Source organism: Thermoanaerobaculum aquaticum (assembly GCF_000687145.1).
GTDB classification, from domain to species: Bacteria; Acidobacteriota; Thermoanaerobaculia; order Thermoanaerobaculales; family Thermoanaerobaculaceae; genus Thermoanaerobaculum; species Thermoanaerobaculum aquaticum.
On record NZ_JMFG01000020.1, the window covers coordinates 146749 to 203303 of the forward strand.

General features: G+C 63.0%; 55 protein-coding genes, 1 tRNA gene and 2 pseudogenes (1 of these 58 running past the window's edge). 14 read left to right on the top strand and 44 right to left on the bottom strand.

Annotated elements, in window-relative coordinates; genetic code table 11:
- The 3 genes from amrB to EG19_RS07975 all read right to left on the bottom strand — a co-directional run.
- Window positions 1–911, bottom strand: a 911-nt coding sequence (amrB, locus tag EG19_RS07965) for an AmmeMemoRadiSam system protein B (protein WP_081800042.1), incomplete at its 3' end; no start/stop codon positions are given.
- A gap of 8 nt (window positions 912–919) precedes the next feature.
- On the bottom strand, window positions 920–2872 hold the full coding sequence (locus EG19_RS13145; RefSeq protein ID WP_081800043.1) for a SagB/ThcOx family dehydrogenase: 1953 nt from the start codon (window positions 2870–2872) through the stop codon (window positions 920–922).
- Window positions 2873–2911: 39 nt separating this feature from the next.
- Window positions 2912–2999, bottom strand: a tRNA-Ser gene (locus EG19_RS07975).
- 153 nt (window positions 3000–3152) lie between these two features.
- Between EG19_RS07975 and EG19_RS07980 the strand changes: the two genes are divergently transcribed.
- A complete protein-coding gene (locus EG19_RS07980) occupies window positions 3153–3626 on the top strand; it encodes a hypothetical protein (protein WP_038049401.1) in 474 nt (157 codons plus the stop codon).
- Here the strand turns inward: EG19_RS07980 and EG19_RS07985 are convergent.
- From EG19_RS07985 to EG19_RS07995, 3 genes are all read right to left on the bottom strand, one after another.
- The gene (locus EG19_RS07985; protein ID WP_038049403.1) at window positions 3623–3862 is read right to left on the bottom strand and encodes a hypothetical protein; all 240 of its coding nucleotides are present in this window, start codon (window positions 3860–3862) and stop codon (window positions 3623–3625) included. The genes EG19_RS07980 and EG19_RS07985 overlap by 4 nt on opposite strands.
- 96 nt (window positions 3863–3958) lie before the next feature.
- Window positions 3959–4987 (bottom strand): GGDEF domain-containing protein, encoded by a 1029-nt coding sequence (locus EG19_RS12710; RefSeq protein ID WP_053335092.1) that lies wholly within the window; start codon window positions 4985–4987, stop codon window positions 3959–3961.
- 165 nt (window positions 4988–5152) lie between these two features.
- Complete coding sequence (locus EG19_RS07995) at window positions 5153–5986, bottom strand: inositol monophosphatase family protein (protein WP_053335093.1); 834 nt, start codon at window positions 5984–5986, stop codon at window positions 5153–5155.
- Between the two features lie 57 nt (window positions 5987–6043).
- Between EG19_RS07995 and EG19_RS08000 the strand changes: the two genes are divergently transcribed.
- Window positions 6044–6313 (top strand): hypothetical protein, encoded by a 270-nt coding sequence (locus tag EG19_RS08000; RefSeq protein ID WP_152543987.1) that lies wholly within the window; start codon window positions 6044–6046, stop codon window positions 6311–6313.
- A gap of 19 nt (window positions 6314–6332) precedes the next feature.
- Here the strand turns inward: EG19_RS08000 and EG19_RS08005 are convergent, their stop codons facing one another.
- The 14 genes from EG19_RS08005 to gmk are packed head-to-tail and all read right to left on the bottom strand — an operon-like array spanning window position 6333 to window position 18013.
- Entirely contained in the window at window positions 6333–6770 is a 438-nt protein-coding gene (locus EG19_RS08005; protein WP_038049405.1) for a DUF3426 domain-containing protein, read from the bottom strand.
- Window positions 6767–7480 (bottom strand): hypothetical protein, encoded by a 714-nt coding sequence (locus EG19_RS08010; protein ID WP_038049408.1) that lies wholly within the window; start codon window positions 7478–7480, stop codon window positions 6767–6769. Before EG19_RS08010 ends, EG19_RS08005 begins: the two co-directional genes overlap by 4 nt.
- A gap of 20 nt (window positions 7481–7500) precedes the next feature.
- The gene (hemW, locus tag EG19_RS08015) at window positions 7501–8622 is read right to left on the bottom strand and encodes a radical SAM family heme chaperone HemW (protein ID WP_038049409.1); all 1122 of its coding nucleotides are present in this window, start codon (window positions 8620–8622) and stop codon (window positions 7501–7503) included.
- Between the two features lie 2 nt (window positions 8623–8624).
- Window positions 8625–9599, bottom strand: coding sequence for a hypothetical protein (locus EG19_RS08020; RefSeq protein ID WP_038049411.1), 975 nt, complete (start codon window positions 9597–9599; stop codon window positions 8625–8627).
- A gap of 21 nt (window positions 9600–9620) precedes the next feature.
- Window positions 9621–10214, bottom strand: coding sequence for a riboflavin synthase (locus tag EG19_RS08025; protein ID WP_038049412.1), 594 nt, complete (start codon window positions 10212–10214; stop codon window positions 9621–9623).
- Window positions 10207–11292, bottom strand: a complete 1086-nt coding sequence (gene ribD / locus EG19_RS08030; RefSeq protein WP_200867132.1) for a bifunctional diaminohydroxyphosphoribosylaminopyrimidine deaminase/5-amino-6-(5-phosphoribosylamino)uracil reductase RibD — start codon at window positions 11290–11292, stop codon at window positions 10207–10209. Before ribD ends, EG19_RS08025 begins: the two co-directional genes overlap by 8 nt.
- A gap of 13 nt (window positions 11293–11305) precedes the next feature.
- A complete protein-coding gene (gene ftsY, locus EG19_RS08035; RefSeq protein WP_038049414.1) occupies window positions 11306–12187 on the bottom strand; it encodes a signal recognition particle-docking protein FtsY in 882 nt (293 codons plus the stop codon).
- A gap of 21 nt (window positions 12188–12208) precedes the next feature.
- Entirely contained in the window at window positions 12209–12571 is a 363-nt protein-coding gene (locus tag EG19_RS08040; protein WP_038049416.1) for a roadblock/LC7 domain-containing protein, read from the bottom strand.
- Window positions 12571–13347, bottom strand: a complete 777-nt coding sequence (locus EG19_RS12715) for a tetratricopeptide repeat protein (RefSeq protein WP_053335096.1) — start codon at window positions 13345–13347, stop codon at window positions 12571–12573. Before EG19_RS12715 ends, EG19_RS08040 begins: the two co-directional genes overlap by 1 nt.
- On the bottom strand, window positions 13344–15050 hold the full coding sequence (locus EG19_RS14290) for an HD-GYP domain-containing protein (protein ID WP_053335097.1): 1707 nt from the start codon (window positions 15048–15050) through the stop codon (window positions 13344–13346). Before EG19_RS14290 ends, EG19_RS12715 begins: the two co-directional genes overlap by 4 nt.
- A gap of 13 nt (window positions 15051–15063) precedes the next feature.
- Window positions 15064–15768 (bottom strand): uracil-DNA glycosylase, encoded by a 705-nt coding sequence (locus EG19_RS08055; protein WP_081800045.1) that lies wholly within the window; start codon window positions 15766–15768, stop codon window positions 15064–15066.
- Entirely contained in the window at window positions 15765–16961 is a 1197-nt protein-coding gene (gene coaBC / locus EG19_RS08060; protein WP_053335098.1) for a bifunctional phosphopantothenoylcysteine decarboxylase/phosphopantothenate--cysteine ligase CoaBC, read from the bottom strand. The genes EG19_RS08055 and coaBC overlap by 4 nt, the downstream gene beginning before the upstream one ends.
- Window positions 16962–17372 (bottom strand): DNA-directed RNA polymerase subunit omega, encoded by a 411-nt coding sequence (rpoZ, locus tag EG19_RS13905; protein ID WP_053335099.1) that lies wholly within the window; start codon window positions 17370–17372, stop codon window positions 16962–16964.
- Complete coding sequence (gmk, locus tag EG19_RS08070) at window positions 17369–18013, bottom strand: guanylate kinase (protein WP_038049418.1); 645 nt, start codon at window positions 18011–18013, stop codon at window positions 17369–17371. Before gmk ends, rpoZ begins: the two co-directional genes overlap by 4 nt.
- A gap of 59 nt (window positions 18014–18072) precedes the next feature.
- On the opposite strand from gmk, the gene EG19_RS08075 reads away from it, so the two are divergent.
- The 3 genes from EG19_RS08075 to EG19_RS08085 are packed head-to-tail and all read left to right on the top strand — an operon-like array spanning window position 18073 to window position 20954.
- Window positions 18073–18993, top strand: coding sequence for a lysophospholipid acyltransferase family protein (locus EG19_RS08075; protein ID WP_053335100.1), 921 nt, complete (start codon window positions 18073–18075; stop codon window positions 18991–18993).
- Between the two features lie 21 nt (window positions 18994–19014).
- Complete coding sequence (locus tag EG19_RS08080) at window positions 19015–19605, top strand: LemA family protein (RefSeq protein ID WP_053335101.1); 591 nt, start codon at window positions 19015–19017, stop codon at window positions 19603–19605.
- Window positions 19605–20954: an amidohydrolase family protein gene (locus EG19_RS08085; protein WP_038049419.1), complete on the top strand. Its 1350-nt coding sequence runs from the start codon at window positions 19605–19607 to the stop codon at window positions 20952–20954. The genes EG19_RS08080 and EG19_RS08085 overlap by 1 nt, the downstream gene beginning before the upstream one ends.
- Here EG19_RS08085 and EG19_RS08090 read toward each other — a convergent pair.
- Window positions 20951–21418 carry a PilZ domain-containing protein gene (locus EG19_RS08090; protein WP_038049420.1) on the bottom strand — a complete coding sequence of 156 codons (468 nt, stop codon included), beginning with the start codon at window positions 21416–21418 and terminating at the stop codon, window positions 20951–20953. The two genes, EG19_RS08085 and EG19_RS08090, sit on opposite strands and share 4 nt — an antisense overlap.
- Before the next feature lie 156 nt (window positions 21419–21574).
- Between EG19_RS08090 and EG19_RS08095 the strand changes: the two genes are divergently transcribed.
- The gene (locus EG19_RS08095; protein ID WP_038049421.1) at window positions 21575–22189 is read left to right on the top strand and encodes a superoxide dismutase; all 615 of its coding nucleotides are present in this window, start codon (window positions 21575–21577) and stop codon (window positions 22187–22189) included.
- A gap of 127 nt (window positions 22190–22316) precedes the next feature.
- On the opposite strand, the gene EG19_RS08100 is transcribed toward EG19_RS08095, so the two are convergent.
- A complete protein-coding gene (locus EG19_RS08100; RefSeq protein ID WP_038049423.1) occupies window positions 22317–23111 on the bottom strand; it encodes an energy transducer TonB in 795 nt (264 codons plus the stop codon).
- Between the two features lie 157 nt (window positions 23112–23268).
- Between EG19_RS08100 and EG19_RS08105 the strand changes: the two genes are divergently transcribed.
- Together EG19_RS08105 and EG19_RS08110 are read left to right on the top strand one after the other, a co-directional pair.
- Complete coding sequence (locus tag EG19_RS08105) at window positions 23269–24657, top strand: MBL fold metallo-hydrolase RNA specificity domain-containing protein (RefSeq protein WP_038049425.1); 1389 nt, start codon at window positions 23269–23271, stop codon at window positions 24655–24657.
- Window positions 24612–25448, top strand: coding sequence for a YihY/virulence factor BrkB family protein (locus EG19_RS08110; protein ID WP_081800054.1), 837 nt, complete (start codon window positions 24612–24614; stop codon window positions 25446–25448). The genes EG19_RS08105 and EG19_RS08110 overlap by 46 nt, the downstream gene beginning before the upstream one ends.
- A 12-nt stretch (window positions 25449–25460) precedes the next feature.
- On the opposite strand, the gene EG19_RS08115 is transcribed toward EG19_RS08110, so the two are convergent.
- The 9 genes and pseudogenes from EG19_RS08115 to EG19_RS08150 all read right to left on the bottom strand — a co-directional run bounded on the left by EG19_RS08115 (window position 25461) and on the right by EG19_RS08150 (window position 34645).
- A complete protein-coding gene (locus EG19_RS08115; protein ID WP_038049429.1) occupies window positions 25461–26210 on the bottom strand; it encodes a class I SAM-dependent methyltransferase in 750 nt (249 codons plus the stop codon).
- Between the two features lie 95 nt (window positions 26211–26305).
- Window positions 26306–26848: a hydrogenase maturation protease gene (locus EG19_RS08120; protein ID WP_053335102.1), complete on the bottom strand. Its 543-nt coding sequence runs from the start codon at window positions 26846–26848 to the stop codon at window positions 26306–26308.
- Window positions 26841–28307: a Ni/Fe hydrogenase subunit alpha gene (locus tag EG19_RS08125; RefSeq protein ID WP_038049430.1), complete on the bottom strand. Its 1467-nt coding sequence runs from the start codon at window positions 28305–28307 to the stop codon at window positions 26841–26843. Before EG19_RS08125 ends, EG19_RS08120 begins: the two co-directional genes overlap by 8 nt.
- On the bottom strand, window positions 28285–29274 hold the full coding sequence (locus EG19_RS08130) for an NADH-quinone oxidoreductase subunit B family protein (protein ID WP_038049431.1): 990 nt from the start codon (window positions 29272–29274) through the stop codon (window positions 28285–28287). Before EG19_RS08130 ends, EG19_RS08125 begins: the two co-directional genes overlap by 23 nt.
- Entirely contained in the window at window positions 29271–29723 is a 453-nt protein-coding gene (locus tag EG19_RS08135; protein WP_038049435.1) for a hydrogenase iron-sulfur subunit, read from the bottom strand. The genes EG19_RS08130 and EG19_RS08135 overlap by 4 nt, the downstream gene beginning before the upstream one ends.
- Complete coding sequence (locus EG19_RS08140; protein WP_053335103.1) at window positions 29716–33081, bottom strand: FAD-dependent oxidoreductase; 3366 nt, start codon at window positions 33079–33081, stop codon at window positions 29716–29718. The genes EG19_RS08135 and EG19_RS08140 overlap by 8 nt, the downstream gene beginning before the upstream one ends.
- Entirely contained in the window at window positions 33074–33745 is a 672-nt protein-coding gene (locus EG19_RS08145) for a CoB--CoM heterodisulfide reductase iron-sulfur subunit B family protein (protein ID WP_053335104.1), read from the bottom strand. Before EG19_RS08145 ends, EG19_RS08140 begins: the two co-directional genes overlap by 8 nt.
- 82 nt (window positions 33746–33827) lie before the next feature.
- Window positions 33828–33974, bottom strand: a pseudogene (locus EG19_RS14455) (heterodisulfide reductase-related iron-sulfur binding cluster); the annotation flags it as partial.
- Window positions 33971–34645 carry a 4Fe-4S dicluster domain-containing protein gene (locus EG19_RS08150; protein WP_053335105.1) on the bottom strand — a complete coding sequence of 225 codons (675 nt, stop codon included), beginning with the start codon at window positions 34643–34645 and terminating at the stop codon, window positions 33971–33973. The pseudogene EG19_RS14455 and the gene EG19_RS08150, both read right to left, overlap by 4 nt.
- A 118-nt stretch (window positions 34646–34763) precedes the next feature.
- Here EG19_RS08150 and gmd point away from each other — a divergent pair, with 118 nt between their 5' ends.
- From gmd to ftcD, 5 genes are all read left to right on the top strand, one after another.
- Window positions 34764–35810 carry a GDP-mannose 4,6-dehydratase gene (gmd, locus tag EG19_RS08155; protein WP_038049438.1) on the top strand — a complete coding sequence of 349 codons (1047 nt, stop codon included), beginning with the start codon at window positions 34764–34766 and terminating at the stop codon, window positions 35808–35810.
- Between the two features lie 60 nt (window positions 35811–35870).
- On the top strand, window positions 35871–37157 hold the full coding sequence (locus EG19_RS08160) for a flippase (RefSeq protein ID WP_161685512.1): 1287 nt from the start codon (window positions 35871–35873) through the stop codon (window positions 37155–37157).
- 146 nt (window positions 37158–37303) lie between these two features.
- Complete coding sequence (locus EG19_RS08165; RefSeq protein WP_038049442.1) at window positions 37304–38278, top strand: FkbM family methyltransferase; 975 nt, start codon at window positions 37304–37306, stop codon at window positions 38276–38278.
- A gap of 101 nt (window positions 38279–38379) precedes the next feature.
- Entirely contained in the window at window positions 38380–39585 is a 1206-nt protein-coding gene (locus tag EG19_RS13155) for a glycosyltransferase family 4 protein (protein ID WP_161685515.1), read from the top strand.
- Window positions 39586–39614: 29 nt separating this feature from the next.
- Complete coding sequence (ftcD, locus tag EG19_RS08175; RefSeq protein WP_038049446.1) at window positions 39615–41309, top strand: glutamate formimidoyltransferase; 1695 nt, start codon at window positions 39615–39617, stop codon at window positions 41307–41309.
- 132 nt (window positions 41310–41441) lie between these two features.
- Here the strand turns inward: ftcD and EG19_RS08180 are convergent, their stop codons facing one another.
- From EG19_RS08180 to EG19_RS13700, 5 genes are read right to left on the bottom strand one after another with little or no spacing between them, the layout of a single operon-like run.
- Window positions 41442–41672 carry a hypothetical protein gene (locus tag EG19_RS08180; RefSeq protein ID WP_038049447.1) on the bottom strand — a complete coding sequence of 77 codons (231 nt, stop codon included), beginning with the start codon at window positions 41670–41672 and terminating at the stop codon, window positions 41442–41444.
- Window positions 41673–41714: 42 nt separating this feature from the next.
- Window positions 41715–42632 carry a diacylglycerol/lipid kinase family protein gene (locus tag EG19_RS08185; protein WP_053335107.1) on the bottom strand — a complete coding sequence of 306 codons (918 nt, stop codon included), beginning with the start codon at window positions 42630–42632 and terminating at the stop codon, window positions 41715–41717.
- Window positions 42629–44248: a glycerol-3-phosphate dehydrogenase/oxidase gene (locus tag EG19_RS08190; protein ID WP_053335108.1), complete on the bottom strand. Its 1620-nt coding sequence runs from the start codon at window positions 44246–44248 to the stop codon at window positions 42629–42631. Before EG19_RS08190 ends, EG19_RS08185 begins: the two co-directional genes overlap by 4 nt.
- Entirely contained in the window at window positions 44245–45843 is a 1599-nt protein-coding gene (locus EG19_RS08195; protein ID WP_038049448.1) for an FAD-binding oxidoreductase, read from the bottom strand. Before EG19_RS08195 ends, EG19_RS08190 begins: the two co-directional genes overlap by 4 nt.
- Window positions 45840–46223: an RNA-binding S4 domain-containing protein gene (locus EG19_RS13700; protein WP_038049450.1), complete on the bottom strand. Its 384-nt coding sequence runs from the start codon at window positions 46221–46223 to the stop codon at window positions 45840–45842. Before EG19_RS13700 ends, EG19_RS08195 begins: the two co-directional genes overlap by 4 nt.
- Before the next feature lie 48 nt (window positions 46224–46271).
- On the opposite strand from EG19_RS13700, the gene EG19_RS08205 reads away from it, so the two are divergent.
- Window positions 46272–47009, top strand: a complete 738-nt coding sequence (locus tag EG19_RS08205) for a ZIP family metal transporter (RefSeq protein ID WP_038049452.1) — start codon at window positions 46272–46274, stop codon at window positions 47007–47009.
- 57 nt (window positions 47010–47066) lie between these two features.
- Here EG19_RS08205 and EG19_RS08210 read toward each other — a convergent pair whose 3' ends face one another.
- The 8 genes and pseudogenes from EG19_RS08210 to EG19_RS08240 all read right to left on the bottom strand — a co-directional run.
- Complete coding sequence (locus EG19_RS08210) at window positions 47067–47837, bottom strand: hypothetical protein (protein WP_038049454.1); 771 nt, start codon at window positions 47835–47837, stop codon at window positions 47067–47069.
- Window positions 47838–47974: 137 nt separating this feature from the next.
- Window positions 47975–49897 carry a hypothetical protein gene (locus EG19_RS13855; protein WP_038049456.1) on the bottom strand — a complete coding sequence of 641 codons (1923 nt, stop codon included), beginning with the start codon at window positions 49895–49897 and terminating at the stop codon, window positions 47975–47977.
- Window positions 49898–49906: 9 nt separating this feature from the next.
- On the bottom strand, window positions 49907–50752 hold the full coding sequence (locus EG19_RS08220) for a DmsE family decaheme c-type cytochrome (protein ID WP_053335109.1): 846 nt from the start codon (window positions 50750–50752) through the stop codon (window positions 49907–49909).
- Window positions 50753–50818: 66 nt separating this feature from the next.
- The coding region (locus tag EG19_RS08225; protein ID WP_235208722.1) for an OmcA/MtrC family decaheme c-type cytochrome at window positions 50819–52189 on the bottom strand (1371 nt) is incomplete at its 5' end.
- Window positions 52190–52191: 2 nt separating this feature from the next.
- Window positions 52192–52999, bottom strand: a pseudogene (locus tag EG19_RS14460) (hypothetical protein); the annotation flags it as partial.
- Between the two features lie 112 nt (window positions 53000–53111).
- Complete coding sequence (locus tag EG19_RS08230) at window positions 53112–53741, bottom strand: hypothetical protein (protein WP_152543990.1); 630 nt, start codon at window positions 53739–53741, stop codon at window positions 53112–53114.
- Window positions 53734–54276, bottom strand: a complete 543-nt coding sequence (gene xrtH, locus EG19_RS08235; protein ID WP_038049462.1) for an exosortase H — start codon at window positions 54274–54276, stop codon at window positions 53734–53736. Before xrtH ends, EG19_RS08230 begins: the two co-directional genes overlap by 8 nt.
- A gap of 381 nt (window positions 54277–54657) precedes the next feature.
- Window positions 54658–56555: the 3' portion of a S41 family peptidase gene (locus tag EG19_RS08240; RefSeq protein ID WP_038049463.1), read on the bottom strand. The gene runs 1402 nt beyond the window's last position; the window shows 1898 of its 3300 coding nt (coding positions 1403–3300); its start codon lies beyond the right edge, outside the window; it ends in the stop codon at window positions 54658–54660.

Genomic DNA, 56555 nt, shown 5'->3' on the forward strand with positions numbered 1-56555 from the left:
TCCTGGGCCATGAGGTAGCCAAAGGGGATGGAAAAGCGCCCGCACCAGGGGAGCCGGTAGGTGCCCACATCCTGGGGATCCACCCAGGTGGTGAAGGCTTGCAGCAGCTTTTCTTCACTCACCGGCCCGGCCAGCGGGCCTAAAAGCAGCTCCTTATCCCGGGCACAGGCCTTGACGTAAGCTTCCACACCTCCCTCCCCAAAGGGGATGTGGTGGAAGTCCGGGCCGTAGTGCACCGCATCGGCGGAAATTACCACCGCCACATCCCGTCCCGGTTGCCATCCGCGTTCGGCCATAACCTCCCGCAGCGCCCGCCCGGTCTTTCTTGCCAGCTCGGCAAGCCGCGGGAAGCCCATCCCCGGCACAAAAATGGGGACGATCTCAAGGTTGGGGTTTTGGTGTCGCAGCCAGTAAGCGATGGCTTCCACCGAGTGCTCCGCTTCCGAGGCTTCCCGAGAGACGAGCACCTCCTCCGCCGGTAGCTTGGCCAGAAGCGCCTCCCGCCATGAGGAAACCGGCACCGGTCCATCGGGGGTTCGCCAAGCCTTAAAGGGGTCGAAAACCACCCGCTCCCCCACCCCCAGCCGCTTCCATGGGTGCAACACCCCCACAACCACCACCCGGGGAGCGGTGACCAAGGGCACGAGCAGGCGGTACATGCGGCCGGCGTAAACGTAGTCATCGTGGGGACAAACCACCCCTACGATCCCCGACGAGGGGATTTCCCCAAGCTTTTCTGGAGGTGGTGGCGCTTCCGATAGCTTCCAGGCTAGGGCCATGGCTTCCGCGGTGGTGGCAAAACCCACCGCGTCCTTTTGCCCGCGGATTTCCCCTGTGGAAGGGATCCCCATGCTTTCCTGCGCCCCGAGAGTCACCGCCCAAAAGGTTAAAAGCCAAACGAGCGCCTTCACAGGACCTCCTATTCCTTGCCCAAGGCTACCAGGTAAACCGGGCTCGTGCCTTCCGGAAGCTCGAGCAAAGCGGAAAGCTCATTATCGGCAAAGGCCCCCACGCCGCACGCTCGCAGCCCCACCTCCCCCGCCGCCAGGTACACCACCTCCCCCAGCATCCCGGTAGCCAAAAGCCCCACGCGAAAACCCCGTCGCCCAAAGGTGGAAGCAAGGGTTTGTTCGTCCAGAGAAAAGACCACCGCCGCTGCGGCGCGCTCCAAAAGCTCCTGGGAAAATCCGGCGCGGTACAGCGCCCGACCAAAGCTTCCCGATTTTACCAACTGCAGGCCTCCTTCTCCGGGCCACCAGCGGTAAACCCCCGGGGACAAAGCCTCGTCCCGCACCACCACCGCCCGCACCTCCACCCCTGTACCGCCGGGAACCAAAGCCGCCATGGGTTCCAGCCGGGACAAAAGCGTGGCCAGCTGCCCGGAGGACAGCGGCTGCGGGGAAAAGCGCCGGTAAGAACGGCGGTTCTTGATGAGCTGCAAAAGGTCGGGGCCGTGCCCGCTTGCAGCGGTTGCCACCCACCGCGGCTGCCAAACCCAGGGCTCACCTTCCGTCCACTGCCAGCGGGTCAGCCTGTGGCTCAAGCGCGTGAGCTCCTCCCGCTCCCAATCCCCCGTGACCCTCACTTCGGAAAAAGCCGGCAGCAGCCGGGGCTCCCCGGGCAGCCGACCGAAAACACCTACCGCCACAACCCCTTCTTCATCGGGGGAAAGCCCCACAAGGGCCTCCACCTCCGGGTCGGCAAAAAACGGGGTGACCTCCACCGGCCAGGAAAGCGCCGAAGCTACCAGCCAAAAGTTGGCCACCGCGTGCCCGGCGTCGAGAACCACGTAGCGGTAGGAGCGGGAACCGTACTTCCAGACCGTCCGCTGGAAAACCGTGGTGAAGACCACCACGGGGCCGGAAACCACAGCCCCTTCAGAAAAGCCCAAAGCCCGCGCCCAAGCCCTGGCATCGTAAGCCCCCGCCACCGGCAAAAGCCCGTGTTCCTGGGGCACGTACACGTACACGCCAGGGGCCAGCTCCCCCGCGCCCACGTTCACCAGGTACACCTCCACCGGGTACAGAGCCCCTGCCGAAGGGGCCGCCCGCAGGTAAACGGTTTCCCCGCCGAGACGGCGCACTTCAGTGACACCGTTGGCCGCAAAGAGCAGGGTGGCAAGCTCGGCCAGGGGGCAAGCCCCGCAGCGGGGCGCGGAAGGCCTTGAAAGCCACCCAAGAGCGCCCGGGAGGCCCGTTCCGACCTGCACCAGCGGTGGGGGCAGTGGGATGAGGGTTTTTCCTCCCACGTTTCGCAAGCTTGCCACCTTAGGCCCGAAAAACAACCCCCGCCGCACCAGGCCCCCCAGGGAAGCTGAGGATTCCCTCGCCATGTAGGCCACGGCTTGCCTTGCTTCGCTCTTGGCGAAGCCTGAGGGACCCGGGGAAACCCCGGCGGGGCCAACAACGTGAGGAACGGCGGTAGGAAAAACGGGAGGCACGGGAGTTGGCGCCGCAGAACCCGCCTGCAGCGACGCAGGTTCTTCGCGTCGGAGCTGAAAAAGCTCCAGGCCGCCAAAAACCGCGCTCAACGCCACCGCCCCGGACCCTCCCGCCGCCAAAAGGAACCATTTGAGATGGCGTTCCTCCCGCAAGCGCGAGAAAAACCGCAAAAGCTGCGGCCATTCCAGCCACAAATGCCAAAGGGCCACCAACAGCAGGCCGTACCCCATGAGGTAGTGCCAGTCGAATACCGGCAGCTCCATGCGGCTCATCCAAAAAAGCCCCAAAAAAGCTGTGGCCGCCAGGTAAAAAGCCAACAGCAAAGCGACCAGCGCGCGGATCTGCGAAGGGCTAACGGGCCTTCCCCACAGCTTGGCCGCTACCGTCCACAGGAAAACCACAACCAGCGGCAGCAAAACCAAAGCTTTCACAACGCCAATGTGCGGGTTCTGGGCCAACTTGGCAAGAGCTGGCGGAGGGGAAGGGATTCGAACCCTTGATCCCTTGCGGGATGGCGGTTTTCAAGACCGCTGCCTTAAACCACTCGGCCACCCCTCCGGACGGGGCATTATCCCTTGGCGGCAGCGTTCCGCTCAAGGCCCCGACGCCACGAATTGCCGTGAAAATCGAAAAAGCCAAGCCCAAACGCTTCCGATCTTGACCTCGGTCATGACTATTCGGTACGCTTGGCTCAGGGAACGGAGGATGACCATGGACCAACTGGTAACCGCCCATACCCGCACGCTCCACGTGCTGTGCGGAGCTTTTCTCGTGAGCACCATCGTTTACGGGCTTTTGGTGCTGTTGGTGCCGCCCCCGGAAGCACCGGTGGTCATGCAGACGCACCCGCTACTTTGGGTATTCACCGGTCTCACCGTTCTTAACATCCTTACGCTTATGCCGGGTTACCGCGCCATGCTTGCCAAAGCCCGGCAGGTGTATGCGGTCAGCCATGATCCGCTCCCGCTTTTGAACGCCCACCGCACGGCCCACATTGTGACCTTCGCCCGCCTAGAGGCGGTGGCAATTTTTGGTCTTCTGTTGTTCTTCATCACCGGCCGTGGGGATTGGTTTTGGTACTTCAACGGCGTAAGCCTGGTGGGCATGCTGGTGTTGTGGCCGTTGAAGGAAAAGGTTGAGGCACTTTTGCAAACCCCGCAAAGCGGGCAGGAGCAGCTGGCCTAAGGGCAGGGGGGTTGGCTGCGGTCCAAGCGACGCCGCAGCTTGGCAAGGGGTTTCTTAAGGCGAGGGAAGCGGGTTTCAATCCAGCAAAAAAAACGCCGGAAAAGCGGAACCTCCGGGGCCAAAAGCAAAGCCCCTGCTGCAAAGAACAACCACCCCTGGAGGATCGGCAAGAGCGAGCCGATGACCCCCAGCACCATGAAGCTCCAGCCCAGGGCGTGGCGCGCCAAAACCCGCATGAGCGGCTATTGTGCACACCTCAGGTGGGAATGCAACCAAAGCCTTTTTAACTAGCTCCGTGCTGGTTCTACTTACCGGCTGTTTTTCTTTCCGACTTAACCCGCCACCGCTACGCCCCCGCCTTGCCTTTTGGCGCGGTACAGGGCTTCATCGGCGGCCCGCAGCAGCTCCCGCTTGCTGCCACCACCGGGACCCAAGCACGCCACCCCCACCGAAACCGTAATCTCGCCGGTGAAAAGCTGGCAAAGGTCCGTGGCCACCTGGCGGGCTAGCTCCCCCGGGGTAGCCGGGAGCACCACCACGAACTCGTCCCCGCCGTAGCGCGCCACCACGTTGTCCTCCCGCACCGCCCCGGCTAAAGAAAGGGCCACCTCCCGGAGCATGGCATCGCCCTTCTCGTGCCCACGGGTGTCGTTGTACTGCTTGAAGCCATCCAAATCCACCATGAGCACCGAAAGGGGCTGTTTGGCTCGCTTGGCGCGGGCCACCATCATGGTGAGGTACTCATCCAAAAACCGCCGGTTAAAAACCCCGGTAAGGGCGTCCAAACGGGAGGACTTCCGCTCCATTTCCGCCAGCTTGGCAGCGTAGGTGACGGCAACCCCACAAAAGCTCAAAAGCCCCAAGCGCAGCACCTGCACGTCCCAGCGAAAGCTCCCGTAGAGGGCATCGGCGGGCTGGCGGGCCAGGTCCCAGCCATGGGTTGCCAAGGCCAGAACCCCTCCGTAGCCCACGAAGGCCACTACCGCCACCCGCCGGGCCAGCACCGGATCGCCCCGCAAACCCACCAGCACCAAGCCCAAGAGGTAGCCCAGGAAAACCACCTGCGAGTTGGTGGCCCACAGGGGCCTGCCGCTGGCCACGAAGTTCAAGAGCACCGCGGTGACCACGACGACGTCCAAGAGGGCCAGGAAGCGGGAGTAGCGCTGGTCCCAGGGCAGGTATGCCAGAAACATTTGAAGAAAAACCAAACCGATGAAAAGCCCTAAGAGCGTGCCGGTACCGCTGAGCTCCGGCAGCGGCCGCCCCCCCAGAAGCTGCTGTACAGTGGTCACTATCGCGATGCAGGCTACCACCGCCAAGCGCACCAGGTTGATGAGCCGCTCCAGATCAAGCCCGCGCACTGGGAGCCTGTCCTCCACCGGCAGGAGGCGGGGGCTCGATTTCGACGAGGCTCGTGACGCGCTAACCATGTGCAAATTAATAATACTTTCGCACGACTCACATGACAACTGCTTTGGAGATTAGCGAACCTCACGGCGTTTGTTTGAGTCCGCAGTCAACTTTGCCTACCCGGCGGCTCCCGTTCTCCCAGACTCCGCCACTCGCAAAACGCTAAGAGTTTCCTCGTTGGCGTGCTTTTGCAGCAAGTGCAACAGCTCCGCCTGGACCCGCGGGGAGCCGGCCACCACGTTGCCGTTGGTCCAAACGTCGGGTTTTCCATCGAGGTTGGTGACTCTGCCGCCCGCCTCCTGCACGAGCAAGACCCCAGCGGCCAGGTCCCAGGGTGAAAGGAAAAACTCAAAAAACGCATCAAAAATGCCGCAGGCGGTGTGGGCCAAGTCGAGGCTGGCCGCGCCCGGGCGACGGATGGCCGCAGCCCGGGGGAAAACCTCGGCAAACACCGCAAGGTAGGTGGCAAGGGCAGCACCCATGCGGAAAGGAAAACCGGTGGTCAAAAACGAGCCTTCCAGCGAAGCGCGACCGCTCACCGCAATTTTCTTTCCGTTGCAAAAAGCCCCAGCACCCCGGCAGGCGGTGAAGAGATCGTCGCGCATGGGGTCGTAAATGGCCCCCACCAGAACCTCGCTGCCCTCCATAAGCGCCACCGAAACCGCAAAATGGGGAAAACCGCGCACAAAGTTGGTGGTGCCGTCCAGCGGGTCCACCACCCAGGCACGCGCTTGCGAGCCCGCACGCCCGCTTTCCTCACCCAGAAACGCGCACTCCGGCGTGGCCTTCGCTAGGTACCTGCGGATCGCTTCCTCGCTTTCGCGATCGGCGGTGGAAACGAAGTCGTTGCGGGACTTCTCATCCACCCTCAGGGCACCCCGGAAGTGCCGACGGAGCACCTCCCCGCCAATTTGCGCCGCCGTGGCAGCCACCGCCAGGTAAGAATCCACTGCATCCCTCCCGGCGCTAGAATAACCTGGGAATGAGTTTCGGCTAGGGCGGGGTTTTTGAAGAGGATGGGGCAGGAAGACGAAATCCGCGAAGAAAACCGCAGGATCCGTCACATGCGGATCCTGGTGGACCTCACGGCGCAAATTTTGGCCGAAGATCCCGGCTTGAAGCTGTGCGAAGCGCTGCGCCTGGTGGAAGCGGCGCGCTCAGCGGTGGTCCGCATGTTTCCGGGAAAAGAAGAAACTTTCGATCTCATCATCCGCCCGCGGCTGGAGCGGATCATTATGGACCGCTTTCAGCTTTCCTCCATTGAGCCGGTGAACTGAAAAGCGCCGGCCGCCACCCTTACAGCACGTCCCGGTACTCGGGATAGCGAGCGCGGTCCTTCACCGGAACCTCCGCCTCCACCTCCACCCGCACCTGCTCTCCCTGGGACAGGGTTTCGCCGCGGATAAAGCCGGTGACCTGCCCCGCCACCCCGGGCAGCAAATCGGCGGTGCTTAAGCTCACCAGGTGCGTGGCCCGATCTTTCCCCTTGCTGTCCACCAAAACCACCTTCACGGTCAAAGTAGGAAGCTTTTCCCGGGCGGTGTTGACCACCGTGAAGTCAATGAGCAGCTCCGGTCCCTCGGGCGTGGTCCTCACCTGTACCGCGGTGGGTTGCACCTGATGGGCTAGGCGCAATCGGGTGACCTTTTGCTCCGGCGTTTCTTTGCTGCCACAAGCCACCAGGGCCAAAGCCGCAAGCGCCACGCTAAGACCAAGCGCTGGGTTACCTTTCATAAGCCCACCCCCAGAGCCACAAAGTACGAGGTAAACGCCCCTCGCCGGGCCTCTGCCACCACCCGCAGAAGCGGCAGCGGGTGAATGACCACACCGGCAAGCACCACCGTGCGGTCCCCCTGGGCCCGGTGCCAGCGGGGAGCGGGGTCGCCAAAAAAGGCCTCAATTTTCTGGTGCCTCACCCCCACCCCGGCGTAGGGAGCCAAAAGCACGAAGCCTTTGGACGCCACCAGCTTCAGCTCGCCCACCCGGAAATCCACCTGGGGATGGGAAAGCCAGGTCCAGCTCCCGGAGAGCCCCAGCGCCGGCAGGATCACCCCGCCCTCGAAGAGCGACCAGCGGAGCTCCCCGCCCCAAAAGGGCTCCCCGGCAAACTGGCCGTACTGCGCCCCCACATCCAGGTTCCAGGGCAAGCCCTTGCGCGCCACCACCCGGTAAGCCGGCAGCAACCCCAGCGTGGTTTTTTCATCCACCGCGTAGCGGTACCACCGCTCCCGGGAGCTCACCGAAAGCCCACCGGCCACCCCCATGACCTCAAACCCCGCCACCCCCGAAGGGGCCGCGGTGGTGAGGTTGGGAAAGGCCAAAAGCTCGGCCATGGCTTCCCCCAGGTCGCTAAGCTGTTGTGGGGTAAACTGCGGGTCAAAGGAAAAGCCTCCCGCAAGAACCCGGCTTGCAAACAGAAAAAGCAGCGCCAGTAGCCTTTTCATCCGTTGCCTCCGCCGCAAGTTTACACGAGCGTGGCAAAGAGCTCGTTGGACACCAGCCACCCCCGGGGGGTCAAGCGCACCCGCTCACCCCGCCGGCGGGCCAGACCCGCCGCCAGGAAATCCCCGAGAAGCTGCCAAAACCGGGGCCGGTTTTCCGCAAGCGCCTCTGCTTCCTGCCAGCGCACCCCGCGGGAAAGCCGCAAGCGAAGCATGACCTTTTCCGCCTGCACCGCTTCCGGTGTGAGGTAAGACCGAAAGGTTCGGGGAAAACGCGAAGACTCCAGCGAAGCCATGTACTCCCCCAGGTTGGGGGTGTTGGCCCAGCGGCTGCGGCGTCCCTGGCCGTAGGCCCCCACCCCGCAGGCCAGTACCACCCCTCCCTGCCAGTACCGCAGGTTGTGTCTGGCTTCAAAGCCCGGGCGGGCCCAGTTGGAAACCTCGTAGTGCCGATACCCCGCCCGCCGCAAAAAACGGGCGGTGGTGAGGTACTGCCACGCTGCTTCCTCCTCGGAGGGGAAAAGCCCGGCGTGCCGCTGGGCTAAAAGCGCCAGGCGGTGGGGCTTGTCCATTTCCAAAAGGTAAACGGACACGTGGTGGGGGGAAAGCTGCACCAGAGCTTCCAGCGTCTGCTCCAGCCTTCGCCGGTTCAAGCCGGGAAGACCCAGCATGAGGTCCGCCGAAACCACAAACCCCGCAGCCAAAAGGCTCTGCAAAGCAACCCTCGCCTGCTGTGCTGAGTGCCTGCGGGAAAGCAAAGCCAAAACGCCATCGTCAAAGGACTGCACCCCCACCGACACCCGGTTGACCCCCAGGCTCTTCCAAAACGTGAGGCGTTCTTCGGTGACGTCGTCAGGGTTAGCTTCCAGCGTCACCTCAGCGCTGGGAAGGCGGGGAAAGGAGCCGTTGAGAACCGAGAAAAGCTCCGAAAGCTCGTCAGCCGGCAGCAACGACGGTGTGCCGCCCCCCAAGTACAAGGTGCGTAAGGGCCTTTTGGCCAAGCGGGCCAAAAGCGTAACCTCCCGGCGTAAGGCCGCCATGTAGCGGGGCAAAAGCTCCCGTTCGGTGGAGGTGACGAAGGTGCAGTAGGCACACCGGGAAGCGCAAAAGGGGAGGTGCAGGTAGAGGCTTGCGGGGCGCGCCACAGCTAGCGGGCCGTCTCCAGCCAGCGCAGCCAGAGGCTGGCAAAGGGCTCCCCTTCCCGGGACCACAGGCTCCGGGCAAACGCCTCCACCCAGCCATCAAAACCCGGGACCAGGCGCAGGTTGTCCTCCTCCATGAGCTCGAAGGGGTCCCGGCCGGAAACCAAAAGTGCCTGGGCCGCCCGCCGCAAGCGCCAGCCCTGGGAGGCCACCCCGTCCAAAAGGTCCAAACGGCGAGCCCACAGCAAAAGCGAGCAGGCAGCGGCAAAGCAGCTGGCCTTGCACAGCGCGGTACTGGGCCCCGGCAACCCCTCCCGCAAGCCCAGCTCGTACGCCATGCTGCTTCCGTGCACCTCCAGGGTTTTGGCCACGTCCACCGGATCGCTGTGGAACAGCAGGTCCTCGAAAACGTCGTTGCCGTCTTCCCCAAAGGCCGCTTCGTAGGCCAGGTGCTTGTCCTCACCGGTGAGGGAAAGGGGTGCCAGCACCACAAACTGGGCCCCGCTTTCCCGGGCGGCCAGCAAAGCCGCGTTCATGCTCTCCTGCACCGGCAGTTGCGGGGTGAGGGCGATCAGGGTGCCGGTGGCAAAGCCCTCTTCCCGGAAGGATGATAACGGAACCGTGGGCATGTTCCCCCAAAACGGCGAAAGCCACAGGTTGATCAGCGTCACCTGCTCGGGAGCCAGCAGCGAGGGAAGATCGCCGGGTTCTAAGGGTTCATCCGCCACCACCAGCAGCCCGCAACCTACAGCCAAAAGCTTTTCCACCGCCCGCCGGCGGTTCTTGAGCACGCTGGCGTACACCAGGAGCCGCAAAGGGCGACGGGGCACGTGGGCATCCCCCACCGGAGGGGAGGTGGCTTCCCGCAGCAGCCGCATTCCCACCAAATCCAAAGCCAACCCCCCAGGCCCCACCGGTACGTGGCCCAACTGGTGGGTGAAGGGCAAAAGGTCTGGGTACGTTGGCTCAATCCGCCGCACTGCCCACCCTCCCGAAAGGCGCTACCCTCGTTCCGCCAGAACCCGGCGCACGTACTTCGCCAGCAGGTCGGTTTCCAGGTTCACCAAAGCCCCCGGCCGCAGCTGCCCAAGGGTCGTTTGCTGCAGGGTGAAGGGTACCAGGCTTACCTCAAACCACGAGCCCCCCAGACGGGAAACGGTGAGGGAAACGCCGTCCACCGCCACCGAACCCTTTTCGGCAATTTCCGGGGAGAGCTTCTTGGGGATCTCGCAGCGTACCACCACCCCTTCCCCTTCCCGCCGCACCGCCAAGACCCGCGCTTTGGCGTCCACGTGCCCGCTCACCCAGTGACCTCCCAAAAGATCCCCCACCCGCAGGGCCCGCTCCACGTTTACCTTGCTGCCCACCGGGAGCAAGCCCAGGGTGGTGCGCTCCAGGGTTTCCCGGGAGCAAAAGAAACGCAGGCTTTCCCCTTCCACCGTTTCCACCGTGAGGCAAGCCCCGTTGATGGCCACGCTTTCCCCAAGGGCCAGGGGCCCGCCGGGCACCTGCGCCTGTACGGTGAGCCTCTGCCCCAACCCCACGCTTTCTCGCTGGACCAGGGTCCCCACCGTTTGAACAATGCCGCTAAACACCCACCACCTCGGCCACCAGCGAAAGGTCGCCGGAAAGCTCCGAAACCCGCAAGAAGCGAAGCTTGACCCCTTCCTGAGGTGCGGAAAACCCGCTGCCCCCCACCGCCGGCACCGCCTCCCGACCGCCCAGCACCAGGGGCGCCAGGAAGGCGTACAACCGCCGTGCCAGACCCTCCTGGAAGAACGACCAGTGCACCTCCCCGCCCCCTTCCACCAGCACCGAGCTCACGCCCCGGGTGGCCAGCTCCCGCAGCACCGCGTGGAGGTTCACCCGACCACGGCCGTCATCCCCCACCTCCACCACCCTGGCCCCTTTTGCCTCCAGCTCCCGCCGGCGGTCCAGGGGGGCGTCCTGCAGGCAAAACACCACCACGCTCTCCGGATCGTGGGACAAAAGCGTGGCGGCGGGCGGCGTCCGCAAATGGGAATCCAGCACCACCCGCCAAAGCCTGGGGTTGGGGTTGAGACCCAGGTGCCGCACCAGCCTTGGGTCATCGGCCAGCACCGTGCCCACCCCCACCAGCACCGCGTCCATCTCTTCCCGCAGCGCGTAGCCGGCCCGCCGGGAGGCCTCGGAGGTGATCCACCGGGACTTCCCACCCCGGGCCGCGATCTTGCCGTCCAGGGTCAGCGCCATCTTCAAGGAAACGTAGGGCAAGCCCTGGCTCATGAAGTAAAGGAAACGGTGGTTGAGCTCCCGGCAGGCTTCCTCCTCCACCCCCAGGATGACCTCAACGCCTGCTTCCCTGAGGGTGGCGATGCCTTTGCCGTTCACCTGCGGGTTGGGGTCGGTGGTGCCTACGACCACGCGGCTCACGCCGGCGGCGAGGATGGCGTCCACGCAGGGAGGGGTATGGCCAAAGTGCACGCAGGGCTCCAGGTTCACCACCAGCGTCCCCCCCCGCGCTTTCGCACCCGCTGCCGCCAACGCCACCGTTTCGGCGTGGGGGCCCCCGTACCGCAGATGAGCGCCTTCTCCCACCACCCGGCCCTGGGCATCCAAAACCACAGCGCCCACCATGGGGTTTGGGGAAACACCGTAGCGGCCGGCTTCCGCCAGCTCCAAAGTCCGCCGCATCCAAACCGCCCAATCAGCCACGCTGAGGTTCTCCCAAAAGGGCATCCACAAAACCTTCAGGGTCAAAGAGCAAGAGGTCTTCCACCTGCTCCCCCACCCCAACCCAGAGCACCGGAAGCTTGAGCTCCCGGGCAATGGCCAAAACCACACCCCCCTTGGCGGTCCCATCCAGCTTGGTCAGCACCAAGCCGGTGACCCCGGCGTGCTCGCGAAACTCCCGGGCTTGCACCAGGCCGTTGAGGCCGGTGGTGGCGTCCACCACCAAAAGCACCTGGTGGGGGGCTTCGGGAACGGCCCTCGCCGCCACCTTGTGCAGCTTCGCCAGCTCCCGCATGAGGTTGTCCTTGGTGTGCAGGCGTCCGGCGGTGTCGGCGATGAGGTGGGTGGCGTTGCGGGCCTGCGCCGCCGCCAACGCGTCGTAAAGCACGGCCCCGGGATCGGCCCCCGCCCTTTGCGCCACCACCTCCACCCCCAAACGCTGGGCCCAGAGCTGCAGCTGCTCAGTGGCCGCCGCCCGGAAGGTGTCGCAGGCGGCCAAAAGCGGCTTTCCCCCCGAAGCTGCAACTTTAGCCGCCAGCTTGGCGGCGGTGGTGGTTTTGCCTGAGCCGTTGACGCCCACCACCAAAATCACCTCCGGCCGATGGGCAGGCGCCGGGGCCGGCTTGGGAAAGAACGCCAAGAGCTTTTCCCGGAGGAACGCCCGCTCCTGCCCCGGGGAAAGCAAGCCCTTAGCCAAAGCCCGACGGAGATCCGAGGCCAGCTCAGAGGCCAGGTCCGGGCCCGCATCGGCCAAAATCAGAGCTTCTTCCAGCGTTTCTGGGTTTAAGCTGCCCACCTCCGGAAGGGTGGCGCCTTTCGACGTCAAAAGCCCACGCAGCCGCTCGAAAAACTGCAAGGTTCCTCCTCTCGCAAGCCGTCAGGGGATTTCCTGGTTGAGCGCCCACGCGGTCCGCTCCACCGCCCTCCGCGCCAGACCCAACGGCGCCATGGGCTCCATGACCAACACCAGGTAGTACCCGCCTTTGAGACGGCGGGAAATCACCTTCAGGGCGCTGCCCGCCACCGCCACCTCCACCACCTCACCCCCTTTGGCGCCCCGCAGCAGCCGGCCGGCGGTGCGCAACAAGAGCCCGTGGTAGGCCCCTTCCACCTTGAGCTCATAGGGGGTGGAGCGCCGGGTGACGTACTCCACGAACTCCCCTTCGGGGTCCAGGAAGATGGCCCCGTGGGCCCCGGGGACGTCCACCATGAGGTTGGTGAGCAGGTACTGAAACGGCATTACCGGCCCAAAAGTGCCCGTGCTTGAGCGGCCTCCTTGGAATCGGGGGCCAGCTCCACCACCTTTTGCAGGACCTCCCGCGCTTCCGCGGTGCGGCCCCGGTTCAAAAGCAATGTGCCCAGCCGCAGGGGCAGATCCGCCCGCTCAGGGGCCCTCTGCATCCCCTTGCGGTAGGTTTCCTCCGCCGAGTTGAGCTTCCCCAAGCGCTCCTGCACTTCACCCAGAAGCAGGTACGCCTCAGGGGGCCCGGTGGGACCGGCAGCACGCCGCAGGTTTTCCTCGGCAGCTTCCAGCCTGCCCTGGGCCAAATACAAAGCCCCCAGGTTGAAATAAACCCCTGCCCGGTTGGCGTAGGTCAAATCCTGCAGCGCTGCCAAAAACTCTGACTCCGCCAGCGCCTGCTGCCCCAAGGCGCGGTAGGCAATGCCACGGTTGTTGCGGGCGTCGGTGTAGGTGGGGGCCAGGGTCAACGCCCGGGTAAAGGCCTCCACCGCCGAAGCCGGCTCGCCTTTGGCCAGATACGCCAGCCCGATGAAGTTGTGCACCACCGGGTTGGCGGGCTGTAGCGATTCTGCCGAGCGGAAACGGGCCAACGCCTGGTCCGTACGCCCGTCCCGCAGCATGCTTTCCCCTTCCCGCAACAGCATGGTGGCCGCCAAAGGGTCCTTGGGATCAATGCCCGGCGGAAGCTCTGCGGTTTTGCTCCCCGAAGAAGCGCAACCCCACGCCAAGAGCACCGCAGCCAGGCAGAAAAAAACGACCTTGTGTGAGCTCATGCCACCTCCACCTCACCCAAAGGTACCAAGTCCCCGGCCCGGAGGGCGGAAAAGAACGCCTCCACCACCCGAGGATCCAGCTTGGTGCCGGCCAAATCACGCATGCGGTTTAACACAAAATCCAAAGAAAGCGCCTTTTGGTACGGTCGCGTGGTGGTCATGGCATCGAACACATCGGCGGCGGCAATGATCCTTGCCACCAAGGGGATCGCCTCCCCCACCAGGCCATCGGGGTAGCCGCCCCCTGCCCAGTTTTCGTGGTGCGAGCGGATCCCAGGGATAACATCCCGCAGCAGCTTGATGGAAGACACGATGGCCGCCCCTTTGATGGTGTGGGCGCGCATCTTGGCAAACTCTGCATCGGTGAGCTGCTCGGGCTTGGTGAGAATCGCGTCCTCAATGCCGATCTTGCCCACGTCGTGGAGGAGAGCGGCAATTTCCACCTTGCGGATCTCCTCGCCGTTAAGCCCTAGATGGCGGGCAATGGCCACCGAGTACCGCGCCACCCGCTCGGAGTGACCGCGGGTGTACGGGTTTTTGGCATCAATGGAAGCGGTGAGGGCACGGATGGCGTCCACCAACAGCTCGCGGTTTTGCGCCAGCGCCTCCCGTAAGGAAGCCACGGTACGGCCGATCTCCTCGGCCATGGTGTTGAAGTTCTCCGCCAGCTGGCCCAGCTCGTTGGCAGAAGTGACCGGGACCCGCTTGGTGAAGTCCCCGGAGGCCATGGCCGTGGAAAGCGCCGCCAGCTGCCGCAGAGGGTTGGTAATGCGGCGGGCCAGCACGATGCCCGCCACCGTCGCCAGGATGCCAGCACCCAGCGCCAGCAACGCGGTTCGCTTGGCCATGGCGTTCAGGTTGGCAAATGCCACATCCACCTGACGGGCGGTCACCACCGCCCACGGGGGGTCCCCCACCGGGCAAAGGGAGCCCAACACCTCGGCGTGGTTGCCAAAGGGATCGGCGTAGGTTTTGGTGAGCCGCACACCGGGGGCGCGCAGGAACTGGGCTACCAGCGGGTGCTGGGAGGCGTCCCGCCCCAGCCGGTCCCCTTCAGAGGAAAACAGGATGCGCCCCCTGCGGTCCACCACATCCACCACCACCCCCCGGGCCGCCTCCTCCCCCAACCGTTCGCTCATGCCGGCCAACGACACCACCCCTTGCAGCACCCCGAGGACCTCACCCCGGTGTCCCAGAACCGGGAAAGAAACCACCACCACCGGTGGCTCCCCGGGAAGGCTCACCAGGTCCTCCCGCACCGGCCGGCTGGCCAGGCCCTCCTGGAAAGCCCGGGCCAAAAGCGGATTTAACAGCTCTTCAGCCCCCGCAGGGAAGGGCCGCCCCTGCACGAACTGCCCGTTGCCTTGCCGGTCCAACAGCCGCAGCATCAGCACGTTGCGGTTGGCCTTCACCACTTCCGCCAGGATGGCGGGAACCCGGTCCATGGGCAAGGAGTCGGTGGCGGAAGCGGCCAAGGCCTGGCTTAAGCCCTCCAGCCGCCCCACGGTATCCACGAAGAAAAGCTCCAGCTCACGGGCAAAGCCCACCGCCTGCCGGGTCAGGTACTGCTTTTCCAGGGTGGCAATTTGCTCGCGGTTAGACGAAAAAAAGCCGAAACCCACCAGGGCCACCGGCACCACCGCCAGCGCCACCAAAAGCGCGGTGAGTGGGTACAAAAGCGAACGGAAAAAAGGCCAACGCATACGGAGCATTTCACTATAGCACGGGAGGTGCCTCTCCCTCGGCGGTTCCCGCCTTCTTTTGGGCAGCCGCCGAAAGCCTTGCCATGAGCTTCTTGAGGTCCTCCCAGGCTTCCCGTTTGGCCTGGGGGTTGCGCAGCAGGTAGGCCGGGTGGAAGGTGGGAAGAACCTCCACGCCCTCCCAGTGCCGCCAGCTGCCGCGGTAAGAGCTGATGGGCGCCGTGATACCCAACAGGTGCCGGGCGGCAACCCGGCCCAAAAGCACAATGATTTCCGGCTTGATAAGCGCCAGTTGCCGCCTGAGAAAAGGCAAGCAGGCAGCGGCTTCATCGTCCTGGGGATCGCGGTTGCCGGGAGGCCGGCACTTCACGATGTTGGCAATGTAAACCTCGGAGCGGGACAGGCCGCACGCCCTGAGCATGGAGTTGAGGAGCTGGCCGGCCCGGCCCACAAACGGCTCCCCCTGGCGGTCCTCTTCCGCCCCCGGAGCTTCCCCCACAAACACCACCCGCGCCTCGGGGTTCCCCACCCCAAACACCACTTGGGTACGTCCCTTGGCCAACCGACAGCGCTGGCATGTGGCCACCGCCTTGGCCATGGAAGCCAGGTCCTGAAAGGCCAGGGGATCCTGCTCCTCGCGGGAGGGTTGGCTTCCCTCCGGGAGCATCACCTCCTGGATACCAAAGTCCAAAAGGTAGCGGGCCAAATCCCGGGCGCTCATGGAAACGCCAGCATTTCCCCCGCCAGAGCCAACAGCAGCTCCCGTGCCAGTTGTTCCTTGCCCATGGGCGGAAAGCTCAGGTGGTGGCCCTTCTTAGTCCAAACCTCGGCGCGGTTTTTGGCCACCTCCATGCCCAACCCTTCCTCGTCAATGGGGTTGGCCACCACGGCATCGGCGCCCTTGGCCGAAAGCTTGGCCTGGGCACGGGATGCGAGGTTTTTGCTTTCCTCGGCGGCAAAAATCACCAGGAAAGGCCTGGGGGACGCAGCGGCAATCTCCAGAGTGAGGTCCGGCACCGGTTCGAGCTGCAACGTCATAGGCCCCTGGCGGCGATCCAGCTTGCCGGCGGCCCGTTGCGCCGGACGAAAATCGGCCACCGCCGCCGCATGGAACACCACCCTGGCCCACGCTGCGTGTTCCCTCAACAGCGCCGCCAAATCCTCGGCGCTTTCAAAGCGGGCCACCCAAAGCCCGGCCGGCACCGCCACTCCCGGGCCGGCCAAAAGCCGCACCTCGGCGCCCAGGCTCTGGGCTTGCGCTGCTAAAGCCACCCCCATCCGCCCGGAGGAGCGGTTGGTGAGCACGCGGACGGTGTCCAGGGCTTCGCGGGTAGGTCCGGCGGTCACCAGCACCCGCAGGCCCGAAAGCGGCCCGGTTTTGGGAAGCTGCGCGAGGCACGCGGCCAGTATTTCCTCCACCGGCGCGAGCTTGCCCACACCCACCTCGCCGTCGGCCAGCAACCCAAAAACCGGCGGCACAATCACCGCCCCCCGCGCCCGCAACAGCTCCAGAGCCTTTTGAGTGGCTTCCTTTTCCCACATCACGGTGTTCATGGAGGGGGCAAGGACCACCGCCCGGCGGTGGGCTAAGGCGTAGGTGGTGAGGGCATCATCGGCCACCCCGTAGGCCAGCTTGGCCATGAGGTTGGCAGTGGCGGGGCAAATGACCAAAAGATCCGCCATGCGGGAAAGCTCGGTGTGGTCAATGCCCGGGCTTTCCCGATCCCGCCACAGGGAAACCTGCGCTCGCTGCCCGGTGAGGACCGCAAAGGTCCGCGGTGTGACTAACTGGGATGCGGCCCAGGTGAGGATGGGGTGCACCTGGCAGCCGGCGTGAACGAGCCCTCGGGCGAGCTCCACGGCGCGGAAGGCAGCAATGCCGCCCCCCACACCCAGAACCACCCGACCCCGCACTTACCCCTCCTCGTCCAGGAGTTCCTTTTCCGAAAGCTGCTCTAACTCCGCCAGGTCTTCGTCGGCGGGAAGGGTTTCGGGCTCCTCCAGCTCCTCTTCCTCCTCTTCCTCTTCTTCCACGTCCACGAAAGGCTCAATCACCGGTGGCGGCGGCGGAGCAAGGGTGAGCTCGCGCTCCTTTTCCTGCTCCCGCTGGGCCAGCTCCTGCTCCCGCAACCGCTCGTACTCCTCGGCCGTGAGGATCCGCCAGGGCACAAGACCTGCCTCCACCTCCTTGAGCGCCAGGGTGGTGGGCTTAAAGCAGTTGTGGTCGGTCAAGCGAGGCTTGGCCCCCTCAATGAGCTGCTCGGCTCGCTTGGCGGCCAAAAGCACCAAACGAAAGGTGCTGTCGGGTTTGGGCACGTCGTTCATAGGTCCTCCCTCAGGTGACGAGCGAAGTCGTCCAAGATGGTTTCCACGCACCCGCGCATGCGCTGGCTGCGGAGGCGGGAAGCGGTGACGATCGCAAAAAGCTCGGCGGTCGCCACCTCCAACTCGTCGTTGATGATAACATAATCAAACTCGCCGTATTCGCGCATCTCGTTGAGAGCATTACGCATACGCAAGCGAATGGCGTCCTCTCGATCCTGCCGGCGAAAAAGAAGCCGCCTTTTGAGCTCAGCAAAGGACGGCGGGAAGATAAAGACCTTCACGGCATCGGGAACTCTGCCGCGGACCTGCCTCGCCCCCTGCACGTCAATGTCCAGGAAAACGTGGTAGCCGCTTTCCCTTTTGCCGCGAATTTCCTGCCAGGAGGTGCCGTAGAGGTTGCCGTGAACCTCGGCGTACTCCAAAAACTCACCGCGGTCCACCATGGAGAGAAACTCCTCGCGGCTGACAAAGTAGTAATCCACGCCGTGCTTTTCCCCGGGGCGCGGAGGCCGGGTGGTGTGGGAAACGGAAAAGTAAGCCTTCCGGCCTTCCTGCCCCAGCCTTTCGATGACCCGGCGAATCAACGTGGTTTTACCGCCGCCGGAGGGCGACGAAACGATAAAGAGCTCACCTTGCTGCACCGTCCCTCCCGCCGCGCATGATACAGGGAAAAGCCACAACCGGTTGCTAAACTTGCCCCGTGCGTTGGGGCAAGGAGCTTCGCTATGCCGCTGGCTACGGGCTCTTTCGCGTGTGGCTTTTGGCCGCCCGCGCCCTGCCGCTTTCGCTCTTGCGCCTGCTTTTCTCGCGCCTCGGGTTGCTGGCCGCTCGCCTGGCCAAACGGGACTGTCAAAGAGCCCGGGAGCACCTGCAAAAAGCCTTTGGCCCCAACTTCGACTGTGAGACCATCCTGCGGGCCCATGCCCAGCACCTGGGGTGCCTGCTGGGCGAGGCGTTGTGGCTGGCCCACGCTTCCGCTGCGAAGATCTTGGCCCGCACCCGCTTTGAAGGCCTGGAACACCTCCAGGAGGCCATCGCCCACGGTAAAGGTGTGGTTCTGGTGACCGGCCACTGCGGCAACTGGGAGTGGATGAACCTGGCGTTGCAGGCCGCTGGCATCCCCATGACCGCCGCCGGCCGGCGCTTGCGTGATCCCCGCTTTGACCGCTTTATCACCCGTCTTCGCACCCGCTTTGGCGGAGAAGCGGTAGCCCGCGGTGAAGGAGCAGGCCAGGCGTTGCTGCGGGCCCTGCACCGGGGCCGAGTGGTGGGGCTTTTGATTGACCAAGACGTGGCGGTACCCGGGGTTTTCGTGCCGTTTTTTGGCGAGCCGGCCTGGACCCCCACGGGCGCGGCGTTCCTGGCGCTGCGGCGGGGCTGCCCCATCGTTTTGGGCTTTGCCCGCAGGGACCAGGACGGCACCATGGTCATCAAAGTGCAGCCGGCCATTTGGCCGACAGGCAGTCACACCAGAGAAGAAGACGTAGGCCAGCTCACCGCTCTGCTTACCGCGCGCATTGAGGAGCACATCCGCTCCTGCCCCGAGCAGTGGGTGTGGTTCCATCAGCGCTGGCGGCGCAAGCCTCAAGGTGAGGACAAGGTTTGGTGCTGTCCAGGGTAGAATCCTCACAAGGGAGGTCTTATGAAGCGCGGGCTTTTGGGTTGTCTTGTTTTGCTGGTGGTTGCGGTCCTGTTAGCGGGCCTCACGCTTTGGCAGTCCTACAACCGTTTGGTCAAGCTTGACGAGGCGGTGAAGAGCGCTTGGGCGCAGGTGGAAAACGTGTACCAGAGGCGGGCCGATTTGATCCCCAACCTGGTGGAAACCGTCAAAGGCGCCCGGGATTTCGAACGGGAAACCCTCACCGCCGTGGTGGAAGCCCGGGCCAAGGTGGGTCAGGTAACGTTTTCCGGGGTGCCCAACGCCCAGCAGTTCGCCCAGTTCCAAAAGGCCCAGGACGAGCTTTCCTCGGCTCTTTCCCGGCTTTTAGTGGTGGTGGAGCGCTACCCCGAGCTGCGGGCCACGGAAGCCTTCCGGGATCTACAAGCCCAGCTGGAAGGCACGGAAAACCGCATTGCCGTGGAGCGCAAGCGCTTTAACGAGGCGGCGCAGGCCTATAACACCTACCGCCGTCGCTTCCCGCAGGTCCTCATTGCCAACCTGCTGGGCTTTGCGGAGCGTCCTTACTTCCAGGCCACACCCGGCGCCGAGCGTCCCCCGCAGGTGAGGTTCTAATGGTGGCTGCAAACGCCGGAGCCGTGGATCTCCTCATCGTCAACGGTACGGTCCTCACCATGGAGCCCGGGGCCAAGCCCATCGTGGATGGCGCCGTGGCGGTGCGTGGCCAGGACATCGTGGCGGTGGGCCCCAGGGAAAGCGTGCCGGTGCCAGCCGCAAAGGTTCTCGATGCCGGCGGCGGCTTGATCCTCCCCGGCTTTGTCAACACCCACACGCACCTGGCCATGGTGTTGCTGCGGGGGCTGGCCGACGATCTGCCCCTCAAGGAGTGGCTGGAGCAGCACATTTGGCCGGCGGAAAAAGCGGTAATGGATGCCGAAACCGTAAAGCTGGGCACGCTGTGGGCAGCGGTGGAAAGCCTCAAAGCCGGTGTCACCTGCGTGTGCGACATGTACTTCTACGCCCCCACGGTGGCTGAAGCCCTGGAGCAGGTTGGCATTCGCGGAGTGGTTCCGGAGTCCATCATTGACTTCCCCACACCCTCCTGCCCGTCGCCGGAGGTGGCGCTGGAAAAGCAGCGGGAGCTTTGCGAGAGGTACCGCCAGCACCCGCTCATCACCCCGGCGGTGGCCGCCCATGCCCCTTATTCGGTGAACGCCAAAAACATCGCCAAAGCGGCTGAGCTCGCCGAAGAGTTCGACGTGCCTTTCCTCATCCACGTGGCCGAAACTCGCTGGGAGATGGAAACCTTCCAAAAGGAAAAGGGGACCACGCCGGTGCAGTACCTGGCGGATTTGGGGGTGCTGTCCTCGCGCACGGTGGCGGCCCACTGCGTGCACGTCACCGCAGAGGACATTGCCACTCTGGCGGAGCTGGGCGTTGGGGTAGCCGCCAACCCGGTTTCCAACTTGAAGCTGGCTTCAGGGGTGGCGCCGCTGCCGCAAATGCTTGCCCAGGGCGTGAAGGTGGGTTTCGGCACCGACGGTGCCGCTTCCAACAACACCCTGGACCTCCTCCGCGACGCCCAAATTGCCGCCTTGCTGTACAAGGGCGTGACCGGCGACCCCACCTGCATGCCGGCACCCACGGTGGCAGCTCTGCTCACCCGCGGTGGAGCCGAGGTGCTTGGGCTGGGGAAGGTGGTGGGCACCCTTGCCGTTGGCAAGCGCGCCGACGTGGTGTGTCTCGCCACCCACGAACCCCACGCTGTGCCGGTGTACGACCCCGAAAGCCACTTGATTTACGCAGCTCGCGCCAGCGACGTGCAGCATGTGGTGGTGAACGGCAAGACACTCGTGGAAAACCACAAGGTGCTCACGGTGGACGAGGACGCCCTGCGGCGGGAGGTCTTTCGGCTAGCACCCAAAGTGCGGGGTGCAGTGGAAGCGGTCAAAGCCAAAGGCTAGGTGCGAAACCGCGAGGTATCCACTTTCACCTTGATGGGACCGGTGCGCCGGGCTGCGTTCTCCTGCTCGCTTTTGGGTTGGGTCTCCAGCACATCGCGGTGGTCCAGCTCCAAGCCCGTCCCCTCCGAAGAAGCCTTGGTAAGGAACCGCTCCAAGCGCGCCCACTCCTCGTCGGTCATGCTGGCAAACTCCAAACCGGCACGGTAAAAGAGCACCTTTTGCCCGCGTTCGTCCACACCGAACTGGGTAGCGCGGCAACGGCGTACGGTGGCCGGCCAGCGTAGCTCGGCGCCTTCCAACGTCAGCTTGACGTCGCAGGAAACCCCAATGCGCAACAAGCTGGAAAGCTCCAGCTGAATCCCCGTGCGGGAAACGTCCACCACCCGGGCGGGAAGGAACGCCCGCACGCGAGCCGAAAGCTCGGTAGCTGGAGTAAGTCTTTGGGCACTTCGCCTCTCTGCCATGGGCGACCTCCCGGAAGTCTGCGCTTCCTGATGACAACAAACTAGGCCCTGTCCACGAAAATTTCAACCCGGTCCGGGAATACAATTTGGGCGGATGAGGTTTAGAGGTTTGAGGCGGCGCAAGACGACCGCCAAAAACCAAAAGGAGGTTTTGTTATGAGCGTGCATCAACTCCCCCCGTTACCCTACGCTTATGATGCTCTGGAGCCCTACATTGACACCCAAACCATGCAAATCCACCACACCAAGCATCATCAGGCGTACGTGGACAACCTCAACAAGGCGGTAACTGGCTCGCCGGTGGAAAGCTGGTCCCTGGAGGAGCTCATTGCCAAGTTGTCCCAGGTCCCGGAGGCCATCCGCACCGCGGTGCGCAACCACGGCGGCGGGCATCTCAACCACTCGCTGTTCTGGCAAATGATGGCCCCCAACGCCGGCGGCACCCCCCAGGGTGAGCTGGCCCAGGCCATTGCCAACGCCTTTGGCAGCTTTGAGTCCTTCAAGGAAAAGTTCACCGCTGCCGCTATGGGCCGCTTTGGCTCCGGCTGGGCGTGGCTGGTGGTCAAACCCTCCGGGGCTTTGGACGTGTACTCCACGGCCAACCAGGATTCCCCGCTCACCGACGGCGACAGGCCCATCCTGGGGGTGGACGTGTGGGAACACGCCTACTACCTGAAGTACCAAAACCGCCGCAACGAGTACGTGCAAGCCTGGTGGAACGTGGTGAACTGGAACTTCGTCAGCGAGCTTTTGCGCAAAGCTAGGTCCTGAAAAGCTACTCAACATACTTTTCGGCAACAACAAGAGCGGGCCGCACCGGCCCGCTTCTATTTTTATGCTCCCCGCAGCGGACCAATCCCTCCCACTTTTTGCCAGGTAAGACCTACGTTGCGCCCTTTTAGTGCCGCGTGAGGTGGAAGTTGACGGTAATGCGCTCCAAAACATCCGCCGGCGCCCCTTCGCACACCACCGGCTCATAGCGCCACTGGCGCACTCCTTCAGCGGCCGCCACGAACAGAGAAGCCATGTAGCAGTTGAACTTAAAGTAGGGCCGCCGGGGCACGCCGTTTTTGTCAATCACGATGGACAGCTCGACAGTGCCACTGAGACGCGACCAGCGAACGCCCTCTGGGTACTGAGGGGTAACCACCGGCTGCTTCTTCTCAGGGGGAGAACAGTCCGTACGTCGGAATTGCGATTCGCCCCCAGCCACGCGACTTTTGATGTCCTCGTCCTCTTGCTTCTCGCGCTTTTCCCAATCTTTCGCCCATTGCGAAAAAGGCTCCGACGCTTTAGGAAAACCGGAAAAGCGGGCTTGCGAAAACACGGGATAGAGGGAAAGAGCCATGAAGAAATCCCATTCCGCTTCATCCAGTTGCCCTAACTGAGCTTCAAAGACCGCTTTCAGGAGAAACACCCGCGCGAAGACCTCACACGCCTTGTCGTTGGGCTTCAAAGAGTCAAGCAGTTCCTGAAGCAACGCTTGGGCGGTTTTCTTTCCGTACTCAGGGTTTCTTCCGCTGGTGGCAAGCGCGTAAAGATCCCGAGTTTTCCCCCGCCAGCGAGTGAAGGTTTCCAACTGAGGGTCCGTGGCCCACGCTGCCCCCTGTCCCCCGATGAGAAATGCAACAGCCAATGTCAGTCGTAAGGCCTTTGAAGCTTTCAAGCCGTCCGCAATTGATTCGCAGGCCACTGATTCCTCCCAAAAGACAATCGCAGACGTATAGTAACCTCCGCACCAGTTCGGCCGTCAACTGCTGGCTCACGAGTTGGGCTTTTTGGCCTTGGCTGAGGGCTCCACCAGAACACCGCAACGCCCCGGCTTCCCTCGAAACGGGTAAACTGCCGGTATGGCGAGCCTGACCTTTTTGGGAGCCACGGGCACCGTAACCGGATCGCGGTACCTTTTGGAAATCCACGGCCACCGTTACCTGGTGGATGCCGGGCTGTTTCAGGGGGAAAAGGAGCTGCGGCTTCGCAACTGGCAGCCTTTTCCCGTGGAGGCTAACTCCATTGAGGCGGTAATCCTCACCCACGCCCACATTGACCACACGGGATACCTCCCGCGGCTGGTTCGGGAAGGGTTCCACGGCCGGGTGTACGTCACCCCTTCCACCAAGCGGCTTCTCTCGGTGCTGCTTCCCGATGCCGCCCACCTGCAGGAGGAAGAAGCCCGCTACGCCAACAAGGTGGGCTCCACCAAGCACTCCCCGGCCCTCCCCCTGTTCGATACCGACGATGCTTCGCAGGCCTTAGGTCTTTTGCACGCAGTCCCCTTTGACCAGCCGTTCACCCTTCACCCCGGCTGTACCTTTACCTTCCATCGCCAGGGGCACATCCTGGGAGCTGCAGCGGTAGAGCTCCGCTTTAAGGGGCGAGGGGGAGAGCCCACCAGCCTTTTCTTTTCCGGGGATGTGGGTCGCTACGCGGTGCCCATCCTCATGCCTCCGGAACCGTTCCCGGGAGCCACGTATCTGGTGGTGGAGTCCACCTACGGCGACCGCGTGCACGACGCCGGCGACCCGCGGGAGCAGCTGGCGGAGGTCATTACCAGCACTGCTCAGCGCGGGGGGGTGGTGCTCATCCCCGCCTTTGCCGTAGGCAGAACCCAGGAGATCCTTTACTACCTGCGGGAGCTGGAAGACGACGGTGACCTCGCTTTGCCTCCGGTTTTTCTGGACTCCCCCATGGCCCGGGAGGCCACCGCCATTTACCGCCAAGCGCTTTCCGAACACGATGCGGAAACCCGCTTCGTGGAACGCGAGGACGAGCCCTTTCTGCCTTCAAGCCTGCGCATCGTCACCACGGTGAGCGAATCCCAAGCCATCAACGCCCTCCCCGGGCCGGCGGTGATTATTTCCGCCTCGGGGATGGCCACCGGCGGCCGCATCCTCCACCATCTCCGCCACCGCCTTCCCCACCCGCAAAACACCGTCCTCTTCGTGGGCTTTCAAGCCCAGGGAACCCGCGGGCGCAAGATTCTGGACGGCGAGCCCACCGTCAAGATCTTCGGCGAACACGTCCCCGTGGGTGCCCAGGTAGCCCATATCAGTAGCCTCTCAGCCCACGCTGACCGGGAAGAGCTTCTGGTGTGGATGAGGCAGGCGGAGCAAGCGCCGAAGCAGGTTTTCGTCACCCACGGTGAGCCTGAGGCTTCACAGCAGTTTGCCGAGCTCATCCAAAAGGAGCTGGGATGGCCCTGCCACCTTCCCCAGTACGGCGAGCAGGTGAGCTTGTAAAAGAAGGAGCTCAACGGCTTTGGGCTTTGTTCCGCAGGCTCGCCCGCCGCAGCTCTGAGCACAGGCTCGCCCTCCACGCTGCGGCTCTGGCGTACTCGACGCTTTTATCGGTGGTGCCGCTTTTTACCGTGGTGTTTGTGGTCACCGCTCAGGTAGACCCTGCGCGGGCCGAACAGGTATTGACCCGGCTTTCCGAGCTGTTCCCCTTTTCCCCCCAGCAGGTGCAGGCTACGCTCGCCACGCTCACCAAACGGGCCGCCGGCCTTGGTGCCGCAGGTGTTGTGTTTTCCGTGGCGGCCGCCCTCAACGCGTTCTGGCAGGTGGATTCGGTGCTGGTGGCCATGGCGGGTGGATCCCGCCGCCGGCTTTTTCGACTGACGTCGTTTCTCACCCTGCTGCTTGCCGGCCCCCTGGTGTTTGCCGGCTTCTTGGCTTTACCCACGCTTTTCTCTACCCACGCCCATCCCACGCTGCATGCTCTGGTGCGGGGACTGGTGCGGCACTTGGGGGGTCCCGTGGCGTTGCTTTTGGTCTATCGCCTCATTCCCCCACGCCGGCCCACGTGGCTGGCGGCGGCCCTGGGAGCCGGATTTTCCTCGCTTTTTCTGGTGGGTATTTCCCGCGGTGTAACCCTTTACTGGCGCCTCCTCCCGCAACTGGACCTCATTTACGGACCTTTGAGCTTGCTTTTACTATTCCTGGTTTCGCTCATGCTTTCCTGGCTGGTGTTCCTTCTGGGGGCTGAGCTGGCGCTGGTGGTGGGCACGGAGGAGAAGCGCCAGCGAAACTAAAGCGATGGCGATCTAGCCCGGCTTTACCGCGGTGTACTCGGAAAAAATCCCCAGCTCCAGAAAGCGCGAAACCTGCGCAAAACCCGCGTCGGAAAGCGCGGCCATGACCTTTTCCGGCGGCACGCAGGCTTCCATGGTGTCCCAGAAGTAGCGCCAGAGCTCGGCGGTGGTGCGGTGGCGGGTTACAAGCCGGGCAGCAGTTGCCGTGAGGCTGCGGATGTACGCTTTCAGTAGAGCCTTGCCTAAGCCGCGGCGAGGGGGCGTAATTTCCAGGATCAAAAGCTTGCCACCGGGACGCAAAACGCGGTGGAACTCCCGAAACGCCACCAGCAGGTCCGGCAAATGGCGGAGGGCGTACCCCATGGTGAGGCAATCAAACGTTGCCTCCGGAAACGGCATCTTCTCGCCAAACCCGGCCACCACCGAAACCCGCCCGCGTTTTCGGGCTTCATGGAGCATGCCCACCGACGGGTCCAGGCCTACCAAGAAGACCCCATCTTGAGCCAGGCGCAGGGTTTCCCGGGCCACCAGGCCGGTGCCAATGGCCACGTCCAACACCCGCTGGCCACAGGGAAGCCCATGCCGCCGCAACGCCCGCCGCCGGTACCAAGCCCCGGTGCCCAGGCTCATGAGCTTTTCCACCCGCTCGTAGTCCGGCGCCGAAGCATCAAAAATCTGCCGCACAAACTGCTGCTTCTCCCCCGCTCGGTAGTACCGCTGCAAATCCGGATGTGGCGGCAAGCTGCTTCCCTCGGGCAACATGGAGGTAGTGTAGCGAAGCTCCCGCTGGCGGGCTAGCAAGTACTTTCAGAGCCGGCCGGGCCCAGGAACGCGCAGACCGCTTTGGTATCCAGGGGTCAGTTGCCTGCCAATTCCGGGGACCTGCCCATCGACGTTACCCCAGAGCTAAAAGCCTTGGTGCCGACTGCTGATCGAGCCGTTAAGGCCGCCAATTCCTCCAAAATCTGAGATACCAAAACCGGCAGGGACTGCTGAACTGGGGGGCTTAAAGGGTGGCCGATGGTGGCGAGGTCCTGGGCTTCCACGGCGAAAATGACCACCTCCCGGGGGAAAGGCAAGCCCAGGTGCTGGGCTACCGCTTGCGCTTCCGGCAAGCCGGCCCAGTGCGCCGAGGGGGCCGCCACGGGCGAAAGGTCTTCCAGCCGGTAGCGGAAGATGGTGCCGGCTGGGGCGGCGCCGGTTTTTACGGCGTCAATGATGATGGCGGCTTCAAAGCCCACCAGCTCTTCTAGGAGCTCCATGCCGGCGGCAGCGCTCGTTTTAAGCTCCACCTGGGGGGAGAGGTGTGGCGCCAGAAGAGCAGCTGCCGCCGGACCCAGCCCGTCGTCGGCAATGAGGTCGTTGCCCAAAGCCAAAACCAGCACCGGCTTTTCAGCCATCCCGGCGTATCTCGCGCAGCAGTTGGCCCTGGGGGTTGTAAAGGCGGACGATCAGGGGCATGGAGCCGGGCAACGCATGAGTGGCGCAGCCGTGGCAGGGGTCGTAGGCCCGAAAGGCCATTTCCACCATGTTCAAAAGCCCGTCGCTCACTTCCCCGTTTTTGATGAGCCCCTTGGCCGCCTTATCCACCGACATGGCAATGCGGGCGGCGTTGTTCTGGGTGGCCACGATGAGGTTGGCAGCGGTGATGATGCCGCGCTCGTCGGTGCGGTAGTGATGGATGAGGGTGCCGCGCGGGGCTTCCACCACCCCCACGCCTTCGGCAGGGATGGCCGAAGGCAAGGTGCGCACGTGGGGATCCAGGATTTCGGGATCGGCGGCCAGCTCCGCCATGCACTCGGCAGCGTAAAGGAGCTCGATGAGGCGGGCCCAGTGGTTGGCCAAGGTAAAGTGCACGGGTTTGCCGCCCAGGGTGGCGTAAAAGCGCTCGTATTCCTCCTGGGCAGCAGGGGTGGCCATGCCTTCAGCGGCGTTGAGGCGCGCCAGTGGAGCAACGCTGTACACGCCGGAGTCGGTACCGTCCACAAAGCCCTTCCAGCCTACCTTTTTCAGGTAGCAGAACTTGATGTAGCTCCACGGCTCCACGTGCTCGCCAATGTAGTCCAGGTACTCCGAAACCGGGAAGAGCGCGGCTTCTCGGCCCGCAGGGTCCACCACCCGCAGCTTGCCGTCGTAAAAGTTCACCCTTTTTTGCTCGTCCACCAGGCCCATGTAGTAGGTTTTGTGGGTGTAGATGTCGGAGGTAATCCAGTCCACGTAAGCTTGGTTGGCCAACACCACATCGGCAAAGACCTTCAAGGAAAACTTGGCAAACTCCACGGCGTGGGCGGCCCCTTTGCGGAAGGCTTCCACGTCTTCTTGGGTCAAGGGCTTGGCAATGCCACCGGGCAAGCCAAAAACCGGGTGGATGACCTTGCCGGCAGCACGGGTGATGAGCTCCCGCATTTCCCGGCGCAGGCCAATGACTTCCTTGCCCACTTCCAGGCCCACTTTCCCCAAAACCCCCAGGATATTGCGCTCCCCCTTGGGAGCTTGCGGTCCCACCACAAAATCAGGTCCGCCCAGGAAGTAAAAATGCAGGGCGTGGTCTTCCACAAAGAAGGTGGCGTACACCAGCTCCCGAATCTTCTTGGCCGCTGATGGAGGTTCCACCTGGTACAGGGCATCCAGGGCCTTGGTGGAGGCCATGTGGTGCGCGGTGGGGCACACGCCGCAAATACGGGAGGTAATCTGCGGCATGTCTTCGGCGGGGCGACCCACCGCAAACTTTTCAAAGCCCCGCAGCTCCGGGACCTGAAAGTACGCCCTGTCCACGTTGCCTTGCTCGTTGAGGAACACGGCAATCTTGCCGTGGCCCTCCAAGCGGGTAATGGGATCAATGACGACCGTGCGGCTCATGCCTCACCTCCCCCCGGGCCCGGGCCAACAGGGAAGCGGGAACGCTGTAGCGGTAAAAGACCCCCGCCGGATCGGGCAAACCCTCCAAAATGGCAAGCACCTGCGCTTCGTCTTTAGCGTCCAAAAGCGAAGCCAGGCCGGCCAAGGCCTTGGCCCCCTGATCCATCACCCTGCTGGTGGGGCCGAGACAGCCGGTACAGGGCATGTTGCCGGCAATGCAGGCGGCGCCACAGCCGCTGCGGGTGGCCGGCCCCATGCAAACAAGACCCTGCGCCAGCAAGCACTTTTCCTGGTCAATGAGGACCTGATGGGGCCGGGTGAGCTGGGAAAGCTGCAGTTTTTCCGGCTTGGATTCCTTGCGCGGGCAGGAGTCACACAAGGCCACATCCGGTGCCAAAACCGTGCCCTTGGGCGGCAGTTCCCCTTTCAAGATGGCTGTCACCGCTTGCACGATGAGCTCCACCGGCGGCGGGCAGCCGGGCAGGTAATAGTCCACCGGCACCACCTGGTTGAGCGCCCGCACCTGCGGGGAGAAGCTGGGTAGCTCCAGCTCTCCTTCCGGCGCCGGGAAGCGTTCCTGGGGATAGGTGCCGCCGTTGGCGACGCTGGGGGCTTGCTCGTACACCCAGCGGAGGATTTCCTCCCGGCCGAAGAGGTTGGCAAGGCCAGGGATGCCGCCCAAATGGGCACAGGCGCCAAAGGCGATGAGCAGCTGGCTTTTCTTCCGCAGGAGGTGCGCCATTTCTTCCTGCTCCGAGGTGCGAATGGCGCCGTTCACAAAGCAGGCGGTAATGGCCCCGTCTTCCATGGCTTCCACATCGGCGCGCTTGAAGTCCAGGGCCACCGGCCAGAAGACGATGTCCACCGCTTCCACCACCGGCAGGATGCCTTCGGCTAAATCCACCACCGCTTCTTCGCACCCCCCACAGGAGGCGCACCAGTAAAAGGCCACTTTGGGTTTGCTCATACCCCACCTCCTGCTGCCGCAGCCTCCCTTGCTTCTTCCGGCACCAACGGCGGCAGCGGTCCGAGCTTTTTCACCTCCTCCACCATTTCGTTGATGACCCGCTGCACCTTTTCCCCTTCGGAAGCGGAAATCCACTCCAGCCGCAAGCGCTCGGGGGCAATGCCGAATTGCGCCAGGAGCTTACGCAAAGCGTGAAAGCGCCGCAGGCACTTGTAGTTGCCCTCCTGGTAGTGGCAATCCCCGGGGTGGCAGCCGCCGATGAGCACGCCGTCGGCACCTTCCCGGAAGGCCGCTAAAACGAACTGCGGATCCACCCTTCCCGAGCACATGACCCGCACCACCCGCACGTTGGGGGCGTAGGTCATGCGGGCGGTACCCGCCAGGTCCGAAGCGGTGTAGGTGCACCAGTTGCAAAAGAACGCCACGATGCGGGGTTCAAAGCTAGACATAGGCCAAAACCCCCTTAATCTCGGCAAGGATTTGCCGATCGGTAAAGAGCTGCTGCTGGGCAGCTCCGGAAGGACAGGCTGCCACACAGGTGCCGCAGCCCTTGCACAGAGCTTCGTTAATGCGGGACTTGCCCTTTTCCCCATCGAAGGTAATGGCGGAGTAGGGGCAAAGGGGCACGCAGGTCTTACAGCCCGAGCAAGCCTCTTCGTCAATCCAGGCCACGTTGGGCTCCAGCTCCACGTAGCCGCGATCCAGAAGCGCCAAAGCCTCCCCCGCCGCCGCTCCCGCTTGCGCTACGGTGTCGGGGATGTCCTTGGGACCCTGGCACGCGCCGGCGACCCAAACCCCGTCGGTGAAGGTGGCCACCGGCGCCAGCTTGGGGTGCCGCTCCAGGAACCAGCCTTCGGCGGAACAGGACATGTTGAACGTGCGCCGCACCTCCTCGGCGTCGGGCCTGGCCTCCAAAGCCACCGAAAGCACCACCATGTCCACCGGGATGCGCCGCACCACGCCAATGTTGGTGTCCTCCACCCGCAACACCAGCTTGCCTTCCTCTTCCGGGCTCATGGCCCAGTCGGTGACCTCCGCCACCCGGCCGCGGATGCAGTGCACCCCTTCCTCCATGAGCCGCAGGTAAAACTCCTCGTAGCCTTTGCCGGGGGTGCGCATGTCAATGTAGAAGTTGTAAACCTCGGCGCCGGTGCGCTCGTGGATTAAGTGGGCCAGCTTCAGGGAGTACATGCAGCAAACCCGGGAGCAGTACTTGTGGTAGCGCTGATCCCTGGAGCCCACGCAGTGAATGATCCCCACCGATTTGGGGATGCGCCCATCCCGCAGCCGCACCTCTCCGCCGGTGGGCCCGGAAGCGTTGACCAGCCGCTCCACCTCCAGGCTGGTAAAGACGTTGGGGTAGCGGCCGTAGCCGTACTCGGGGATGCGCTTGGGATCGAAGGGGGCAAAGCCGGTGGCCACAATGATGGCCCCCACCGGCAGCTCGATGAGCTCGTCTTTGTCGTCGTAGTGGATGGCTTTGCGTTCGCAAACGGTGGCACAAAGCTGGCAGTCACAGCAAATGCCGCAGGCCAGGCAGCGCTTGGCTTCCTCCATGGCTTGCTCGCGGGTGTAGCCGGTGTGCACCTCCCGGAAGGAGCGGCGCTCGGGCAGGGGGATTTCCGGCACCGGCACGCGCGGTTTGACCGGAAGCCCCTCAGTGTCCACCTCCCAAGCCTGCACCACGTGAACTTCCCGCTCGCGTCCTTCACGTAAATCCTGGCCTTGGATGAAGCGGTGGATGGACTCGGCCGCTTTCTTGCCGGCGGCCATGGCGGTGACCACCACATCAGGACCTGTGACGCAGTCGCCGCCGGCAAAAACGCCGGGGATGGGGGTTTCGAGGGTATCTGCATCGGCGCGCAAAGTTCCCCACCGCTCGGTGGGCAAACCCAGCTTTTCCGCTTCCGCTTCCTGGCCCACGGTGACGATCACCGCATCCGCTGGCATTTCAAACTCCGAGCCGGGAATGGGGACCGGCCGCGGGCGCCCGGAGCTGTCGGGTTCTCCCAGCTGCATGCGCTGGAGCCTAACGGCCGAGAGGCGGTCTCGCCCCACGAAAGCCACCGGCGCCACCAAGAACTCGAACCTCACCCCCTCAGCTTCCGCGGCCTCTATTTCCGCGGGATCGGCCGGCATTTCGTTGCGGGTGCGGCGGTAGGCAACGGTTACGGTTTCGGCACCGCAGCGAAGCGCCGTGCGGGCCGCATCCAGCGCCGAGTTGCCGCCACCCACCACCACCACATGGCCGGAAAGCCTGACGCTTTCCCCAAGGTTTACCCGGCGGAGGAAATCCACACCGGGGAAAACCCCGGGGAGGTCTTCGCCGGGGACGTTGAGCTTGCGCTCGCGGTGGGCACCGATGCCCACAAAAACCGCAGCAAACTGCCGGCGGAGCTCCTCCACCGTGATGTGCTTGCCCACCTCTACACCCAACCGGAACTCCACCCCCAGACGCTCAAAGCGCCGCATGTCGGCAGCAATCACCTCGCGCGGCAAGCGGAAAGCGGGGATCCCCAGGGTGAGCATGCCGCCCGGCAGCGAGGCCTTTTCAAACACCGTCACCTGGTACCCCCGCTGGCGCAGCTCAAAAGCGCACGCTAAGCCCGCCGGCCCCGAGCCCACGATGGCCACCCGTTGCGGCAGCTCCTTCTCGGGCCTGGGGAAGTCGTAATCCCCCGCCTGGTCCACCACGAACCGCTTCAAGGCCGGCAGGCTCACCGGTTCATCCACCCCGCAGCGGGTGCAGTGGGTCATGCAGGGGTGGGTGCACACCCGGCCGCAAATGGCCGGCAGCGGGTTGTCCCGCAAAATGACCTTTAAAGCCTCATCGAAGCGCCCCTGGGCAATGAGCGCCACGTAGGCTTGGGCCGCCTGGTGCAGCGGGCAGCCGGCCTGGCAGGGGGGCATGCCGCGGCGGGAAATGGTGTAAGCCCCGGGGACCGCCTGCGGGAAAGGTCGGTAAATGGCCTTGCGGGTGGAAAGCCCCTGGTTAAACTCCGAGGGCACCTCCACCGGGCATACCTTTTCGCACTCGCCGCAGCCGGTGCACTCCTCCACATCCACGTAGCGGGCCTTGCGGCGCACGGTCACCGTGAAGTTGCCCACAAAACCGTCTACCTTTTCCACCTCGCTGTAAGACAAAAGCTTGATGTTGGGGTGGGAAGCCACCGCGGTCATTTTGGGGGTGAGGATGCATGCGGCGCAGTCCAGGGTGGGGAAGGTCTTGTCAAACATGGCCATGTGCCCGCCAATGGAGGGCTCCCGCTCCACCAAGTAGACGGTTTTCCCTGAATCGGCGGCGGTGAGGGCCGCGTGAATGCCGGCAATCCCCCCACCCACCACCAGCACGTCGCGGTGCACCTCCACCCGCTTGCGTTCCAAAGGCGCGTGATGCCAAACCCGACTTACCGCTCCTGCCACTAACGCCTTAGCCTTTTCGGTGGCTGCCCCCTTGTCCCAGGTAACCCAGCTCACCTGCTCGCGAATGTTGGCCATTTGAAACAGGAACGGGTTCACACCTCCCTTGGCTGTGGCTCCGCGAAATGTGGGCTCATGCATGAGGGGAGAGCAGGAAGCCACCACCACCCGGTTCACCCCAAGCTCGGCAATGTCCTTTTGAATGAGCTCCTGACCGGGATCCGAGCACATGAACGGGTACTCCCGGGCCACCACCACCCCCGGCAGGGTTTGGGCAAAGGCCACCACTTCGGCCACATCCACTTTGGACGCAATGTTGATGCCGCAGCGGCACACGTAAACCCCTATGCGGGGGCCGCCGTTGCCAGCGTGGTACCCGTCAGGCATAGACACCTCCCAGCCGGCGCTCCAGAGCCGGCTCGAGCGGGACCAGCATGCGCTGGAGGCCCAGAGCCTTGCGCTCCAGGCCAAAAGCCACACCTATCAGCTGGGTGAAGAACACCGCTGGCAAGGCCGCCAGGTCCGGGTATTCCACGCGAACTTTGCGCTGGAAACACTCGAGGTTGCACTCGCAAAACGGGCAGGCCGTTATGACCACATCGGCCTTGCGGTGCTGCGCTTCTTTGAGCAGGATGTAGGAAAGCCGGAGGCCCACCTCTTCCACAGTTCCGGTAAGCGACCCACCGCAACAGCGGGTCTTCAGCGGCCAATCCACCGGCTCGGCTCCCAAAGCCTCCACAAGCCTGTCCAGCGACTGCGGGTTTGCCGGGTCATCGAAGGTGGCAAAGGGGCGGGTAAGGAGGCAACCGTAGTAGCTCACCACGCGCAGGCCGGTGAGGGGCTTTTTCACCGCTTGGCGTATCCGTCCCAAACCCACGTCGTTGACCAGCACATCCAAAGGGTGTCGCACCCTCACCGAACCCCGGTAGGTGAGACCTGCATCCTTCAGGGCCCCGCGCAGCGCGTCGGCCACTCCTCCTCCGTTGCTTACCGCCTTCTGGGCCTTCTTCATGACCACGTAACACGCCGGACAAGGGGTGATGAGGTCCACATGGTCGTTTCCCGCTTGGGCCTTCGGCCAGCGCCAGGTTGCGCAGCGAAAGCCCCCAGGAGCGGGCCTCGTCCACCGCCATGTACATGGTGGCCCCACAGCAGTTCCAGTCCTCCACCTCGCGGTAGGAGACGCTCAAAACCCCGAGGATGGCCTCCAGGGACTCCTCGTAAGCGCGCCCCGTGGCCTTCAGCGCGCAACAGCACCCCGGGTAGTAGAGGTAGCTCATGCCACACCTCCCTTTCCGCCAGCCGCTGACACGGCCACTCCGGGCGGCGTATGGGCCTGCAACGGTCCGGGTGGGCCTCCTCTTGCCGCTAACCTGGACTCCAGCCCGGAAAGCAACGCGGAAAGCTGACGGCGGTTGCGGATGCGGTCGGCCACAATCCCCAGCCGGCCTTTGAGGAAAAGCTTGACGCCGAGACCCGCTTTACCCACGTGCCGCCAGGGACCGGCCTTGAGATACATGCGCAGGGTGACTTCCCCCTCGGAGTTACGCCCCCTCTTGGCCACCACCTTGAAGAACTCCCGAGCCAAGATGGGAACTGGAAACCGACGGGGGTAAACCCCCTCGTGGATGGCCATGCGCTTGAGCGCGTACATCACCTCGGTAATGGGGATCTTTTGCGGGCAGGCAACCGTGCAGGCGTAGCAAGAAGCGCACAGCCAAATCGTGAAGCAGGAAAGCACGTCATCCCGCATCCCCGCCCGGGTCATGGCCACGATGCGCCGGGGGGTGTAGTCCATGTAGTGGCTCACCGGGCAGGTTGCCGCGCAGGTCCCACACTGGATACACCGCGCCACCGCTTCCCCCTCGGGTATCGCCATGACCTTCTTTGGGAAAGCAGGATCCAGCTGGTGTTGATACCGGATCCGCCAGGCCTTCGTCCAGTGGCCCATGTCACACCTCCATTTTTCGTTTGTCACTTTAAGACATTGTGAAAGAGATGTCAAGCACGCATCGCTCCCTTTAAGACCCTTCCCCATGCTGGGAGAGCCAAAGTGCTAAAATCCTCGCATGAAACGAGCACTGATTACCGGCATCACAGGACAGGACGGGTCATTCTTAGCGGAGTTTCTTCTCGAAAAGGGCTACGAGGTCCACGGCCTGGTGCGGCGGTCCTCAAGCTTCAACCGCGCCCGCATTGACCACCTGCGGTCGGACGGCCGCTTTCGCCGGCGGTTTTTCCTCCACTACGGCGACCTCTCGGATGCCGATTCCCTGCACGAAGCGGTGCGACAAACCAAGCCGGATGAGGTTTACAACCTTGCCGCTCAGTCGCACGTGGGGGTGTCATTCCATCAGCCCACCTACACCGCCGACGTGGTGGCTCTCGGTGCCTTGCGGCTCTTGGAAGCAGTGCGCCAGCTGGCACCCGAAGCCCGTTATTACCAGGCTTCTTCCTCCGAGCTCTTCGGCAAGGCCCAGGAGGTACCGCAAAGCGAAAAGACGCCGTTTCACCCCCGCTCCCCTTACGCCGTGGCCAAGCTCTTTGCCTTCTGGGCCACCGTCAACTACCGCGAAGCTTACGGCCTTTTTGCCTGCAACGGCATCCTTTTCAACCACGAATCCCCCCGCCGGGGCGAAAACTTCGTGACCCGCAAGATCACCAAAGCGGTGGCCGAGTTTGCCACCGGCCTGCGCGAGGAACCTCTAGCACTGGGCAACCTCGAAGCCCGCAGGGACTGGGGTTTTGCCGGCGATTACGTGGAAGCCATGTGGTTGATCCTGCAGCAGCAGGAGCCGGACGACTATGTGGTGGGCACAGGGGAAACCCACTCCGTCCGCGAGTTCTGCCAGCTCGCCTTTAGCGAAATTGGCATTGAGCTGCAGTGGGAAGGCCAAGGCGTGGAGGAAAAGGGGCTCGACCGCAAAACCGGCAAGGTCCTGGTGGTGGTGGACCCCCGCTACTTCCGTCCTGCGGAGGTGGAGCTCCTGCAAGCCGATCCCCGGAAGGCCAAGGAAAGGCTCGGCTGGCAGCCCAAGGTCTCGTTCCCGGAGCTTGTGCGGCTCATGGTGCAGGCGGACATCCAAGAGCTCACCAAGAAACACCAGGGGCGGTAGCCCACGATGCGCGCTGGTGGCCCTTGGCAGCACAGCACAACGTGAGGCGCGGGGGCAGTGGTGGGAAAACCCAGCTGGCCCTGGAAGCTCCCTTCCGCCTTCCTTAAAAACACCGCCGGCCTCTATCTCGATACCTTCACCAGCTACCTTTTCCCCCTCATCACGCTTCCCTACGTGGTGCGCGTGTTGGGCGCCCGTGGCTTTGGCCTGGTGGCCTTCGCCCAGTCCTTTGTGGGTTATCTCAACGTTCTTGTGGATTTTGCCCTGGCCTTTTCGGGCACCCGGGCGGTAGCTCAATGCTCGCCCGACCGCAGAGAGATAAGCCAGGTTGTTGCTAACGGGCTCGCTCTTCGGCTGGGGTTGGCCACGGTGTTTTTCCCGCTTGTCTTCTTTCTTTGCCACAGCTTTGCTGCTTTCCGCGAGGCCAAAACGGTTGTTCTTATTCTGTACCTCACCTCCTTCGCCACCGCGATCAGCGCCAGTTGGCTCTTCTTAGCCTTTGAAGAGATGTGGGTTCTCGCCCGGGTTAATCTCCTCATCAACCTGGGCGTGATGGCCGCGATTTTCACCCTGGTTCGTTCCGCGGATGACGTGGTGGTTTACGCGGCCATCCTGGCGGCAGGACCGTTGGCCGGAAGCGTAATTTCCCTGAGCCTTGCCTTTCGGCGGTTCCCCATCGCTCCGATCTTGCCAAGAATTTCGGGCGTTCTGACCATGGCGCGTACCGGGTTTACCCTCTCGCTTTCGCAGGTCCTCATCGCCCTCTACACCACCGGCAACTCCTTCATTTTGGGAACGCTGGCTAGCAAAGAGACGGTAGGCTACTTCGCCGCCGCTGACAAGATTGTGCGTGCGGTGCTGCGCTTGGTGGCCCCTCTCACCACCGGCATCTTTCCGCGGATGGTTCACGTTGCCAAACGGTCGGTGACTGAGCTTTTGAGTCGCACGCGTTTACTGCTCATTCTCTACGCTGTAATGGGTTTTGGCTTAACTCTGCTCCTATGGCTTTCAGCACCGTGGGTGGTGCCATGGTTTTTCGGCTCTAGCTTCTCGGCCACCGTACCCGTACTGAGGATCCTTAGCCTCATCATCTTTTTTAACGCCTGTACTAACGTGCTGGGCTTTCATCTTCTCCTACCCGCAGGGCATGACCGAGCCTTCACCGCTATTACCCTCATTGCCGGGATGGTGGACGTAGCACTGGCGGGGCTTTTCGTCCCTAACTGGCAAGCAGTGGGTATGGCCTTGGCCATTGTGGGCACCGAGGCCTTTGTGGCCGCGGCGCTGGCCGGAGCAGGATGGAGGCTATTCCGGCGAGAGAGCGCTAGCACCGATGAAAAGGACTAGCCCGGGCCCGCTGTTTTCGTACCTTAAGGAGAAATGTCCGTAGAAACTTGCTCAGCGGTTTGCTGCAGGCAATTCGAAGGTTTTGGCTGAAAAACGCTGTCCACGCATGTGAACTCAAGGTTTTTTACCAATGGTAAAATAGCAACATGGATTTCGGAAAAACCCGACTGCGTTTGTGGCTCCTTGAGGGGCTATCGCTATTGTTGCGAGGTCGATCCTTGGATAGCTTCGAACGCGCAGGTCTCAAAGTCCAGTTGCCCTTGGGTGGGTTCCGCCAGGCCGCACGGTGGCTACTTTTGCGCGATTTTGGCGGTGAAAAACCGGGTTTCGACAGCGTCGCCCTGGTGGTCCCCGTTTTGCAAGGAAAGTTCAGGTTGGCGCTAGCTCCCGACGATTGGTCGGTTAGTGGCTCCATCTTGGAGCACCGCTTTTGGGAGCCCGAGGTTACCGCCTTTCTTGCGGCTACTGTGCAACCAGGGTGGACGGTGCTAGACGTAGGCGCCAATGTGGGCTTCCACACGTTCCATGCAGCCACTCTAGTCGGCCCCAGCGGCCTGGTGTACGCGGTGGAGCCCGACCCTCGGAACGCCGTCCTTCTGCGTTTAACCGCTGCTCTGGCGCCCGAGCTTCGGGTAACCGTTATCGAAGCGGCCCTTTCCGACCGTGATGGAGAGATAGTTCTTATGGAACCCGGAGAGGCCGGACGCACCGGCATTGGAGTCACCCACCACGATGGGCAAGTCCTGGAAAAGGCGGCAAAAACAGCTGGTGCACGGTTTACCAAAGTTCCCGCCCTTTGTTGGGACCGCCATTTTCAGGATGTGCCTCTTCACTTGGTAAAAATCGACGTAGAAGGGTACGAGCCGTTTGTCGTGCGCGGTATGGAGCAGTCGCTCGTGCGATGGCAACCTATCGTAGTTACGGAATTTGCCCCTTCCCATTTGCAGCACGTTGGGGGCATTGAGCCGCTTTCCTACCTGCAATGGTTTCAAGAGCGAGGCTTTCGGTTGTTCCTTATCGATGACCCCTCCGGCACGCTCATTCCTGCGGACGCAGAAACCGTGATGAGGTCCCTCCACGGACGCCCAGGGGTAAACCTGGCCTTCCTCCCGAATTCCTAGGCGGAGGATCACCCGACGTCGTCCAAGGAGGGCCATGCCGGAAAATGGTTCCACACAGGCCATGTCAAGAAAAACGCTTCCATGACCTATACTCAAACGCGATGGAAGGGGAAAGCCTCAGCAAACCAAAAACCGGTGGTAGCAAGAAAGTGTTTATTGACCTTGCTCCCTTTGTGACAGCTTCCGCCTTCCAAGGAATTGGACGCTACTTACGCGAGCTACTAGGGGCCTTTGGAAAGCTTGACCCCGCTCACTGGAAAGACCTGGAAGCGGTGGGCCTTGACACCCAATCTTGGCCTTGGAAGACGGTTAAAATCGAGGAGCTTCTTAAGGAGAATGGTGTACCAAAGGTAACTGCACCTATCCCCGCAAAGAGCACATGGCGACATCGAATGGCTGGACGGTACCTAAAAGCGCTTGGTTGTGCTTGCTACCATCAACCCGAGCCCCACCACACCCCAATTTTTGCTGGGGTTCCCCTAGTACTTTCGATCCACGACATCATTCCCATCGAGTTCCCGCATCTCTACTCGAGAAAAGCTCCCCGAATACGTTTGTGCATTAACCTTGCCCTGATGAAATTTCGGACGCTTAGTGCATCGCACATTATCACGGGGTCGCAATACGTCAAAGAGCAACTGCAGCGCCGATTTCAGGTCCCTCCAGCAAAAATCTCGGTGGCCTACTATGGCGTGGATTTGAATCGCTTCCACCCCCACACCGCATTGGAAGAGGAGAGGCGAGTCGCCAGGGACTACAACATCAACGGTCCTTACTTTCTTTACGTCGGGACAGCAGATCCACGAAAGAACTTGGGCTTTCTTTTGGAAGCAATGGCCGCCAGCCAAACAGAGATTCCCCTACTGGTGGCCGGACGCATTCACGATCTCCACCGACCTCAGCTTCAAGCCAAACTGCAACAGCTCCAGCTTGGAAATAAAGTTCGCTTTCTCGGGTACGTAGCGGAAGATGACTTGCCTGCCTTGTACCGTCATAGCCTCGCCTTGCTCTTCCCAAGCCTCAGCGAGGGATTTGGCCTCCCGGTAGTAGAAGCCATGGCCTGCGGAACGCCGGTGGTGGCTTTTGCCAACAGCTCCATTCCCGAGGTGGCCGGTGATGCCGCGTGGCTTGTCCCTACCAACGACCTTCCGGCCTTCGTAGAGGCCATGAAGGTTCTGGCGGTAAACCACGAAAAAAGGCAAGAGCTCGTGGCCACAGGCCTGGAACGGGCCAAGCTGTTCACCTGGGAAAACACTGCTCGGGCGGTGCTGGGCGTATACCGCCGGGTGCTGGGCTTGCCGCAGTAAGCTGCTAGCATTTCCCGCTGGAGGTGGGCATGAGGCTGGTGGAGTGTGTGCCGAATATCTCGGAGGGGAAGAGGCCGGAGGTTTACGAAAAGGTGGCGCAGGCGGTCACCAAGGTGCCGGGGGTGACGCTTCTCAACGTGGACCCGGGAGCGGAAACCAACCGCACGGTGATTACCTTTGTGGGCGAGCCGGAAGCGGTGCTGGAAGCCGCCTATCAACTGGCCGCTACCGCTTTTGAGCTCATTGATATGCGCCAGCACCAGGGGGCGCACCCCCGCATTGGGGCCGTGGACGTGGTGCCATTCGTGCCCATATCCGGGGTCACCATGGATGACTGCGTGGCGCTGGCCAAAAGGCTCGGGGAGCGCCTCGCCACCGATTTTGCCGTGCCGGTTTACCTTTACGAGTTTGCCGCCTCCGCCCCTCACCGCCGCAACCTCTCGGACATCCGCGCCGGGGAGTACGAGGGCTTGCCCGAAAAGCTCAAGGATCCCGCGTGGCAGCCGGATTTTGGCCCGGCCCAGTTCAACCCCAAGCTGGGAGCCTGCGTGGTGGGGGCCCGCAAGTTCCTGGTGGCCTATAACGTCAACCTCAACACCACCGACAAGCGCCTGGCCAACCGCGTGGCCCTGGACGTGCGCGAAAAGGGGCGCATGAAGCGGGACGAAAAAGGCGAGGTCATCCGCAACGAAAAAGGCGAGCCCGTTTACGAGCCGGGGCTCTTGAAGTCGGTAAAAGCCGTGGGGTGGACCATCCCCGAGTACGGCTGCGCTCAGGTTTCCATGAACCTCACGGATTTAGACGTCACGCCGCTGCACGTGGCCTTTGATACCTGCGAGGAAAAAGCCCGGGAGCGGGGCCTGCGGGTGACGGGATCGGAGCTGGTGGGCTTGGTGCCCAAGTTCGCGCTTCTGGAGGCGGGCAAGCACTACCTGGCGCGCATGGGTAAAAGCCGGGGGGTTCCGGAAGAGGAAATCATCCACGTGGCCATTCGTACCCTGGGACTTTCGGAGGTCAAGCCTTTCAACCCCGCCGAGCGCATCATCGAGTACCGGCTGGCGCCTCCCGCTCGGCTTGCCAACATGACCGTGCGTGCTTTTGCCAACGAGCTTTCCACCGACTCTCCGGCCCCCGGCGGAGGCTCGGTTTCTGCCCTTTGCGGGGCGCTGTCCGCAGCGCTGGCTTCCATGGTGGCCAACTTGAGCTTGGGGAAAAAGGGCTTTGAAGACAAGAAAGACGCGCTGGAGCGCATCGCCGTTCGTGGCCAAGAGCTCAAAGACCGCTTGCTTTGGGCCATGGATGAAGACACCCGCGCCTTCGATGCGCTTTTAGCTGCCATGCGCTTGCCCAAGGGGAGCCCGGAGGAGCAGCAAAACCGGGCGCAGGCGGTGGAGCAGGCCACCCTCAAGGCCATTGAGGTGCCGCTTTCGGTGCTGGAAGCCTGCCCCGAGATCCTGGAGCTCTGCCTGGAGGTTGCCACGATTGGCCTGCAAGCCTCCCTTTCCGATGCCGGCGTGGGCGCCCAGGTCGCCCGAGCGGCCGCCGCCGGGGCCTACCAAAACGTGTGCATCAACCTTCCGTCGCTTTCGGACCGCGCCACCGCCGGGCAGCTCCTGGCCCGGGCCGATGAGGCCTGGCTAAAGGTCCGGGAAAAACACGCGCTGGCGGAGGAGCAAATCCTCCGCAAGCTGCGGCAGCAGGCCCTCACCCAGGTAGAGGCGTAAAGGATTAGGTCTCCGGCAAGGAAGAAGCACCGAGAAAGCAAGACCCGCCTGCGTTTGAGGCTCCCGCCAGGCTAGGATTGTTGTTAAGTGCCCCCAACCAGAGAGGCCCAAGACCACCAAGAAGGGGCCTCATCAGGCCCCCCGGGCTTTGAGCTCGGCCAGCAATTCCTCGTAAGTAAGTACCGGCTCTTGGGCGCGTTCGGAGAGCAGGCGGAGATCCTGCAGGTCTTCGGCCAAGCCCTGGCGCACCAAGTCGCCGACTAGCGCGGAAACCGTTTTTCCGGAAAGCCCAGCCTTAAGCTTAAGTGCCTCGTAAAGCTCTGTGCTTAAGCAAACGGTAAAGCGCCGAACTCTGCGTGCCATAGCAAGCCTCCACGGAAAGGAGCGGGTTTGATTCAAGTCATTTTAAGACTTCAAAGGCTCAGAGCCACCCGATGTCTCGTGGGCCACCTGGAGGGCACCGGGCACCACCGAAAAGCGAGCGGGGCCGGAGGGCACACACTCGCCGTCCACGTCAAACGGGGGAAGTGGCTGTTGGGCCTGGAGCTGGACTTCCCGGCCCTGGACAAACCGCACCTGGGGGAGCCGCAAATGCCGGCCCAGGTAGACCAGGGGCAGGCGCCGCACCAGCTGCAAGCCCCGCACGGCTTCCACCACCACCACGTCCAGAAGCCCGTCGTTAGGGCGGGCCAGCGGGGCAATGTGCATGCCCTTGCCGAAGCTGGTTCCGTTGGCCACCGCCACCAGCAGAGCAAAGCCCGAAAAAAGCTCCTGCCCATCCACGTGCACCGCCAGCTGGCGGGGTTGATAGCGCCGCAAAGCCTGCAAAGTGGCCGTCAAAAACGCCAGGGCTCCCCGCCGGGGGTTGGCGTTGACCAGCTCGTCCACCATGCCGGAAATGCCGGCAGAAGCCACGTTGACGAAAAACACACGGGGTCCAGGCCCGTCAATGACCCCGGCATCCACCGGCTTGGCGGGCCCTTCCAGCGCCAGCGTGAAGGCTTCCCGGGGGCTTTTGGGCAACCTCAGGGTGCGGGCAAAGTCGCAGCCGGTACCCAGGGGAACCAGGCCCAGGCTCACTTCGGAGCTCCCAGTCGCCAGAATTTCGCCCGCCACCAGGTGCAAGGTGCCATCCCCGCCCACCACCACCAGGCGCTGGCAACCGGAAGAAAGTAGCTGGCGCACCGCTTCCCGCATTGCCTCGGACGACGCTGGCATGAGCACAGGTAGCGAGCGGGAAAGCGGGAGCTGCGCGGAAAGCCGCTCCCACTGGGCCCCGGCGCGCCCGCCTCCGGCTTTGGGGTTCACCAGGATGGCCTTCACGGCGCTTCCTCCGGCGGCAACCAGGCTTTGAGCTCTTCCGCCAAATGCTCCAGCTCCTGCTGCCACTGCCGCACGTTCCACCCTGCCGCCCGTCGCACCACCCGCCGGAGCCTGCGGGCCATCTCCAAGCATTCCTGGGGCTGCCACATGCCCAGCCGCACCCGCCGGAGCAACAAATCCGAAAGCCGAACCACCTGGCTGGCCCGCAGGTGGTAGGCAATTTCCGCCGGGCACAGGCCAAATTGCTCCTCCAGGGGAACCAGCGATTCCGGATGGCTCCCCTGGGCCAACGCCAACGCCTGGGCTCCCAGGCGGCGCACCATCCCCCGAGCCACCACCTCATCCACACCCCAGGTCAGGAGAGCCTGCACCGCCTCAGGGGCCACCCGGTCGGGCAACACCGCGGTGGCCAGGGAAAGGTCGAAATCGAGGGGACGCCTCTCCTCCGGCAACAGGCGGAGGGCCTGGGCCACCACCTCGGCAGCGGTGACCCGAAAGGTGGTGAGCTTGCCACCCGCTGCCGAAACCATCCCCTCCTCCACCCACACCGCTTCTTCCCGGCTGGCCTCCGAGGGTTCGTCGGCATCGCTATCCACGATGGGCCGCACCCCGGCAAAAGCGCCACACACGTCGCGAAGCGTCAAGCGCGCTTGGGGAAAGGCGTGCTGCACGAAGCGCATGAGGTAGTGCACCTCTTCCCGGGAAGGCTTGGGGTTATCGAGAGGCCCCTCGTGGAAGAGGTCGGTGGTACCCACCAGGGTTCCTTCGGAGTGCGGCACCGCAAACACCGGCCGCCCGTCGTCCGGGGAAAGACCCGTCACCGCCACCGAAAGGGGCAAGCGGTGCCGGGGGAAGAGCAGATGGGAGCCGCGGGATGGGCGCAAGCGCGAAGGAACAGAGCCAAGCAGGGCGCGAACGTGGTCGCACCACGCACCGGTGGCGTTGATGACCACGTGGGCTCGCACCTTCCGGGCCTGCCCCGAGGGAACATCCCGCACCACCGCCCCCCGCACCTGACCCTGGCGATCGCGAAGGAGTTCCTCCACCTGGGCGTAGTTGAGGGCCACACCCCCAGCCCGCACCCCGGCCTTGATCACCGTCCAGGTGAGCTGGGCATCGTCGGCCACACAGTCGTCGTAAGCCAGGCCAAACTCCAGCCCTCGTTTTGCCAAAGTCGGCACAAGCCGGTGAACTTCTTCCGCGCTGAGCCGCTGGTGTTGATGGCGAAAGGGGGTGAGGTGGTCGTACATGGTCAAGCCCAGCGCCACCTGCCACCCGGGGGTGGGGTCATGAGCGTACGCCGGGTAGACAAACCGCAAGGGCCAGACCAGGTGGGGGTTGAGAAGCGCCAAGGTGTCCCGCTCCCGACAGGCCATGCGGGTAATGCGGAGCTGCAGCCGCTTGAGGTAACGCAAGCCTCCGTGAATGAGCTTGGAGGAACGGGAAGAGGTCCCGGAAGCAAAATCTCCTTTTTCCACCAAGCCCACCCGCAAGCCCCGGAGGCTTGCCTCATGGAAAACCCCGGCACCGGTAATGCCGCCGCCAATAATCAGAAAATCCACCCCTTCTTCCAAAAACCGCCAACCTCTGGCCCGCCAGTGGTTAGCCGCGCTCACGCTTGCTCGGCGGGGAAAAGCACGCCGGGGTTCAAGATGCCGGCAGGATCCAAGGCGTGCGCCAAAGCCTTCAACGCTTGGAGGCCTTGCGGGCCGATTTCTCGCTCCAGGTACGCAGCGTGCATGCGGCCTACTCCGTGGTGGTGGGAAACCGTCCCGCCGGCCTGGAGGATGGCTTCCAGCGACGCACGCTTGAGGCCTTGCCATTGAAAAAGCGCCTCCTCCCGCCGCAGGGGCCAGAAAAACGTGAAGTAAAGCGAAGCCCCGTCGGGATAGGCGTGGGAAAGGTGGCAGAGCAACAGGATGGGGATGCTCAAGGTGGCCGCTGCCCGTTCAAGGCCCGCCCGCACCGCCTCCTTCAAGCGCGGCAACTGGGACCAGGGGGCTGCGGTTTCAAAGGTGTCCACCCCAAACCCCGAGCTCAAAAAAGCATCGCGCAGGTAAGGGTGCTTGAAACGCTCCTGCAACCAGCGCCGGTAAACACCCGAACCCAACGGCAACCCACCCAGCCGGCGGGCCTCTCTTCCCCACGAGCTCACAAGCTTGCCGGCTTTCCCGGAGGCCCCCACCAGGAGCAAACAAGCCCGGGAAAAGCGGCGGATAGAAAAGAGGAAATCCCGCACCACCGTGGCCGCCCAGCCGGCGGTGACCAGGTGCCGCCCGAACTCGGTTTCCGCTGCATCGGAAAGCCGCAAGACCTCAGGAAACGGCTCTTCCCGCAGAAGCTTCCGGCAAAACTCAAAGCCCTCCTCCCAGGAGGGGAAAAGAACGGCCAAGCCCTGTTCCTGAACGCTTTGGGGCTGCACCCGTACCGTCACCGAGGTCAAAATGCCCAGCCTTCCTTCGCTGCCGCAGAGGATTTTCCGGAGTTCAGGGCCCGCCGCCGAGGCCGGCAAGGGGCCCAGGCGCCAGGTTCCCGAAGGCAATGCTACTTCCACCCCGGCCACCAGGTCCTCGATTTTCCCCACCCCGGTGGAGCGGTGGCCGGCCGAGCGGGTGGCCGCCCAGCCGCCAATGGTGGAAAGCTCAAAGGACTGGGGCTCGTGCCCCAGGCGAAAGCCGTTGGCCGAAAGTGCCCCTTCCACCTCCGGCCCCGGGGTGCCGGCGCCAAAGGTGGCCAGCCCCGAGCGCCCGTCCAAGGACTTAAGGCCCGAAAGCCTTTCCAAGCTCACCACCACCACCGGACGGGGATCTTCCGGAACGCTCACGCCCCCCACCACCGAGGTCCCCCCACCCCGGGGCACCAACACCACCCCTTGTTCGCTTGCCCGCTGCACCAGGGCCAAAACCTCCTCGTGGGACACGGGAAAGGCCACGGCATCGGGGAAGCGGCGCCAGGAAGCGGTGCGCAGGCTCAGGAGGTCAGGAAAGCTCTGGCCGCAGCAGTAAGAAAGCCGCGCAAGCCCGTCGGTTTTGACCTCTCCAGAGAGGCGCGGCAGCTTCTGGGGTTTGGGCAGGCGAAAAAGCTCAGGGGAAGCTTCGGGCAAAGCTTCCCCTTTTCCCAACGTGCTTTCCAAAAGAGAAAGCGCCGCCGGAGGAGGTAGCACCTTTGTGTCGGTAAAGCCCCAGCCCCCAAAACGGCGCGTTCGCTTCACTTCCGCCCCCGCAGGCGCTCCAAAGCCCGACGGTCTTTCTTTTCCGGCCTCCCCCAGCCCTTGGGCGGTGCCGGGGGCGGCGCCATGCGGCGCAGGGCCAGCTCTTCCGGGGTAGGAGGCGGGGTGACGTCCTCGTAAAGGGTGCGGGCTTCCGCCTTGGACACGTGGGTATCCCGCACCTCCCGCACCACCACTTCCCTTTTCCGTCCCGGCCCCAGGGTGAGCTTGATGCGGTCCCCGGCCCCCACCAAGCGGTGGGGCTTGGCCCGCTCGCCGTTCACCTCCACCTTGCCCCCGTCGCAAAGCTCCTTGGCTTGAGAACGCGTCTTGGCCAAGCAAGCCACGTCCAAAAAAACGTCCAGCCTTACCCGGTCGGCCATGGCCCCATTCTAGCGGGCTTGCGGCCAAAGGCAGGCTACAATGCCCCCATGGGTTTGGCTGGTGGCGGTTTGGTGCTGGCGGTGGTTTTGGCCACGCTGCTGGGAGGGGTAGTCCCGCTCACCTGGGAGCGCCACAGCCGGCTGTTTCTGGCCTTTTCCGCCGGCACCTTGGTGGGTCTGGCCCTGGGGGAGCTGGTGCCCGAGGGGTTGGGTTCCTTTGCCGACCCGCATCAGGGCGCCATGCTGGTGCTTTTGGCCTTCGTGACCACCATGGCGCTGGACAAGCTGCACATCCTGCACCCCCACCCCCACGGCCTGGACGCCCAGTGCCCCACCACCGAGCACACCCATCCTCCCCTGGCCATGCACGGGGCGGTGGGGCTCTTGCTCCACTCGGGCTTGGATGGTTTGGCGCTTGCGGCGGCCTGGCGGGAAGGGCTTCCGGCTCTGGTGGCGGTAGCTACCGCTCTTTCGGCCCACAAGTTTGCCGATGGGCTCACCACCGTGAGCCTGGTACTTTCCCACCACCACCGCCGCTCCCAAGCCACCCAGGTGCTGCTGGCCAACGCCGGCCTGCTCCTGGCGGGCTTTTTTGCAGGCTTAGGCGTTCCCGTCCCCGAAGAGGGCATGGCCTGGATGCTTTTGGCGCTGGCCGGGTTTTTCCTCTACCTGGGAGCTTCGGACCTCATCCCTTCGCTCACCACCCCCAGATGCCGCAAGCGCGATGTAATCGCCACGGCGTTAGGTGTAGCCGCAGTGGTGCTGGTCTCCGTGGCGCTGCACTAGCGGCAGCCTACCCAAGTAAAAGCGTAGCTCTGGGCGCGCCGGGCAAGGTCGAGGGATTTACTTCCCTTCGTAGTTAATCGCTATGCCGGTTCGCCCCTCTTCCACTGTTACCGTCACCATCAGCTGCTGGCCCTGGGCGTTTTTCCCCTGCACCAGGCCGCCCACCAGCTTGCCGTTTTGCTCAAAGCGCGAGGTGTTCGGGGAAAAACCCCGGGCCTTCATTTCCCGCTCGTAAAAGCTCATGACCCGGTCAGGGGCATCCGGGGTCACAAAAGCGGCGATACCGCCAAGTCCACCTTGAGCCCGCGCCTGCCAGCTGCCGGAAGGTTTCGCGCCCGGGTAGACCGGCACCCAGGCGGGAAGGTCGCTGGCCTCTTCACCAAACACCAATTCCCCTTGCTCAGAAGAAACCTTGAACTGCCCTTTTTCCTGGCCGCCTTCCACAGTCACCTCTTGGCCTTTTTCGTTGGTGAACTTCAACCGGCCCTTTTTGATGTCTTCGGCGTTAACGGTGATGGTCTCCCCGGTTTTCTTGTTGCGCAAGGTCACGGTGCCGGCTTTATCGTCGGATTCCACCACTTCAATGTCGGGGTTCGCCGCCGCGATAATCTTGGCGGCAGCCACCGCGGGGTTCTTCTCGGCGGTCTCGACGAATTCCTTGCCCTTCTTAAAGAGGATGAGCCCTCCCACGACAAACACCAAGACCACAATTAAAAGCAAAGCCCCGCAACCCACCCCAACCCAAACCCAGGGGCTGGTCTTCTTTGGAGCCGGGGGTTGCGGCGTTGCTACCGGCGCCGGCGGAACCGGCGGGGGTGTACTGGCCATGATCCACCTCCTTTAGCTGGACTCATTATACCCTACGTCCCTGGAGGCCCGGGTCAAGCTCACAGCTCCGGGCCCGGGGCCCCGTAAGAAAAAGCCCGCGCCGAAGCGCGGGCCGTTTTCGTTTTGCCAACAGCGCGTTACTTCTGGTAGCGCACCAGGAAGAGGTAGCGCTTGGCGGTGTAGTTGGCCAGGGTGAAGGCGGTTTGCTCGTACTTGTAGCGGGCCGCCTCGAAGCCCAGCCCCAACCCTGATTCCAGCGGGACCTCCACCCGGGCAAAGGCGCGATCGTAGGAAAGTCCGCGGCTGCCCTCGTTTTCCAGCTTCCAGTAACCCGCTTCCCCCACAAACGCCTTGCTCCGGTAGCTCAAGCCCCCTTCCTTAAGCGAACCGTCTTCGCTGTAAAGCGAGCTTGCCAAGGTGAAGTCTTCGGGCCGGCGGATCACGATGCTGGTGTCGGTCTTGAACTTGCCGTAAGCGCCCCAGAAGGAGAAAGCCTCGGTGGGGTTGACCCGTAGCTCCGCGGTCCAATCCTTGCCGGACACGTCGTAGGCGTTGTTGGGGATGTCGTTGTTGGCGTCCAGCTTTTCAGCGTTGGCGGCGAGCTCGAAGATCCCCAGCTTCACCTGGGCGCGGGCGCGGAGTTTCTTTGATTCCAGCACATCGGTGCGCAGCACCACCCTGTCTGCGGAGTCCTTGCGGTAGTCCACGGACAGCAGGAAAGGACCGGCGTTCACGTTAAGACCGGCACCGAGGCGGTCCACCTCGCGCTCAAAATAGCCACCCTGGTTGCCGGGGACCACGATTTCCTGGGCATCGGGCTCGATCGTGAATTCCTGCTTGGTGGTGCCAAAGGAAGCCCACACGCTCACCGGTCCAAAACGCGGAGAAACCAGCGTTCCCACCGACTCCTTTTCGTCCCGGGTGAGAGCGGTGCGGGCGGTGAGGAGCTTGGTGACATCGCCGCCCTGGTAGCCGGAGAAGTTGATAGTGCCCAGGTAGGTGTCCTGCAGCAGCGACCAGCCGGAAAGCTCCCGGTGGCGCTGGCCGTAAGTAGCCGTGAACGCAAAGCCCGCCGGCAAGGTGAGCTCGAGCTTACCCTCGCCCCGCCAGTTGGGGGCTTTGGCTTCCCCCAACGCCGCCTCGGCAAACCCCTGGAAAAAGCGCTGGAGCTTGAAAGAAACCAGGCTTCCCGCGGCTTGCTCCGACAGCCGGGAGTCGGTTTCCGTGTCCTGGTACACGTAGCGGCCGGAAAGGCGGGCAAAGGATGCCAGGCGCGCGGAAACCACCGCGGTGGTGTAAGGGGCATCGGTGGAGTATCTGTTGGAGCGCTTAAACGAGGACAGCGTCACATCCCGGTCCAGCACTGGCCGCCGGTTGTTCCCCTGACCCGCCCCCGGGAACAGCGCAAAACGGGACTTCCCGTCCTGGTTGCGCCAGCCCTGGAGCACCACCGCATCCAAAAACCCCAAATGGAGCCCCACACCCGCCTGGAACTCATGGGTGCGGTAAAAGGTAGATCCCCCCAGGAGGAACTCGTCCTGCCCAAGGTGGACAGTGGTTGTGCCTTCCGCCCGGTCCCGCACGTACTGGTAGGAGAAAAGGGGCATGATGGTTTTGCCGGGGAAAAGCTCCACGTTCAAATCAAAGCGATCCAAAACCCCGTGGGCGGTGTGTTGTCCGGGAAAAACCCCGGCGCCCGCCAGGGGATTGGCAAAGTCCAGCAGCTCCGAAACCCGCCGACCCCGGTGGTAGTTGAGGGAAAGCCGGTAGGCTTGGCGCTGGGCAGCGGTGAAACGCAAGCTGCCGGTGGGGGAGCCACCAAAACCTGAAGCGGAAAGGTTGAGGGTGTCAAACCACCCCCCGTCCGTGAGGTTTAGGTGCAGCTGGTCCAGCACCAGGCCGTCATCCTCATCCACCTGGCTACGGTAGGTTTCCTGGCTGCCCGAAAGCGTGACCCACTGATAGCCCAAGGAAAGCGTCGTGCTCTGCTCCTGCGCCGGGAGGAGCCCTGGCCAGGCCAGGAGCAGCAAGAAGGCAAGGAAGGCAAATGCTTTCTTCATGGCATCCTCCTATCGCAGGAACATCGGCGAGCTCGCCGATCCGTGAATGGCCACGTGACAGGTGGTGCAGTTTTGGTAACGGGGGCTACGCAGATCGTGCAGGGATGGAGGCTGGGAACCCGCACCGGGGTTCCCCACGCCCGTATGGCACTCCAAGCACAGCTGGTCCACGCGGGCGCGAATCAACTGCTTGGGGTTGTTGGAGCCGTGAGGTTGATGGCAGCTCAGGCACGAGTCGGTCAGCGTGCCGTGCTCAAAGACGAACGGTCCCCGCTTGTCCACGTGGCAGCTCACGCACACGCTCTCACCGGTTCTGGTTTCCTTCAAGCTGTCCTTGCCCTTGCCGCCGTGGGGGTTGTGGCAGGAAACGCACTCCATGCCACCGCGATCCAGCTTGTGGGCAAAGGGCTTGCGGAATTCCGAAACCTCCCGGCGATGGCAAGGAGAGCACAGGGTCCGTGACGAAACTTGCAGCAGGGGCTGATCCTGGGCGTCGTGGATGCGGTGGCAGCTGGCGCACGCCACGCCTCCCCGAATATGAGCGCCCGGAGCCCCCTGCCAAAGGCCCTCGTCCTTGCCATGGCACGACAAACACACCCCTTGCCCCTCTTGGCCGCGGGGAACTTGAATTTGGCTAGCATCGCCGGACTGGGCGTGTGCTTTACCTTCACCGTGGCAGGAAACACAGGTGGAATCGTTTTCCAGGTCCCCAGCCACTAAGGCATGGGGGTTTTGGGCAAACGCCTTGGCCAGGTCCTGGTGGCAGCTGCTACAGGGTTGAAACTTCTGTGCCCCAACGGCACTTGCCACCACCAGGAGGCCGAGGCTAGCAATCGTTGCCAGCTTCACGTTCATGGTCACCACCTTTCTCTCGGTAAGCCACAAAGGGCGGGTGGCAAGCCACCCGCCCCTCGGCCATCTCTACCTGGCGTGGACCTTGTCAACCGAAAACTCCGCGTTGTTGCCATGGCAAGCAGCACAAGCCTCGGCAAAGGGAGCGGTGTTGACGTAGGCATGCGCGGCGGCGTAGGCGGTGTCGTGGCAAGAAAGGCATGCGGCAGCCTCAGGCTGAATGGGGGTGTAGTAATCGCGCGGGGCCTGGGTAGGCAACAACCCCGACGGCAGCGGCAGTTGGTACGTGCCGGCCTTGTGGCAGGTCACGCAGTTGCGGCGGTCACCGGGGTAGCGAACCTCGTTGTAGTTGTGCGGCACGTTGCCAAAGCCGTACACCGTGAAGTCCCGGGAAAGGTCCTCACCGGTGTGGATCTTGTGAATGAGGTACTTGAAGTGCACCGATTCTGGTGGCTGCTTGTCGGCGGGGCGACGGCCGCGGTCGTCCTTGTTGGCGTTGTGGCACACCACGCATTCCTCAGTCTTGAAGCGTTGGCCGCCGTGCAGGGCGAGCGTATCGTGGCACTTGTTGCAGTTCGCCAGATCCACCACCGCCCGGCGCGGCTGCGGTTGGCTATCGGTTACCGCAAAGTAGTACACGGGGTTTTGCGCCGCCTCCCGCAGGGTTAAGCCGGTCTCGGTGTGGTTATCAATGGTCACGTTGCGGTAGGCATCGGCCGTCACCACCCAGGTGCCACTGGCGTCTGCCGGCAAAGCGTAATTAAAGGTGTACACCGCGGTGTCGCCATTAAAGCTCGCCCCCCGGGCGCTTTCCGTGACATAGCTGGCGTAATCCGTGGTGGGACCACCCAAGTGCAGGTTCAAAGAGTTGAGGCTAGAGGGAGCAACCACGCTGCCGTCGTCCTTGTTGGTCACGCGGAACGTCACCGTTGGCTTTTGCCCGGGGGCAGCGTTGGTTACGGCGAGAATTTCCATGCTCAGACCGCGAAGCTGCTTGGACTTGGTGGGAACCGTGTGAGCTCCCTTAATCGAAGCGTCAAATTCCGACTCACCTTCAGGAACGTGGCAAGATGCGCACGCGTCATCGTTGGCTTGAGGACCCGCCGCGTGGCCTTCGCCAGTTTCCCAGTTCACGTTGTCGTGGCAGGAACCGCAGGCCGTCCGGTTAGGCCGGGTGTACCAAATGTGGGCCTCGCTGGTCCCCTGGTGGCACTTGGTGCAATTGCGGATGTCTTGGGGGAACGCCACGGTGGAGTAATCATTAACCGACTGGTTGAAGCCAATGATCCTGTAGGGCCGACCGGCCTGCACACTGGGAAGGTCCTTGCCCCGGTGGATCTTGTGAATCATCTCCCGGAACTCCACCTTATTGCCGGTGTCGGGATCCAGCGACTGGGTGGCGTTGTGACACAAAACGCAAAGCTTCACCTCCACGCCCGGNNCCCCGCCATGAAGCTGGAGCGGGTCGTGGCAGGAGTTGCAAACGGCGGTGGACAGCCCATCCCACTTGGCGGTTACCGCCTGACCGTCGGGCCGGAAATCGTAAAGCACGTTGGCGTAGTAGTTCTTGCCTAAGATGGCCGTTAAGTTACGGGTGGCGTAAATCCCAAGAGTGTGCGTTTTGTTAGCCGCAAACCCCTCGGGAAGGGCGGTCTTAAAGCGGTACCTGGCCCTGCCTAGCCCCAAATCTTCCCACGTCCCTCCGGAATCCGCCGAAGCCTGCACGGCGCTTTGACCGGTGATGGGGCTCGTTTGGGTTCGGGTGGTATAAGCCACGTAGTCCCGCGCTTCAGGGTTGTAGTAGGCCAAAACAAAGCTAATGGAAATAGCCCCCGGCGTGACCTTCCCCAACCGATCCAGGGGTTGGTCCAGATCATCCACAAAGGTCACTTCCACCACCGGGCGCCGATCCGCGGGAATCGTAACGCTTGCGACCGTAATCTTTAGGCCCGGCCGGATGTACTCCACCTGTTGGGGTGTGAGGTACGCCTCCAACTGGTGGGCCGAGTACATCGCTGGCGCGTTTCCCCGCTCCAGCTTCCGCACCGGTGTACCGGTGTGGCTGCCCACCAGCACGCTGCCGGAAGCCAACAAAGCTAACCCGCACTGAATAAAGGCCATGGCTTGATCCCCCCTTTCCGTCGGGGCTAGCTGCTCGCCCCGTGTAAGCAATGTAACACCATCACATGTAAATTGCAAGAGTGTTACACAGGTAAAACTCGCAGGAAGAACTCGAGCGTCGGCCCTCATTGCATTTTTACGTCAAATCACGCAGCTGCAAAACGAAAGCTTCTGCGCAGGGCTGACAGTCACAGCCCGGTCGCACCCTCGTCCTTGCGAATGCTTGGTTTTACGGCGGCCATTACGAGGTAGTGCGCCGGAGGGTGGTTTGCGGCAAACCCAAAAGCATGGCGGTTTCCTCCGGCACCGCCCAGAACACCAACACGATGGGCAAGGCGTAAGGCACCGCCAGGTTAAAGAAAAACCGCAACACACCCCAGAAGGCCCGGGAAAACTCCGAGTAGTTGGCAACGCTCCAGGCCCCCAGCTGGCTGGCGTAAAACCACTGCGCTTCGGCCACCAGGGACACCACGTGAGCCCCCGCCAGCCAAGCAAAGGCTTTTAACACCCGAAAGCGCGACGAACGGGAGGAAGCCAAAGCAAACCCCAAGGCAAAAAAAGGAATGGTGTTGGCATGAACCTGCAGCAAGGACAGCTGCAGCCAACCCGAGTCGGCGCGAAAGTCCCGCCGCCCAATCACCACGTGGTTTCCCTGGGCTTCCAATACCGGCGCAGTTGAAAACGACACCATGCGGGTAAGGCCCTGCGCCACCCAGCTCACCGCGGCACCGTAAGGTCCTTTCAGAAGCAACCACCCCAGGGCACTGGCACAAAAGGCGTAGGCAAGCCGCCGGAAAAACCGGCGGCGCAGCACACGGAGTTGAGCCGCAGGTTGCGCAGCTTTCCTTGCCGGTGCTGCGCTTCTACCCACGTCCCATCTCCGCCGGCGCCGCCAGCGCCCTGCTCTTCCCGTACTGGGCCCAAACAACCAGCAACGCTACCGCCAAAACCACAATCACCACCTGCCAAATGACGTTGTGAAAGGCCGAAAACCACTCCCGCTTCACCATCCCCAGCACAAAAAGCGAAAGCACCCGCACCAAATTCACCACGTGAATCACCAAAAGACCCAACACCACGCCAAAAGCCTTCCAGCGCCAGCGGGAGGGGAAAGCTAAAATGCCGGAGAGAAGCACGATGCTGGCTTCCAGCCCGTTGCAGCCGTGAAAAATCGCTACGGAAAAACGCGGCGAGCTCAAGGTCATCCCCACCGCTTGCGCTTCCACCCCAAACCAACGCAACACCACCGCCGCCTCTTGGGCAATAAACGCCGTGTAGGGCTCCACCAGATGGTCGTTCACCGGCTTTAAAGCCAAAAGCAAAAACAAAACCGTAAGCCACGCGGCAAAAAGCAGCACAAAGCGTGTGGCCGGCTCCCGCCACAATGCCAGGAAACGCTCGTTCATGAGCGTATTTTACTTCCTCGGTTAAACGACGGCACTTTGCCGGCGCAGGAGCGGCGCTCCCACAGGGAAAAAATGTGGGACCCGCGCTCCGTCGCGGGTCTTCTTTTCTGTTTGCCGCCGCGGAGCAGCGGCCCCACAGCAGGAGCGCCGGCCCCACAGAAGCAAACAAGAAATGTGGGACCCGCGCTCCGTCGCGGGTCGCTTTTCTCTCAGCCGGCGCAGGAGCGCCGGCCCCACATGCGGAGCGGCGGCCCCACAGACAGAACGCTGGTTTCGTAGCGCGATGACTGGACTCGCGTTGAAAGTGATAGGGCTTGAGCACAGCCGTTAAAGAAAAAGCCCCGGGGCTAAGCCCGGGGCGTATGGGAAAGGCCTGTGACGCTACTTGGTTTTGACCGGATCCGGTGGGCGCTGGGGCAGCTTGCGGGGTTCCTTCTCGATTTTCTCCAGGAGGTACGCCACCGCCCTTTCCAGCTGGTTGTCCCGGCCGGCAATGACCGAAGCGGGGTCGTTGTCCACCTCGATGTCGGGATCCACCCCGTGGCCCTCAATGACCCACGAGCCGTCCACGTCGTTGGTGCCCTGCTCGGGCACAAAAACCTGCCCACCGTCAATGAGCGGCCCGTGGGAGGAAATCCCTACCACCCCGCCCCAGGAGCGCTTGCCGATGAGCGGGCCCAGACCTGCCTTGCGGAACATGTGGGGGAAGATGTCGCCGTCAGAAGCTGAGGTTTGGTTCAAAAGGCAAGCCATGTGCCCGTAAAACACCGTGTAGGGGTAGGTGCGGGCCTGGTCGCCGCGGTTGCCAAAGCGCGTGCCCAGGAGCTTGTTGTCCAGCCGTTCGATGATCCACTGGGAGACGTTGCCGCCGCCGTTGGAGCGCACATCAATGACCAAGCCTTCCTTTCGGATTTGCGGGTAGTACCACTTGATGAACTCGTAAATGCCGTCGGCGCCCATATCGGGGATGTGCAGGTAGCCAATGCGACCGCCGGAAAGAGCTGCCACCTTTTCGCGGTTCTCCTTCACCCATTCGTAGTACAGCAGGTTGGACTCATCAAAGATGGGCTTGTAGGTGACCTTTCGCGCTCCTTCGAAACTCGGCTTGCTGTTGAGCGTCAAGGTCACGGGGTCCTTCTTGTGCTGGAGCAAACGGTAAATGTTGTCGTGGGCCTTGAGCTCCACACCGTCCACCGCCAGCACGTAATCCCCAACCCGCGCATCCACACCCACTTCCGAAAGCGGCGCACGGTACTTATCATCAAAGGGATCGCCGGTGAAGATCTTGGCAATGCGGTAGCGGCCGGCCTTTTCATCCAGGGCAAAGCGGGCCCCGGGCAGAGCCACTTGCGGTCTTTCGGGAATTTCGAAGTCCCCGCCTTGAATGTAGGCATGCCCCACGTTGAGCTCGGAAACCATTTCCCCTAAGAGGTAGTTCAAATCGCTGCGGTGCTTGACGTAAGGCAAGAGCTTCTCGTATTGCTGGCCAATGGCTTTCCAGTCGTAGCCGTGCATGTTGCGCACGTAAAAGAAGTCGCGGTAGCGACGCCACACCTCGCGGAAAATCTCCGCCCACTCCTCCTGGGGAACCCGGTACACCTTGAGATCCGCCGTGGACACGGTCTTGGGGTCCTTGGCCTGCGGTTTGACGTCGTAAACCTTGTAGGCCTTCCCCTGCTGCACGAGGACCTTTTTCCCATCAGCAGAAACCGCATAGGACCCCACTTCGCCAACCAGCAGCGATTCCTCGCGCTTTTTCAAATCGTAAATGTACAGACCGGGCTTGGCGTAGGAATCGCGACCGTAAAACGGCGCCCCGCGCTTGATGTACAAAAGGTAGCCCTTCACCGCCGCAAGCCCACCGTAGTTTTCGCCCTCCAGAGGCACTGGCACCACCCTTTGCCCCAAGCCCTCGAAGTCCACCACCACCGTGGGCAACTTCTTCTCGGGTTTGGCCTTGCCTTTTTCTCCTTGCTTGTCGGCTTCCTTTTCGCCGCCTGCTTCCGCTTCGTTCTTTTGCTTTTCGCTTTCTACCTTCACCTCATCGGATTCCGGCGGGAAGGGGTGCTTGCCGTCTTTCTTAAGCACCAGGGCGTAAAGGCGGGTCATGCGGTTGCCGGCAAAGTTCCACTCAACTTGTGAAATTTGCGGGGTAAATTCGCGATCGGAAAGGAAATAGAGGTAGTTGCCCTCGGGATCCCACACTGGCTCCCACTCGTCGAAAAGCTCATCGGTGACCCGGTGGAGTTTCTTCTCCGCCAAGCTGTAAATGTAAATGG

Bases quoted from the DNA above. Each gene is read 5' to 3' on its own strand.
- EG19_RS08205 (WP_038049452.1), top strand. From the start codon at position 46,272: ATGGGTTTGGCTGGTGGCGGTTTGGTGCTGGCGGTGGTTTTGGCCACG.
- EG19_RS08130 (WP_038049431.1), bottom strand. From the start codon at position 29,274: ATGAGCAAACCCAAAGTGGCCTTTTACTGGTGCGCCTCCTGTGGGGGG.
- rpoZ (WP_053335099.1), bottom strand. From the start codon at position 17,372: ATGAACGACGTGCCCAAACCCGACAGCACCTTTCGTTTGGTGCTTTTG.
- EG19_RS08105 (WP_038049425.1), top strand. From the start codon at position 23,269: ATGGCGAGCCTGACCTTTTTGGGAGCCACGGGCACCGTAACCGGATCG.
- EG19_RS08180 (WP_038049447.1), bottom strand. From the start codon at position 41,672: ATGGCACGCAGAGTTCGGCGCTTTACCGTTTGCTTAAGCACAGAGCTT.
- EG19_RS08055 (WP_081800045.1), bottom strand. From the start codon at position 15,768: ATGAGCGCCCGGGATTTGGCCCGCTACCTTTTGGACTTTGGTATCCAG.
- EG19_RS08080 (WP_053335101.1), top strand. From the start codon at position 19,015: ATGAAGCGCGGGCTTTTGGGTTGTCTTGTTTTGCTGGTGGTTGCGGTC.
- gmd (WP_038049438.1), top strand. From the start codon at position 34,764: ATGAAACGAGCACTGATTACCGGCATCACAGGACAGGACGGGTCATTC.
- EG19_RS08165 (WP_038049442.1), top strand. From the start codon at position 37,304: ATGGATTTCGGAAAAACCCGACTGCGTTTGTGGCTCCTTGAGGGGCTA.
- EG19_RS08135 (WP_038049435.1), bottom strand. From the start codon at position 29,723: ATGTCTAGCTTTGAACCCCGCATCGTGGCGTTCTTTTGCAACTGGTGC.
- EG19_RS13700 (WP_038049450.1), bottom strand. From the start codon at position 46,223: ATGGCCGACCGGGTAAGGCTGGACGTTTTTTTGGACGTGGCTTGCTTG.
- EG19_RS08005 (WP_038049405.1), bottom strand. From the start codon at position 6,770: ATGAAAGGTAACCCAGCGCTTGGTCTTAGCGTGGCGCTTGCGGCTTTG.
- EG19_RS08120 (WP_053335102.1), bottom strand. From the start codon at position 26,848: ATGGCTGAAAAGCCGGTGCTGGTTTTGGCTTTGGGCAACGACCTCATT.
- EG19_RS08125 (WP_038049430.1), bottom strand. From the start codon at position 28,307: ATGAGCCGCACGGTCGTCATTGATCCCATTACCCGCTTGGAGGGCCAC.
- EG19_RS08040 (WP_038049416.1), bottom strand. From the start codon at position 12,571: ATGCCGTTTCAGTACCTGCTCACCAACCTCATGGTGGACGTCCCCGGG.
- EG19_RS12715 (WP_053335096.1), bottom strand. From the start codon at position 13,347: ATGAGCTCACACAAGGTCGTTTTTTTCTGCCTGGCTGCGGTGCTCTTG.
- ribD (WP_200867132.1), bottom strand. From the start codon at position 11,292: ATGCGGCGGACTTTGGAGCTGGCGGAAGCCGGCCGCTACGGTGTTTCC.
- EG19_RS07980 (WP_038049401.1), top strand. From the start codon at position 3,153: ATGGACCAACTGGTAACCGCCCATACCCGCACGCTCCACGTGCTGTGC.
- EG19_RS07985 (WP_038049403.1), bottom strand. From the start codon at position 3,862: ATGCGGGTTTTGGCGCGCCACGCCCTGGGCTGGAGCTTCATGGTGCTG.
- xrtH (WP_038049462.1), bottom strand. From the start codon at position 54,276: ATGAACGAGCGTTTCCTGGCATTGTGGCGGGAGCCGGCCACACGCTTT.
- EG19_RS08140 (WP_053335103.1), bottom strand. From the start codon at position 33,081: ATGCCTGACGGGTACCACGCTGGCAACGGCGGCCCCCGCATAGGGGTT.
- EG19_RS08090 (WP_038049420.1), bottom strand. From the start codon at position 21,418: ATGGCAGAGAGGCGAAGTGCCCAAAGACTTACTCCAGCTACCGAGCTT.
- EG19_RS14290 (WP_053335097.1), bottom strand. From the start codon at position 15,050: ATGCGTTGGCCTTTTTTCCGTTCGCTTTTGTACCCACTCACCGCGCTT.
- EG19_RS13155 (WP_161685515.1), top strand. From the start codon at position 38,380: ATGGAAGGGGAAAGCCTCAGCAAACCAAAAACCGGTGGTAGCAAGAAA.
- EG19_RS08110 (WP_081800054.1), top strand. From the start codon at position 24,612: ATGGCCCTGCCACCTTCCCCAGTACGGCGAGCAGGTGAGCTTGTAAAA.
- ftcD (WP_038049446.1), top strand. From the start codon at position 39,615: ATGAGGCTGGTGGAGTGTGTGCCGAATATCTCGGAGGGGAAGAGGCCG.
- EG19_RS08095 (WP_038049421.1), top strand. From the start codon at position 21,575: ATGAGCGTGCATCAACTCCCCCCGTTACCCTACGCTTATGATGCTCTG.
- EG19_RS08210 (WP_038049454.1), bottom strand. From the start codon at position 47,837: ATGGCCAGTACACCCCCGCCGGTTCCGCCGGCGCCGGTAGCAACGCCG.
- EG19_RS08220 (WP_053335109.1), bottom strand. From the start codon at position 50,752: ATGAACGTGAAGCTGGCAACGATTGCTAGCCTCGGCCTCCTGGTGGTG.
- EG19_RS08085 (WP_038049419.1), top strand. From the start codon at position 19,605: ATGGTGGCTGCAAACGCCGGAGCCGTGGATCTCCTCATCGTCAACGGT.
- EG19_RS13855 (WP_038049456.1), bottom strand. From the start codon at position 49,897: ATGAAGAAAGCATTTGCCTTCCTTGCCTTCTTGCTGCTCCTGGCCTGG.
- EG19_RS08010 (WP_038049408.1), bottom strand. From the start codon at position 7,480: ATGAAAAGGCTACTGGCGCTGCTTTTTCTGTTTGCAAGCCGGGTTCTT.
- EG19_RS08115 (WP_038049429.1), bottom strand. From the start codon at position 26,210: ATGTTGCCCGAGGGAAGCAGCTTGCCGCCACATCCGGATTTGCAGCGG.
- EG19_RS08150 (WP_053335105.1), bottom strand. From the start codon at position 34,645: ATGGGCCACTGGACGAAGGCCTGGCGGATCCGGTATCAACACCAGCTG.